The organism is Kitasatospora sp. NPDC005751, assembly GCF_040630835.1.
Taxonomy (GTDB): domain Bacteria; phylum Actinomycetota; class Actinomycetes; order Streptomycetales; family Streptomycetaceae; genus Kitasatospora.
This window is the reverse complement of sequence record NZ_JBEXYC010000053.1, coordinates 1-48,601: the sequence shown is the minus strand read 5'-3', so window position 1 is coordinate 48,601 and position 48,601 is coordinate 1. Positions and strand designations below refer to the sequence as shown.

The window sequence follows — 48,601 nt, the reverse complement described above, 5'->3', positions numbered from 1 at the left end:
GACTCGAACATCTCCTGCGCGCTGGTGCGGGTGAGCATGTTCAGCGCGGCCTTGGCCATGTTGGTGTGCGGGTGGCCGGCGCCCTTGTAGCCGCGCGGCCGCGGCCGGGCGCTTCGCCGTTCGGGCCGCCCCACCCACTACCCGCCGTAGTAGCCGCTGCCTTTGCCGCCCCCGCCGGGCTCTGCGAAGAATGGCCAGTCGCCAGGCAGCGCGAACCGGTCCGTCCGCCGCGCGTCCCGCCCGCCCCGCCGTCACGGCCGGGGTGCCATGGCCGTCCCGGACGGCATCGCGGGCCCTGTCCGCCCGTGTCCTCGTGCCGGAGCCCCCGTGCTCCCCGGTACGGCCCCCGACGGAAAAGGATCGTCCGCTCCATGCAGCTCAGCCATGCCCGCCGCAACTCGCTGATCACCGGTATCACCACCCTCGTGGTGGCGGGTGCGGCCACCGCCGCCCTCGCCGTCCCGCAGAGCGGCGGCAGCGTCGCCGAGGCGGCCGCCCCGGTGGCCGGTGTCTCCGTGGACGGGCAGCCGGTGGCCGCCCAGGCCGACCCGGCCGCGGCCGACGCCGCTGCTGCGGCCGCTGCCCAGGCACAGGCGCAGGCCCAGGCACAGGCCGAGGCGGCCGCTGCCGCGCAGGCGCAGGCCGCCGCGCAGGCCCAGGCCGAGGCGAAGGCGCAGGCGGACGCCAAGGCCAAGGCCGACGCGGAGGCCGCCGCCTCCCGCTCGCAGGAGCGCGCCGCGCTCAACGCCAAGCCCACCTACTCCGGCAGCGCCCGTGAGATCGCCGCCCAGATCGTCCCGGCCGGCCAGCTGCAGTGCTTCAGCAACATCGTGTCCCACGAGAGCAGCTGGAACCACCTCGCCGTCAACGCCTCCTCCGGCGCCTACGGCCTGGTCCAGGCGCTCCCCGGCTCCAAGATGGCCTCGGCCGGCGCCGACTGGCGCACCAACCCAGCCACCCAGATCAAGTGGGGCCTGGACTACATGAACTCCCGGTACGGCAGCCCCTGCGGTGCCTGGTCCTTCTGGCAGAGCCACCACTGGTACTGAGCCGACCCGGCCGGTAGCAGCCCCGAGGACCCCGCGCGGCAGACCCGCGCGGGGTCCTCGGCCTTCCCGCACCGCGAGGTCCGGGACCGCGCCGCGACCGGCCCGTCCGCGCGGGCACCGGCGCCGTCGTCGGATCCGGCCGGCGGCACCGCTCGACGTGGACACGCCCGGCATGACGGGTGAAGATATGGCGCACGCTCGTACGATTTGACGCGGATTGATCAGAATTACCGACCGTCAGGGCTTTGCCACCTTCCGGCCGCGCTCCTACGCTCCGGCCTCATGCCCTCTCCCCTGATCAGCGTCGTGCTCCCCGCCTACGACCAGCAGAAACAGCTGGCGGAATGCCTCGACTCGCTCCTCGCGCAGTCCTTCCGCGACTTCGAGGTCATCCTGGTCGCGGACCGTTCCCCCGAGACCCCGGCCGACCTCGCCGACGCGTACGCGGCGCGGCACCCGCAGGTCTCGGCGCTGCACCTCAACGCCGCCGTCGGCGTGGGTGTCAGCCGGGACGCGGGCGCCGCCCGGGCGACCGGCGAGTACCTGCTCTTCCTCGACGCCGACCACCTGCTCCCCCGGGACGGCCTGCGCTCGCTCGCCGACCGGCTGGAGCAGACCGGCCCGGTGGACGTGCTGCTGTTCGGGCACACCCGGCGGCACGGCGGGCGCGACTGGCCGGGCGGCGCGGAGGCGGTGCTGGCCGAGGCCGGGCCCGAGGTCACCGGGCCGGCCGCCCGTCCCGAGCTGCTCGGCGCGCCCGCGCTGATCTGGGACCGGCTGCTGCGGCGCGACTTCTGGCAGGGCCGCGCGCTCGCCTTCCCGGACGGCCGCTACGAGGAGATCCCGGCCGTGCACCGGGCCATGCTGACCGCCGGGCGGATCGCCGTGCTGCCGCGCGCCTGCGTCCAGCTGCGGCGGCGGGAGACCGTCCACCCGGCCGGCTCGCCCGGCAGCAGCCAGTTCGACATCTTCGACCAGTACGAGCGCAGCTTCGCCCTGCTGGACGAGGTGGCGGCCCGGCAGCCGGAGCTGGAGGCCGTCCGCGACGCCCTGTTCACCCGGATGGTCCGGCACTACCTGTTCGTGTTCGACCTGGCCGGGTGCGTGGCGCGGGCCGAGCGGCCCCAGTTCTTCCACCGCGCCGCCGAGCACCACCGCCGCTTCCAGCCGGCCGGGCACCGGCGGCCCGGCGGGCGCGAGGGCGTGAAGTTCTCGCTGCTGGCCGGCGGCGCCTACCCGGCCTTCGAGATGGCCAAGCTCTCGCACATCGCCAGGGGCACCCTCACCGGCTCGGCCCGCCGCCGGGCCTCGGCCTGAGCCGGACGGCCCCGGGCCGGGAGACCGGACGTCCGTCCGGCGGAGCCGGAGCCGGCGTGCGGCCGACACTCCGTCGGCCGCACGCCGGGGTGGCCCGTACCGGGCGCGCCGTCCGGCTGGGATGATCGGCGGCGGTACGCCGAGCCCACCCCCGGGAGGACCCACGTGAGCCGACCGTCCGCCGCCCCCGGCGCCGACCTCGCCCGGGAGCTCGCCGCGACCCTGCGCGGCGACGTCCGCTTCGGCGCCGCCGAGCGCACCGTCTACAGCCACGACGCGTCCAACTACCGCCACCTGCCGCTCGGCGTGGTCAAGCCGGCCGACCTCGACGACGTCCGGACGGCCGTCGCGCTCTGCCGTCAGTACGGCGTACCGGTGGTGCCGCGCGGGGCCGGCACCAGCATCGGCGGGCAGGCGATCGGCCCGGGCGCGGTCGTCCTGGACTTCCGGCGCCACCTGGGCGCGGTGCACGGCGTGGACCCGGAACGCCGCACCGCCCGGGTCGAGCCGGGCGCCGTGCTGGACCACCTCCAGCGGGCCGCCCGCCCGCACGGCCTGCGCTTCGGGCCGGACCCGTCCACGCACAGCCGGTGCACCCTCGGCGGCATGATCGGCAACGACTCCTGCGGCGCCCACTCCGTCATCTGGGGGCGCACCTCCGACAACGTGGAATCCCTCGACCTGCTGCTCGCCGACGGCACCGAACTCACCGTCGGCGGCCCGCTCGGGCCCGCCGAACGCACGGCGCTGCGCGCCCTGCCCGGGCGCGCGGGCCGACTCCACCGCGACCTCCAGGACTTCACCGACCGCAACCTCGCCGTGATCCGCCAGGGCATGCCGGACCTGCCGCGCCGCACCTCGGGCTACCCGCTGGACGCCCTGCTCCCCGAACGCGGCCACCACCTCGCCCGGGCCCTCACCGGCACCGAGGGCACCTGCGCGCTGCTGCTCGGCGCCACCGTCCGGCTGGTCGAGGAGCCGCCCGCCCGTGCCCTGGTGGTGGCCGGCTACCCGGACGAGACGGCCGCCGCCGACGCCGTCCCCGCCCTGCTGCCGCTGCGCCCGCTGACCGTCGAGGGCATGGCCGCCGACCTGATCGCCGCGCTGCTCGCCGCCGGACCGCGCCCGCCCGCACTGGACCGGCTGCCCGAGGGCGCCTGCTGGCTCTTCCTGGAGACCGCCGGCGCGTCCCCCGCCGAGGCCCTCGACGCGGCCCGGCGGCTCGCCGACGCCGTCCGCCGGGAGCGCTCCGCCACCACCTCCGTCGTCACCGACCCCGGCGAGCAGCGCCAGCTCTGGGGCGTGCGCGAGGCCGGCGCGGGAATCGTCACCCGGCTGCCCGACGGCGGCGAGGCCTGGCCCGGCTGGGAGGACTCGGCCGTCCCGCCGGAGCGGCTCGGCGACTACCTGCGCGACCTGCGGGCGCTGCTGCGCCGCCACCACCTGCGCGGCGTCCCGTACGGGCACTTCGGCGAGGGCTGCGTCCACCTGCGGATCGACTTCCCGCTCACCGCGCCGCACGGGCCGGCGGTGTTCCGGGAGTTCCTGGAGCAGGCCGCCGACCTCGCGGTCTCGTACGGCGGTTCGCTCTCCGGTGAGCACGGCGACGGGCAGGCCCGCGCCGAGCTGCTCCCCCGGATGTACCCGCCCGGGATCATCGCGCTCCTCGGCGAGTTCAAGCGGATCTGGGACCCCGACAACCTGCTCAACCCGGGTGCCCTGGTGGACCCGCGCCCGCTCGACGCCGACCTGCGGCTGGCCGGGCCGCTACGCGCGCTCCCGCTCGCCCTCCCGTACGCGCAGGACGACGGCAGCCTCGCCAAGGCCGTGCACCGCTGCGTCGGGGTGGCCAAGTGCGTGGACCCCGAGACCGGGGTGATGTGCCCGAGCTACATGGCCACCGGCGAGGAGCGCCACTCCACCCGGGGCCGCGCCCGGCTGCTCGCCGAGATGCTGCGCGGCGCGGAGGGCGCGATCCCGGACGGCTGGCGCTCACCGGAGGTCAGGGAGGCGCTGGACCTCTGCCTCGGCTGCAAGGGCTGCGCCGGCGACTGCCCGGTCCACGTCGACATGGCCACCTACCGGACCGAGTTCCTGTACCAGCACTACCGGCACCGCCCCCGGCCCCTGTCGCACTACTCGATGGGGTGGCTGCCGCTCTGGCTGCGGGCCGTCGCACTCGCCCCCGGCGCGGCCAACCTGATCGCCCGGTCCGCCGCCGCCGGCCCGCTGAAGCGGCTCGGCGGAGTGGACCGGCGCCGACCGGTCCCGGTGTTCCCGCCCGAGACCTTCACCCGCTGGTACCGCCGTCACCGCGCCACACACCCGGCCCCGGCCGGCGCCCGCCCCGTCCTGCTCTGGCCGGACACCTTCTCCGACCACCTCCAGCCGAACGTGCTGCGCGCCGCCGTCGAGGTGCTCTCCCACCTGGGCTTCGACGTCCGGCTGCCGGACGGCCCCGTCTGCTGCGGGCTCACCTGGTACTCCAGCGGCCAGCTGGGCACCGCCCGGCGGGTGATGCGGCGCAGCCTGCGCGCGCTCGCCGCCACCGGGCTGCCCGCCGACACCCCGGTGGTCGGCATGGACCCGAGCTGCACCGCCACCCTGCGCGAGGACCTGCCCCGCCTGCTCGGCGCCGACGGCCGCCCGCTCGCCGAACGGACGCGCACCTTCGCCGAGTTCATCGACCAGTACGCGCCGGACGCCCCGCTCCCCCGGCTCCCGCTGGACGCCGTCACCCAGACCCACTGCCACCAGCACGCCGTCCTCGGCACCGCCGCCGACCGCCGGGTGGAGGCCCGCACCGGTCTGCGCAACCGCGTCCTCGACTCCGGCTGCTGCGGGCTGGCCGGCAGCTTCGGCTTCGAGCGGGGCCACTTCGAGGTGTCCGTGACGATCGCCGAACGCGTGCTGCTGCCCGAGCTGCGCGCGGCGGACCCGGACACCGTCGTGCTGGCCGACGGCTTCAGCTGCCGCACCCAGATCGCCCACCTGGCCGAGGGCCGCCAGGCCCTCCACCTCGCCGAACTGCTGCAACGGGGCCTCCGGGAGCAGCGCTGACCGCCCGGTGGGAGCGGCGCGCGACCCTAGACCGCCTGCGGCTCCTGCACCTCCGTCGACCGCGGCGGCTCCTCCGCGCAGACCGCCGAGACGAACTCCGCCAGCCGGGCCTGCGGCAAGCCGCGCGCGATGTCCGCCTCGCTGATCATCCCGACCACCTCGTGCTCCGGGTGGTTGATCACCGGGAGCCGGCGCACCCGGTACTGCTCCATCATCCGCAGCACCTGCTCGGCGTCCTCGTCCGCCTCCACCGTCATCGGCCGGCCCTGGGCGATCTCGCCCGCCGTCACCTGTTCGGGGTCGCGGCCCTCGGCGACGCACTTCAGCACGATGTCGCGGTCGGTCACGATGCCGAGCAGCTTCTGCCGCTCACCGCAGATGGGCAACGCCCCGACGTCGCGTTCCCGCATGATCCGGGCGGCGGAGGCGAGGGTCTCGTGCTCGCCCACGCACGCCGCGCCCGGGTGCATGATGTCGCTGGCTCTGGTCATGATCGGCCTCCTGACGTGCCTGCCACTCCCGTCCCTCCATCGTGGTCCGGGCCCGGGGGCGCCGCCACCGGGCCCGGCGCGGGGTGGTCGGGGCCGTTCAGCCGGCCCACCGGCGACTGCTCCAGCACCTCCTCCAGCGGCGGCAGGTCGAGCTGCTCCACCTCCGGCAGCCGCGGCGGTTCGGCCGGTGGCGGCTCCGCGCCCGCCTGCTCGCCGCCGTCGCCCGCCGTCCTGCGGTTCACCTCCGCCGCGCTGTCCAGGAACCGCAGCAGCTCGACCGGGAACGGCAGCACCAGCGTCGAGTTCTTCTCCGCCGCCACCTCCACCACGGTCTGCAGCAGCCGCAGTTGGAGCGCCGCCGGAGTCGCGCTCATCACCGCCGCGGCCTCCGACAGCCGCGCCGAGGCCTGGTACTCGCCGTCCGCCGTGATGATCCTCGCCCGGCGCTCCCGCTCGGCCTCCGCCTGCCGGGACATCGAGCGCTTCATCGACTCCGGCAGGGCGACGTCCTTGATCTCGACCCGGTCGATCTCGATGCCCCAGCCCAGCGCCGGGCTGTCGATCATCAGCTCCAGTCCCTGGTTGATCGGCTCCCGGTTGGCCAGCAGGTCGTCCAGCTCGCTCTTGCCGATGATCGAGCGCAGCGAGGTCTGGGCGACCTGCGAGATGGCGAAGTTGTAGTCCTGCACGTTGACGGTCGCCTTCACCGGGTCCTCCACCCGGAAGTAGACGACCGCGTCCACCCGGACGGTCACGTTGTCGCGGGTGATGCCCTCCTGGGCGGGGATCGGCATCGTCACGATCTGGACGTTCACCTTGCGCAGCCGGTCCGCCACCGGCATCAGCCGCACCAGCCCGGGGCCCTGCACCTGCTCGCGCACCCGGCCGAAGCGGAACACCACGCCCCGCTGGAACTGCTGCACGACCCGGACGCTCAGCCCGGCCCACACGGCCACCAGTACGACGGCCGCCAGCACCGCATCGAATATCAGCATCGCGGTCTCCTCGCGCGCGCCGCCGCCCCGGCGGTCGCCGCCCCGGCCCGGCCGGGGGCCGCCGGAGCAGCCGATTCCACGCTACGCCTGCGGAGGCGCCGCCGGAACGGGCCGCCCGTCGGCCGCCGCGCCTAAGATCGTCCCCATGTCCCAGCCCGCAGCCGACGGCCCGGCCACCGACCCCGAGGACCCGGGCCACCCCGTCGCGGCCGCCGCCCGCACGGCCACCGTCCCCGCGCTGGACGCCGTCGTCACCGGCTGCCGCGCCTGTCCCCGCCTGGTCGAGTGGCGCGAGGCGACGGCCCGCACCAAGCGCCGCGCCTACCTGGACTGGGACTACTGGGGCCGCCCGATCCCCGGCTTCGGCCCGCCCGACGCGCCGCTGGTCCTGGTCGGCCTCGCCCCCGCCGCGCACGGCGGCAACCGCACCGGCCGGATCTTCACCGGCGACCCGTCCGGCGACCTGCTCTACGCCACGCTCCACGCGCTCGGGCTGGCGAACCGCGCCGAGTCGGTCCGGCACGGGGACGGCCTGCGCCTGCACGGCGTCCGGATCACCGACCCGGTGCGCTGCGCGCCGCCCGACAACAAGCCGACCACCGCCGAACGGGACACCTGCCGCCCGTGGATCACCCGCGAGCTGGAGCTGCTGCGGCCGACCGTGCGGACCGTCGTGGCACTCGGCGGCTTCGCCTGGCAGGCGCTGCTCCCGGCGGTCGCCGCCGCCGGCTGGCAGGTGCCCCGGCCCCGGCCGGTCTTCGGCCACGGCGCCCGGGTCGCCCTGCCGGCCGCTGACGGCGGACCGCCACTGGAGCTGTACGGGTGCTACCACGTCAGCCCGCGCAACACGAACACCGGCCGGCTGAGCACCGTCATGCTGCGCGAGCTGCTCCGCGAGGCCGCCCGTTCGGCCGGTCTGGACCCCCTCCCGGAGCGCCCGGGCGCCGGTGGGGAGCCGTAGCCGTCCGGCGGCCCCTCAGCCCGCCAGTACCTCGGTCAGCAGCCCGCCGACCAGCCGGACGCCGTCCTCGGTGAGGATCGACTCGGCGTGGAACTGCAGCGAGGCGAAGTGCGGGCCGCGCAGCGCGTGCACCTCGCCGGTGTCCGCGTCGCGGCTCACCTCGACCAGGCCGACGCCCTCGCACTCGACCTTGGCCTCGACGCTGCGGGCCGCGAAGGTGTTGTAGAAGCCCACCCGCTCCCGGACGCCGAAGAGGTCGATCTCCCGCTGCACGCCCTGGTTCGGCGCCTCCCGGCGGACCAGCGGGAGGCCGAGCCGCAGGCCGAGCACCTGGTGGCTGAGGCAGACCGCGAAGAACGGCCGCCGCTCCCGGAGCAGCGTGTCGATCGTCGACCGCAGCCGCGCGATCTTGGGGTGGCCCGCGCCGCGCGGATCTCCCGGGCCGGGGCCCATCACGACGAGGTCGTACCCGTCCGGCGCGTACGGCTCGTCGAACCGGCGGACCGTCACCGCGAGGCCGAGCGAGCGGAGCTGGTGGTCGATCATCGCGGTGAAGGTGTCCTCCGCGTCCACCACGAGCACCCGGCGACCGGTCAGGGCGGGCCTCGGCCGGGAGCGCGCGGACACCGGTGCCAGCCAGAAGTCGGCGATGCCGGCGTTGCGCCGCTCCAGCGCGGCCCGGACGTCCGGGTGCGCGCCGTAGACGGCCGGGGTCGGGGCCGGGGCCCTGGCCGGGGTCAGGGCCGGGGCCGGCGCCGCCGGGCCGTCCGCCTGAAGGGCCGCGAGCAGGCCCGCCGCCTTCGCCCGGGTCTCGGCCACCTCCTGCTCGGGGTCGGAGTGGCGCACCAGGGTGGCACCCACCCCGATCCGGACCCGGCCCGCGTCGTCGATGTCGGCCGTGCGGATCAGGATCGACGAGTCGAGCGCGGGTCCGCCGTGCTCGTCGCGCCCGATCAGCGCGACCACCCCGCTGTAGTAGCCGCGGCCCTGCGGCTCGTACCGGCGGATGACCCGGCAGGCGCTCTCCAGCGGACTGCCGGTGACGGTCGGGGCGAACAGCGTCTCGCGCAGGATCTCCCGCGGATCGCGGTCGGTGCGCCCCTCGATGAAGTACTCGGTGTGCGCCAGCCGCGCCATCTCCTTGAGGTACGGGCCCACCACCCGGCCGCCCTCCGCGCAGATCCGGGCCATCATCTTGAGTTCCTCGTCCACCACCATGTACAGCTCGTCGGCTTCCTTGCGGTCGGCCAGGAAGTCCATCACCCCGGGCAGGGTCGGGCCGGACGGCGGGTACCGGTAGGTGCCGCTGATCGGGTTCATCACGGCCTTGCCGCCGGCGAGGCTGAGGTGCCGCTCCGGGGTGGCGCCGACGAACGTACGGGCGCCGGTGTGCACGATGAAGGTCCAGTAGGCGCCCGACTCGCCCCGCACCAGCCGCCGGAAGAACGACAGCGCGCTGTGCGTGGTATAGCCGGTGATGTCGGCGAGGAACGAGCGCTTGATGACGAAGTTCGCGCCCTCGCCCCGGCCGATCTCGTCGGCGACGACCCTGCGCACCGTCCCGGCGTAGGTCTCGTCGTCCACGTCGAAGTGGCCGCCGGCCAGCGTGATCGGCACGTCCGGGAGCCGCCGCAGCACCTCGGCCAGCGGCAGCACGCCCTGGTCGGTGACGGTCATCGCGACCAGCGGCTCGCCGTCGTCGGCGCAGGCGTAGCCGCGCTCGGCGATCTGCCGGTAGGGGACGATCGCCAGCACCTCGTGACGGGCGTCCCCGGCGGCCGCGGCCCCGGCGGGGACGGCCCCGGCCGGGACGGGGAGCTCGGCGAGCGTCCCCGGCGTCGACACCGTGCCGACCAGCACGTCCAGCGCGTCCGGCCCGGTCGACTCCGGGCGGTGGATGAGGGCGAAGGGCGGCGGCCGCAGTCCCAGGACGCGGTCCAGCAGGTCCACGGGGTACGGCGCCGCCCCGGCCCCGGTCATGCGCCGGCCTCCCCCGGGCCACCGGCCGCGACGGCGGCCGGCCGGAGCCCGGCGAGGACGTCGTCGGTGGTGACGACCACGGCGCAGCGCTGCGCCGCGTAGTCCAGGGCCAGCCGGTGGTACTCCTCGGAGAAGTCCGCGACGGCGTCCGCCACCAGGAACGGCTGGATGTCGTTGGTGAACGCCTCGACCGCGGACATCAGCACCCCGACGTGCGCGTAGACGCCGCAGAGGACGAGCTGGTCGCGGCCCTGCTCGCGCATCCGGTCCAGCAGGCCGGAGCGGAAGAAGGCGCTGTACCGCCACTTGGTGAACACCCAGTCGGCCGGGGCCGGTTCGAGCGGCTCGACGACCTGCCGGTCGACCGGGTCGACCCGCATGCCCGGCCCCCAGAAGTCCTTCAGCAGGCCGCGCTCCTCCTCGGTCATGCCGCCGGGCTGGGCGGTGTAGGCGACCGGGACCCCCAGGGCGGCGCTGCGCTCGCGCAACCGGGCGGCGTTGCCGACCAGGTGGTCGCGGACGGCCGCCGGGAACGGCCGCAGGAAGTAGCGCTGCATGTCGTGCACGAGCAGCACCGCCCGGTCCGGATCCACGGTCCACCGGGCGGTGTTGCCGGGCAGGTCGGCCACGGTCGGCATCGGGTACGGCGCGATGGGGGGTATGCCCGCCATGGCCTTCCTCTCCTGGGTTCCTGGGTCGAATCGCTGGTGGGGCTGGTGGGACCGAGCGGTGTCGAGCGGTGTCGAGCGGGACCGGACGGGCCGCCGGGCGGGTGGTGCGGGCGGCCGCGCCGGTGGGCCGGTCCGGCGCCGCGGCCGCCGGGGGCGGTGGCGTCCGCGGTGCCGGACCGGGGCACGGTGGCGCCGCGGGTACGCGGCGCCGGGGCGGCGGGTGGGCTCAGCCCTGGGCCGCGGCGGCGCCCACCGGGGTCGACCGGCCGGTCAGCCACCAGGCCGAGACCACGGAGAGGGCCTGGCCCGGGTTGAGCCGGGGGTCGCAGAAGCTCGTGTACTTGGCCCCGACCTCGTCGATCCGGGCTTCGCTCTGGACGCATTCGGTCACGTCGTCGGGAGTGGTCTCCAGGTGGAGCCCGCCCGCCGTGCCGCCGGCGTTGCGGACGGCGTGCTGGAACTCCCGCACCTCGCGGGAGATCTCCCGCACGAACCGGGTCTTGAGGCCGTCCGGCGTGCTGACGGTGTTGCCGTGCATCGGGTCGGTGAGCCAGATCACCGGGTGGCCCGCGGCCTTCACCGCCTCGACGAGGACGGGCAGCCGCCCGGCCACCGCCTCGGCCCCCATCCGGGCGATCAGGGTGAGCCGGCCCGGCTCGCGCCGGGGGTCGAGCCGCTCGCACAGGGCCAGCAGGTCATCGACCGCCATGGTGGGACCGACCTTGCAGGCCACCGGGTTCATCACCTCGGCGAGCAGGGTGACGTGGGCGCCGTCGACCTGCCTGGTCCGCTCGCCGATCCACGGCCAGTGGGTGGAGGCGAGCAGCAGCCGCCCCTCGTCGTCCCGGCGCAGCATGGGGACTTCGTAGTCGAGCAGCAGTGCCTCGTGGCTCGTCCAGACGGGCGTCCCGATGGAGAGGGGCCCGCCGCGGCTGCGCCAGCCCAGGTGTCCCATGACGTCGTAGGCGGTCTGGTAGCCCGTCAGCAGTCTCAACGGGTCGGGGCGCCGCAGCTCCGGGTCGGGCTCCGGACTGTTGACCATGTGCCCCCGGTAGACCGGCAGTTCGACGTTCCCGACCCGCTCGGTGGGGTGGGAGCGGGGCTTGGCGAACTGTCCGGCGATCCGGCCGGCGCGGATCACCGGCTTGCAGGTGTCCAGTTGGAGCGCGCCCGCGAGCAGGTCGAGCACGCCGACCTTGCGGGCCACGTAGCCGGGGGTGCACTCGGCCGGGTCCTCCGCGCAGTCGCCCGCCTGCACCACGTGGGCTTCGCCCGCGGCGACCCGGGCCAGCAGCGCGCGCAGGGTACGGACGTCCTCCGCCTCGACCAGTGCGGGGCGGGTCGCCAGTTCCTTCCGCACCTGGCGGACCAGCGCGGTGTCCTCCCACGGTGGTTGCTGCAACGCGCTTTCCAGTCGGATACCGAGCAGAGTACTTTCCACCGATTTCTCCAAATCGCGGACGGGCGATGGGCGCGGTCGCCCCACGGCCGAGCAGGCGAGCGTCGTGCGCGGGCTGTCAACGGAGCCGGAATTCGAATCCACACAGGCCCGGGGGGCGCGGTCGCCGCACCGTCGGCGGGACCGGGGAACTTCTCGTTCGTCCTGGGTGAACGTCGATGGAACACGAGGGCTGTGGGCGCGGAGGTCGAGCCGGACCGCCGCACCGCGACAGTGGGCGCCGAACCGTCGGCGGCCTCCGCCACCGCCCAAATCATGGAACAGAACGGAGTGCCGGCCAACGTTCGTCATCGCACTTCGTCAGGTGACCGGCACTTCGTCAGGTGACCGCTACTCCGTCAGGTGCCGAATAGTCCATCAGGTCGCTACGGGCACGTAGCACCGCCGGCGACCGCACCGGTTCGACGGGGCTCCGAGGCCGGCTCGGCGAACTGAATCGCCGTCAAATCATCGTGACAGTAGGAGGACAGGTCGACCTGGTGACGTCCGGACGGGGGCCTGCGAGACTTCGGGCCATGAACAGCGACCTCCTCTCCGGCAGAATCGTCCTCATCACCGGCGCGAGCAGCGGCATCGGCGCCGCGGCGGCCCACGTGTTCGCCCGGGAGGGCGCCACCGTGGTGCTCACCGCCCGCCGGGAAGAACGCCTGGCCGCACTGACCGCCGAACTACGCGAAAAGGGAGCCCGCGCCGCGTACGTGGTCGGCGACGTATCCGTCGCCCGAGATGCCGCGAGGGCGGTCGAGTTCGCCGTGGCCGAATACGGGCGGCTCGACTCGGCCTTCAACAATGCGGGGATCGGCGGCGACCGCACCCCGCTGCACCTGATGTCGGACGACGTCTACGACGCCGTCATGGACACCAATGTGCGCGGCGTCTTCAACTGCCTGCGGTACGAGATAACGGCGATGCTGGAACAATCCGGCGGGGGCACCATCGTCAACAACAGCAGTGTGGGCGGCCTGGTGTCGATCCCCGCCGCCGCCCCCTACATCGCCTCGAAGCACGCGGTCATCGGCTTCACCAGGGCCGCCGCCGACGAGTACGCCAAGCAGGGCATCCGGGTGAACGCGGTCGCCCCCGGAACCACCCGCAGCGAGATCACGGCCGACTGGTTCGGCCGCAATCCCGGCCTGGAGGATCTGGCCAACTCGCTGACGCCGCAGGGGCGCACGGCGGATCCGGAGGAGATCGCGGAGGCGGCGGCCTGGCTACTGAGCGACCGCTGCCCGTTCCTGACCGGTACCGTCCTGCCGGTGGACGGCGGCTTCGTCAACCGGTGAGCCGCCCCCGGCCGCCCGGCGGTGGCACCGTCACCGCCGCAGACCGTTGAACTCGACCCGGAAGGCCGGCTCCCCGTCCTGCGTGCCCGTGACCCGGACGGCGCACCGGGCGGGGTGGCCGGCCGGTGTCTCCTCCGCCTCGATCCAGCACGGCCGGTCGAACTCCACGTACCGCCGGAAGCTGGTGGCGACCCGCAGGGGCAGGAAGGACGACCGGCCCCGGAGGGCCTGCGCGGCCTGGGCCGCGGCCTCCAGCAGGGCCAGCCCCGGGACGTGGTCCACGGGGTGGTCGAAGAGCAGGTGGTTGTCGATGTCGTTGCGCAGCAGCCAGCGGTGCGGCCGGTCGCCCGGCGCGAGGGCGACGTCGGTGGCGCGCGGCCGGGCCACGAGGTCGGCGGCTATCGGCTCCGGTAACGGCCAGGCGCCCCAGCCGACCCCGAGGCCGTCTCCCCGCACCCGCCGGTAGGCGGCGGGCGAGATCCAGCCGAACTCGGAGTCCGCCCGGGCCGCCACGACGCCGTCGCAGCGGATCAGGATGCCCATCCGCAGCGAGCTGACGGACCGTCGGTTCCGCACGGCGCCCGCCACGGTGACCCGTACGTCCAGCCTCGCGCTCCGGCCGCGTGGCACGCGGAAGTCCGGGTCGATCGTGTAGTCCAGGGTGCTCAAAACGGTCTGATGGGTCAGCGGGACGCCGTACTCGGCGTGCGCGACGACCAGGCCGCTCTGCCGGATGGTCTGGGCGAGTATCCGCGGGTCGTACGGCAGGCCCACCTGCACGGCCGGCCACCGGACGCCGACCCCGAACTCGTCGGCCCCCAGCCGCTCCCAGCCGGTGACCAGGACGGACGTGCCCCGCCGCAGATGCGCGTAGGCGCCTACGAGAGCGGGCGAAGGAGTGGATGAACGTGGTGCGAGCGTGACGTCTTGCAAGGCCCCCCCTTGGTCTGACGGGTCGGCACAGCTCAGTGGACTGTGCTATTCAAGTACCGGCTCTCCGGTCGGTTTCGAACCATGAGCAAGTCTAGTTCAAGCAATGGTAAAGAGAATGCAGTGGAGGCATAAAGTGTCAAGGCAGGAGCGCGCGATCCATACCCGCCGGCTGATCCTGGAGGCCGCGGCCGAGATGTTCAACGAGCTCGGATACGACGCCACCACCATCGGCGGCCTCATCGAGCGCATCCAACTCACCCGCGGTGGCCTCTACTTCCACTTCACCACCAAGGAGCAGCTCGCCCGCGGCGTGCTGGCCGAGGCGGTGACCATGGAGGGGCTGGCCCCGCAGGCCTTCAAGCTGCAGGAGTGGGTGGACCTCGCCCTGCTGCTCGCCCACCGGCTGCCCCGGGAGCCGATGCTGAGCGCCGCGATCCGGCTGTCCGTGGACGTCAAGTCCCGCGGCCTGTTCGGCACCCGCTGGCCCGACTGGATCGAGGTGGGGCAGGGACTGCTGACGGAGGCGAAGGAGCGCGGCGAACTGCTCGCGCACGTCGACCCGGCCGAGACCGCCCGGCTGTTCGTGGGGGCGTGGACCGGGGTCCAGCTGATCACCGAGACCCTGCCGGAGCGGACCCTCTCCCAGGAGATCTCGAACCTGTTCGCACTCGTCCTCCCCAATGTCGCCAGCGCCGGCGTGCTGGCCAGGCTGGACTCCTCCCCCTACCGCGCGAAGCGCCTCCTGGAGGAGGCCGGCCGGGCCGGGGCGCCGTCCCCCGTCGACTGACCGACCCTCCGGACCACCGCCCGACCAGCCTCGCCCCGGCGACCGTGCCGGCCGGCCGGCACGGAATTCGCACCTGCGATTCCCGTGTCCACGCGGCACGACGGGGCAGCCACCGTCCACGCCGGCCTGTATAAATGAGAACAGGACAGCAGTCCTCTTTTGGGAGTCCGACCCGGACGACGCCGATGCGGGGCGGCGGTCCGTCCGGTCGGCTGGGGTGGCGGACCACGGGGGGATCAACCATGCGGCACCTGCACGGATCCGTCGGCGCGACGGACGGCGAACCGGCCGCCGACACGGCGCTCGACCCCGAGCTCAGCGCCCACTTGTTCGGCTCGCTGCGGCGCAGCGGCCAGCGGCTCAAGGCCGAGCAGTACGTCCGCGGCCTGCTCGCGCTGGAGGGGCGCAAGACCCTGCGCGGCATCGCGGCGCAGTTCGACGGCGCCGCGGCGCAGCAGAGCGTCCACCACTTCATCAGCGCGTCGCCCTGGGACTGGATGCCGGTGCGGCACGCCCTGGCCCGCGAGGTGCAGCGGGCCCTGGCACCGCAGGCCTGGGTGATCAGACCGATCCTGATACCCAAGGCCGGCTCCCATTCGGTCGGCATCGACCAGCAACTGCTGCCGCTCGGACGGATCGTCAACGGCCAGCACGCGGTGGGGGCCTGGCTGGCCTCCGGACACTGCGCCGTCCCCGTCGACTGGCAGCTGCGGCTCTCCGACCGCTGGCTGACCGATCCGCTGCGGCAACGGGCGAGCGTTCCCGCCGACGCCGCGGTCGCCACCATCGAGGACTGCGTCCGGGCCGCGGTGGCCGACATCCGGGAGATCGGCGGGGTGCTGCGCGGGCCGGTCGTGGTGGACGTCGGGGAGGTGGACGCCGTGGCGGTCGCCCGGCACCTGGCGGCCCTGGGCGTCGCGTTCGTGGTGCGGGTCGGCCCGCAGGCCCAGCTCTGGCTCGACCGGACCGAACTGCCCAGCTACAGCGGCCGGGAGCACACCGTGGGCGAGCTCGCCGAGTCGCTCCCTCGGCTGCGCCGGCAGGTGAATCCGGGCGACGGCCCGACGACCGCGGCGGCGATCCCGGTAGTGACCTCGCCGTCCCGCGGGGAGCGGATGCTACTGCTCGGCGAGTGGCGACCGGCCGGGCGCCCGCGCCGGCGGCTCTGGCTCACCAACGCCGACGCGCCCTCCGTCCTCACCGCGCTGCGGCTCACCCGGCTGCCGGGCGTCGTTCTGCGGGACTTCACCGCGATCTCCGAGCGGGTGGGGGTACGGGACTTCGGCGGGCGGTCGTTCCCGGGCTGGCACCGGCACATCACGCTGGCGTCGGTCGCCCACCTGATCGCCACCCTGGAGAACCGGCGGCCGCTGCTGCCCGGCGGTCGGGCCGGACGCTGACCCACCGGCTCCGGCTTCACAGGACTACTGTCCGGTAATGTGACACTCTCACTCCTCGTACCATGGCATCGCCGCCGATCGCTCCTTACTGTCTGGAGCAGCGCACGAGCACGTTCATGACCGCCACGGGAGACCGAACAGGAGTGTGCACACCTGGAGTTCACCCTTGCCGGACTTCCCTGGCGGCGCTCCGGAAGGAGCCCGGCACGGGCCGTGTCCGCAGGACAGGATGGGCGTCCGCTCAGCCGTTTTGCCTCCGCCCCTGATCGAGCGCGGACCGGTCGGCTCCCGCACTGAGGACAGGGGCGCCGCACCGCCACGAAGCCCCTCCCCCACTCGCGGCAGGGCCCGGCGACGGCCGGTCCCGCTTCCGACCCCCGCCCCGACCCGACCCGCCCCACCTCGACCCGACCCGCGCCGCACTGACCCGCGCCGACCCGACCGACGCTCCCGACCCGCGCCGCACTGACCCGCGCCGACCCGACCGACGCTCCCGATCCACCCGGCCACCGCGAGGCCGGCCCCGCCGCCGTCCGGCGCCTCCCCCCGAACACCACGACCACGGAGACGACTTGACCTCTCAGACGTTGGCACAGCGACGGCGCACCGAGGCTCCGGTCGGCGACAACGACCGGTCGAAGCCCTCCGCCCGCCCCCTGCGCCCCACCGGATTCCCCTCTTCCGTTCCGGCCCCTGTCCCGGCCCCCATCCCGCCTACGACCGCCTCCCCGGCCCGGCTCGCGCCCGGAGGGCCGTCCGCGGCGGCCGAGCCGTCCGGACCGGGCCCGGCCCGGCACCCCCGCACACCGTTCCCGCCCGGCGCCCACGACGTCCTGCTCACCGAGCTCTGCTCGATCCTGTTCACCTCGCTCTCCCGCAGCGACCAGTGCCGCAAGGGCATGCAGTACCTGCGCGGACTGCTGGAGACCGAGGGGCGCAAGTCGATCCGCAACATCGCGGCGCTGCTCGGCAAGCCGGCCTCGGAGCAGAACCTGCACCACTTCATCTGCAGTTCGACCTGGGACTGGATCCCCATCCGCCGGGCGCTGGCCCACTACCTGGCCGGCGCGGCGGCCCCACAGGCGTGGGTGGTGCAGCCGATGATCATCCCCAAGACGGGGCAGCACTCGGTGGGCGTCGAACGGCACTTCTTCCCGACCCTCGGGCAGGTGCTGAACGCCCAGCACGCCATCGGCGTCTGGGCGGCCTCGGAGGAGCTGAGCACCCCGGTCAACTGGCGCCTGCACCTGCCCGAGGCCTGGCTCAAGGACGATCTGCGGCGCAGTCAGGTGTCGATCCCGGACGAGGCCGGGGTGGAGACCCTCGGCGAGTGCGTGACCGAGGCCTGCCTGGAGACCAGCACGGGCTGGGGGCTGCCGGTCCGGCCCGTGGTGCTCGACATCGGTGAGTCACAGGCCATGACGATCTTCGGGAAGCTGCACGCCCACGGGGTGCCGCTGCTCGCCCGGGTCGGCGGCGACCTCCGGCTCTCCGTACTGGACCAGGCCCTGCCCGCCTCGGGGAGCAGGCCGCAGCCGGCCCTGCGCATCATGAGCCTGGCCAAGGACCTGCGCCGGCTCGTCCCCGGCCGGGAGCACGGCCGGGAGCACGGTCCGCAGACGGCTCCCCGGGCGGTGCCGGCCGCCACCGTCCGGGTCGGCCTGCCCGCGCCATCCGCACCGGGCACACCCACCGCACCGGGTGCTCCCGGCACTCCGGGCGCTCCGAGTGGTGAACTCCTGCTGCTGGGCATCGGTGAGGAGGGCGGGCACTGGCCCGCGGAGCTCTGGCTGACCAATCTGACCGCCGTGCCACCGGCCACCCTGGTCCGGCTCAGCCGGCTCACCGGAAAGGTCGACCGGGACTTCACGGAGATCGCGGACCGGGTGGGCATCCGCGACTTCACCGGGCGCTCCTTCAGCGGCTGGCACCGGCACGTCACGCTGGCCTCGGCCGCCCACGCGGTCGTCGCCCTCGCCGACCGGCGCGAGCGGCCCGCCTGAGCGAGCCACCACCGGCCGGGGGCGGCCGGGCCGGCGAGCGGCGGGGGCGGCGCCGGCCCCGGCCGTCAGCAGCAGGACAGCGCGTCGCAGGGCTGCGCCGCCCGCCGCCCGCCGGCCTCGCCCCACTCCGCGCCGGCCGCCCGCTCGCTGCCCTCCGGCGGCTCCGCACAGCTGCCCTCCGGGGCGATCCCGGCCCGCGCCTCCGCCGTCGCGAGCTGCGGCAGCATCAACCGCCAGAACGGCGTGACCGCCTGACGCGAGTGCCACTGGGGGTCGCGCCGCCCGAGCACCTCCAGCCCGGCGACGACGGCGGTGATCGCGGCCACGGCGTCGTCGAGCACGATGTCGGCGGCCAGGCTGCCCTGGGCCCTGGCGACGGTCAGCATCAGCTGGACCCAGTCCTGCCACTGCTGCCACAGGTCGGCGCCGCCCGGCCAGGTGGCGTCGCTGCCGAGGCAGAACCCGGCCCGCAGCACCGCGTCGGTGGAGAGCCGCCGGGCCAGCAGGTGCGAGGTGTCGACGAGCAGCTGGAGCGGTACGGGGTGCCGCAGTGGAACGTTCCCGGTGATGTGCAGCAGGGTTTCCGCGGCGGCCGATTCGACCGCCTCGCCGAGCGCCCGCTTGTTCCCGAAGTGGAAATGCAGCGCACCGTGGCTGAGACCGGCCCGGACACAGATCTGGGTGATGGAGGATTCCGCGAATCCCGATCGGGCGAAGGTCTCCGCGGCAGAACGGATCAGTTCCTGCCGGGTGCGGACGGCACGATTCTGCTTGGCCATGGGAGCGCTCCGGAAATGGGGTGAGCGACGGGTGAAACGCGCGGAGCATGCCGCGGGGCGACAAGGGAGGCGTCGATTCCGGTAGCCGTCACGCGGCCCGGCCGGATCGTGCCCGACAGCAGTCGCGCCGGGGTGGATCGCGCCCGGTCCGGATCGACCTGGATCGGCACCCGGAGATTACCGCCGGGGCCGCCGCCCCCGGCCTGATCGGCATGCGCGCATTCACACGCACCGGGTCGGATTCTATCACCCCGGCAACCCTCCATGTACAGAACGTAATGACCCGGAGCGCTATCGCGGCTCGAATTGCTCGCCCTTTCGTTCGACCGCTCCGGCGGCCACCCGGCATTCGCATGCCGCTGGAATATTCCGGCCCCCGGGCCACCCCCGACCGCCCCGGGCCGCATGCGAAACCGCCCGGAGGGCCGGCCCGACGAATGCGGGCCGGCCCTCCGGGCGACCGGGTGTACGGGTTGCGCCGCGGGCGGTGTGCGCGCTCCTGCGGTCAGCGCTCCAGCGGGCGGATCTCGAAGAGCTTGTAGGTGACGTCCACGCCCGCCAGCTGCCGGTCGGCGCTGCCCAGCATCGTCAGCGAGCTCCCCGCCTCGGCGGCGAGCTGGGCGATCCGGGCGGCGTCACCGAAGCTGTTGAAGGTGACCAGGGCCCGGCCGCCGGGCAGCACCCGGTCGTGCACCTGGGCGAGGTAGCGGCCGAGGGCGCTGTAGCCGCGGTCGAAGATCGCCCACTCGACGTCCTGCTTGAACTCGAAGTCCTTCGGCGCCTCGAAGACGCTGCAGTTCCAGAAGACGGTGTCGAAGCGCTCCTCGGGGCCGAGCGCGTCGAACACGTCGCTGCGCAGCACCCGGACCCGGTCGGCGACGGCGTGCCGTGCGGCATTGCGGGCGGCGCTGTCGACGGCGGTGTCGGTGATGTCGGTGGCGGTCACCCGCGCACAGCCGTGCAGGGCCGCCCAGACCGCGGTGACGCCGGCCCCGCAGCCGATCTCCAGGAAGCTGCCACCGGCCGGGTAGGGGATCGCGCCGGTGTACCACTCGGTGCCGGTGCCCGGCCGCGGCTCGTAGGTGCCGGGGATCAAGTCCCATTCGAGGCCGAGGAGTTCGAAGGTGGTCGGCTCGGTCTCGACCGGGCCCAGCTGCTCGACGAGACGGCGCCCGAGATCGTAGCGCTCCTCGAACTTCGCGGATGTCTGTTCCATGGTTCTCTGCTCCAGGGGTCGATGTCCGATGGGCGGTGGGTCGTTCGCGCGGCGGGCCGTCCGGCACCGCCGGGGGGGTGCGGCGACGGCCGCGGGTCTCACCAGCCGAGGCGCTCGCCGAGCAGCTTCAGGTCGGCGGCGTACTTGGCGATGAAGGCGGGCGAGAGCTGCGGGATGTCCCGCGCCGGTCCGATCCCGGCGGCCCGGACGGCGGCCCGGAACCGGTCGGAGGGGATGACCGACCCGGGCACCGCCTCCTCCGGCCGCTTGAACGCGTGGACCAGCGGCAGCGCCGAGTGCTGTCGCTGCCCCTCGGGCAGGGCCCGCATCGCGGCCTCGAACCGGACGAACCAGTCGTCGTAGTCGGCCACCCGCTCGATCCGGTGCCCGGCCTCGGCCAGCCAGTCCACGAAGCTGTCGAGCGACACCCCGTCGTCGTTCGGGTTGACCAGGCTGAAGGTCCGGTAGCCCTCGGTGCCCTGGCCGCCCAGGGCCACCACCGCGGCGGCGGTGAAGTCCACCGGCAGGCCGTCGTAGTGCGCCCGCCGGCGGTTCCCGCGGTCGTCGGTGCGGTAGAAGGAGTGCGGCGCGATGCCGGTGGCGATCACGCTGAGCAGCAGCCGGGTGAACTGGTCCGGGACGTTCAGCTGCCCGGCGTAACGGCTGTGCGCGAGGATCATGTTGGACCGGAACGTGGTGACCGGGAGTCCGCACCGGTCGTGCGCCTCGCGCAGCAGGACCTCGCCGGCCCACTTGCTGGTCGCGTAACCGCCCGCGTAGCCCTCGTCGGTCTGCTGCACCGGGAGGGCGGTCCTGACGTCCGAGTCCTCGTCCAGCGCCCCGCCGGCCCGGGAGGTGGCGACGGCCACGCTGGAGATGTAGGTGAAGGGCTTGATCCGGCCGGTGAGCCCCAGCCGGATCAGCTCGGCCGTGCCGACGACGTTGGCCTCGAACAGGTGGTGGTACGGGAGGAGGTGGTTCACCAGGGCGCCGGCGTGGACGATCACGTCGACCTCCTCGGAGAGCCGCTTCCAGGTCGTGTCGTCCAGGCCCAGCCGCGGCTCCGCGATGTCGCCCGCCAGGACTTCCAGGTGCCCGTCGGCCAGCTCCCGGTAGCGGCGCACCAGTTCGTCGTCGCCGCTGACGAAGGCCTCGTCGAGGCGCCCGCGGGCCGCGTCCGCGTCCCGCCCGCGCACCACGCAGATCACCGTCCCGCCGACCGGGGCCAGCCGTTCCAGCCACTCCAGGCAGAGGAAGTGGCCGAGGTAGCCGCTCGCGCCGGTCAGCAGCACCGTCCGGGGCTCGCCCGAGGGCTGCGGCAGGGTCCGGGCGTCGGCGATGGTCCGGTCGTCGAGGAACTTGTCCAGCGTGAGGTCCCCGGCGCGGACCCGCGTGCCGTCCTCGCCGTGCACCGAGGCGAAGGTGGCCCCCCGCAGGCCCGTCGCGCGCTTGGTCTCGATGTAGCCGGCCAGTTGACGCAGGTCGTAGGCGGGGCTGATGACGGTGTCGACGGGGACCCGTACGCCGAAGATGTCGTGGAGCAGGTTGGAGAAGGAGACGGCGGTCAGCGAGTCCCCGCCGACGTCCCGGAAGCGCGCGGCGGGGTCGACCTCGACGGTGGAGCCCGCGAGCAGCGCCCGGGTGGCCCGCTGGACCGTCTCCAGCACCGGCCGGTCGGCGCCCGTACGGCGCAGCTCCAGCAGCTCCCGGCTCTCCCGGGCGGCTATGTCGGCGTACAGCTCCTCCAGTTCGCGGCCGTAGCGTTCCTGGAGCCGGGGCCGCAGCAGCTTGCGGTGGTCCGAGAGCAGGCCGTTCGCCTGGTCGAAGGGCTCGGCCTCGATCAGGACGTCGCGCGGGATCTCGTAGGAGTTCAGTCCGGCCTCGCGGGCGATCTGCTGAAACGATTCGCTCAGCAGCTGGCGGAGGTGTTCCCGGTCGTCGCCGAACTGGTCGAGGGCGGCCGGCGTGGGCACGACCACGGCCAGCAGATAGGACCGCTCGCTGTTGCCGTACACGAAGATCTGCCGGACCAGCGGGCTCGCCGCGAACTCGGACTCCAGTCGCGCGGTCGCCACGAACTCGCCCTGGGAGAGCTTCAGCACGCTCTTGCGGCGGTCCAGGATGGTGAACCGGTCCGGCCCGAGCTCCGCGACGATGTCGCCGGTCCGGTAGTAGCCGTCCTCGTCGATGATCTCCGCCGACAGCTCGGGCTGCTTGTAGTAGCCGGGCACGACGGCCTCGGACTTCAGCAGCAACTCCCCCCGTGGGTAGGGGGAGTCGGTCCGGTAGTAGCCGAGTTCGGGCACGTCGGCCAGCCTGTAGTCGATCACCGGTGGGCGGAGCAGCTTGTCGTCGACGGAGACGGCGGCGGCCTCGGTGGAGCCGTAGATGATGGTCAGCTCGAAGCCCAGCAAGGCCTCGACGAAAACCCGTAGTTCGGCCGAGAGCGGGGCGGAGCCGCAACTGGCCCAGGCGAGCCGGCCGCCCAGGAGGTTCTCCCGCAGCTCGGCCAGGACCTCGGCCTCGACCGCCCGCCGGTCGGCGCCGGCGAGCTCGCGCCGGTCCAGCTCGCTCTGGTACTTCTGGTAGAGCATCTCGCAGACCCGTGGCACCAGCGACAGTTCGGTGGGCCGGACCAGTGCGATGTCCTCGAAGAAGGTCGACATGTCGCTGCTGGCCGTGAAGTAGCTGATCCCGCTGCGGGCGAGGGTGTTCTTCAGCGACGAGTGGCCGGCGACATGGCTCATCGGCATGTAGTTGATGTTGATCGCGAGGAGGTCGGAGAACAGCTTCGACCAGGCCCCGCCCCACATCGCGCTCAGCAGCGTGTCGGTGTACATCGCGCCCTTGGGCGTTCCGGTGCTGCCCGAGGTGTAGATCAGCATGGCCAGCGGGTCGTCGCCGTCCTCGGGGACGAACAACGGCGCGTCGGGCAGCGCGGATCCGCGGCCGACGACGTCCGCCAGGGTGTCGATCGCCACCTCGCGGCCGGCCTCTGCCAGGCGCTCGCGCGCGGCGGTGAACTTCTCGAACTGGTCGGTGACGTCCGGGTGGTAGTCGAAGACCACCAGCCGGCGGGCCGACGGGTTCGCCAGCAGGAGTTCGACCGCGACGTGCAGCCGCTCGATGCTCGCCGCGACGACGAAGGGCTCGGTCTCCTCGACGATCGAGGCGAGTTGCGCCAGCGGGGCGCTGGTCTGCAGCGGGACGCTGACCACGCCGAGGTAGTTGCAGGCGAGGTCGACCACCGCGTAGTCGCCGCTGGCGAAGCCGAGCAGGGCGATCCGCTCGCCCGGCTCCAGCGGATGCTCCGGGTGCCGGTGCCATTCCGCGGCCACCGCGCGGACCCGCCCCCAGAGTTCGCTGTAACTGGTCGTTTCGTAGTGCGCCAGGAGGCGGAGCGAAACGCGGCCGGTGTCGGCGTCCCGCACGAACTCCTTCGCGCGTTCACCGATTGCGGGCCGGTCCGTGTGGCGCTGCATGACTTTTGCTAACGTTTGCGCAAGCCGCATTCTGGGTCTCCGCATCGCATCGCCGGCAGACTGCCGTGGCTGTTATTCGAAGGACCGGTGCTGGTCGGCCTGCACGCCGACGACGGCACACTCGTCTCCCGGACGCTCCGTCCATTGCTCCGAGTTCGTGCCCCGATGCTAACCAGAGCCGAACCGGGTTCCTGAACAAACGAACGACGATCTGTCAGGTCGGCCGTTTGCCGGGCCCCGTACACCGACTTCTCCCGGGCCCGCACAAAGTCCTTCGCCTGCGGTCTTGTTGCCATCGGACCGGGTTGGCCGGCGGGAACTGCCGACGCACCGCACCGCGGAGCGGGCGCATGCGACGCGGTCGAACGAGCCGGCCGCGCGCCGTCGTCGATGACCCGCCGTCCATGGCCGCCGACCGGGCCCGGAGAGCCGTAGTTGACACGCTTGCCGTGTTCGCCTTGCGCAGGTCTGGTTACTTAGGGCAGCATCAAGCTTATGCAATATAGCGCGTAGACAATTATCGCGGACGCGGGTTGAGCGCGCTCAAGATCATTCTAGTGGGAGGGATGTGCCCATGTCAGGCAGCTCGGCTCCGAGTGAACACCGGACGGGAGGCGACGCCTTGGCAGCACCCGAGGCGCCGTCCGAGACGGCAGCACCGGAGGTCCAGCAGGACTCCCTGCGCTGGTCGGCACGGTTATGGGTGTCGCTGCTGATCTTCAGCGGCGTGATCCTGCTCGACGGGCTCGACATCTCGATGATCGTGGTGACCATCCCCGAGATCCAGAACGAGCTCGGGATGACCGCGGCCACCGCCCAGTGGCTGGTCGGCGCCTACATCCTGGCCTTCGGCAGCTTCCTGCTGCTGGGCGGGCGGGTCGCCGACCTGTTCGGCCGACGCCGGGTGCTGGTGATCGCGATGGCCGCGTTCGCGGTCGTCTCGCTGTTCGGCGCGCTCGCCGACAGCTCGGTCCTGCTGATCGTCTCGCGCTTCGTCAAGGGCATGGCGGCGGGCTTCGCCGCCCCGGCCGCGATGTCGCTGCTGACCACGACGTTCCCCGAAGGGCCCCAGCGCAACAAGGCGTTCGGCATCTTCAACGTCTTCGAGGCGTCCGGCTACTCCTCCGGCCTGCTGGTCGGCGGCCTGCTCGCGGGCCTGAGCTGGCGGTCGATCTTCATCCTGCCGATCCCGCTCTCCGTGCTGCTGCTGATCGGCGCCCTGCGCTTCCTGCCGCCGGACCCGCCGCGCACCGAACGGCCGCGACTCGACATCGGCGGCGCCGCGACCCTGCTCGCCGGCACCCTCCTGCTGGTCTTCACCGTGGTCTCCGCCGCCGAGGCCGGCTGGGGCTCGGTGCGGACGATCGGCGGATTCGCCCTGTCCGCCGCCCTGTTGGCCGCCTTCCTGGTGATCGAGCGCAGTGTGAAGGAGCCGCTGATCCGGCTCGCCATCTTCCGCAACCGCAGCCTGGTGAGCGCCAACGTCAGCATCGCCCTGCTGTACGGCGGCGCGATGGGCTTCCAGTTCCTGCTCGCCCTCTACCTCCAGGACCTCCAGGGCTGGCGGCCGTGGCAGATGGCCCTGGTCCTGCTGCCGGCCGGCCTCATGGTGGTCATCATCGGTCCCAAGCTCGGCGCGCTGATGGAGCGGTTCGGCGTGACCAAGATCCTGATGGTCGGGCTGGTCGCCTTCCTCCCCTGCTACCTGCTGATGCTCTTCATCGGCCCCGAACCCGACCTCTGGCGCGTGCTGTTGCCCGCCTCCGTGCTGTGGGGCGTGGGCTTCGCGCTCAGCATCGCGACGCTCATGGTCGCGGGCACCAACGGCGTCGCGGACGAGGAGCAGGGGCTCGCCGCCGGGCTGCTCAACAGTTCGCTGCAGGTCGGCGGCGCCTTCGGCCTCGCCGTCGTGACCGCGGTCATCATGCCCGGCACCGAGCTGTCGATGTTCTACCCCGGCCTCGCGGTCATCCTCGGCTTCGCCGTCCTCACCCTGATGGCGCAGTTGACCAGCCGTCAGAAGTGACCGACCGGCGCGGCGGGCCGGAGCTCCGGTGACCGCCGCGCCGGACGCTCCGGCCCCGACCGGACGGTCGACCGGTCGGTGAGCGGGAACCCGGTCAAGGGCGGTTGCCCGGACGGCGACGGGATCCCGGTCGAGCACCCGCTACCTAGCGGCCCGTCAGCCGAACCGCGCCGGCTCCCGGCCGGACGCCCGCGCCCACACCGCCCACCCGCTGGGCGGAGCGCCGCGCGCGCCGCCTCCGCGGCCGCCGACTCCGGCCCGTACAGCACGCCGTACCCGAACGCGTCGCCGGACCCGGCCGCCCGCTCCCGGAGCGCCGCCGCGGCCACCACCGCGTCCGGCCCGGCCGCCCGGACGGCGCCGTCCAGCCCGGCGAGCACCGCGGCCTGCACCCCGATCCGGTGGAGCACCCCCGCACCCGCGCTGGTGTCGTGTGCGGCCATGCGCGTTCACCCCCTGACGTCGGGGTCGGCGGGACGCCTTCCAGGCTGGCCCGCGGCCCCCGGCGGGCACGAGGCCCGGGCCCGCCGGGGGCGGGAACCGGCCGAACCGGACTCAGGGCCTCAGTTGGACCGCCAGCGACATCGTGTAGCCGACGAGCGCGGCGAAGAAGCAGACCGCGGTGGCGTGCCGCGCGGTGAAGGGCAGCCCGGACAGCGAGGGGAAGAGCAGGACGGCGGTGCCCGCGGCCAGGTCGGCGATGTAGAGGCCGCCGGGCGGGACCACCCCGGTGGAGCGGGCGGCCCAGCCGGTGGCCACCAGGAAGCCGGTGAGCAGGATGAACCCCGAGAGCAGCCCGGAGCCGATGCTGGCCAGGGCAGGGTGCGGCTCGGGCGGATCCTCGCCCTCGGGGAGGGCGGGGCGCAGCCGGTGGGCGACGGCGAGTGCGGTCATCGCGACCGTCACGGCCGCGACGGCGCTGAGCAGGGGGCCAGGGTTCACCTGCGGCTCCTGGAGGTCGGGGGGTGGTGGCCGAGGACCGCGGCCAGCGCGGCCGGGACCAGCACGGCGAGGATCATGACGGTGGCCCAGACGGTCGGTTCGAGGGCGGGCGGCGCGGGCCCGCCGGCCGGGGGCGGGGGCGCGGCGACGACCGCGACCGTCGCGGACGGGCTCGGGGGCGGGGCGAGGACCGGAGCGGGAGGCGGGGCGGGAGCCGGGGTGGGAACCGGGGCGGGAACCGGCCGCGGGGTCGGGGTGACGGTGGCCACGGTCGCCGGGGCGACCGCCGGGTGCTGCGCGGCGGCGGTCTCCGCGGCCGCCGGTCCGGGCACGGCGGACCGGGTCGGGGCGGGCGGCGTCGGGGCGGCCGACACCGGGGTGGCCGACATCGGGACCGGCGGCACGGGCTGGGCGGATCCCGGAGCCGACGGCGTGGGCGAAGGCGTGGGCGAAGGCGGGTGCCCCGGTCCCGGACAGTGGATCGGCGGCAGGTGGCTGAACGGCGGCACCGGCGGCACGGGAAGCACGGGCGGCACCGGCGGCTCGGGCGGCACGGGAAGCACCGGAGGCCAGAACGGTGGCGGCGAAGGGAGCGAAGGAGGCCAGGGCAGCGAAGCGGGCACGAGGGCGGAAGGGGCCGGCGCCGACGGCCGGGGCGGCCCCTGCACCGGAGGGTGCGCCTCCGCGGCGGCGGGCGGACGCGGGTGCGCCGCGCCGGTGGCGTGGTCCATCGCCCGATTGTCGGAGCGCCGCCCCCTCCGGCGGCAGCCCCTGACGCCCGCTCACCCCGGCTCCGGCGCCCAAACCCATCCCACCGGTGAACCCACCACCCCCGTACCGCGAACGAACGACCGATGACGGGCCATCTGTTCGCCGGTCACCGCTCACCCGCCGACGCACCCTCGTGCGGCGTGTAAGCGTCGTGGCATACTCCGGGGCATGACGACTTCCACCCCTGCGACCAGGGCCCTGCGGGCCGCGGTGTTCACCGCGCTCGCCGTGCCGCTGTCCGCGCTGGGCCAGGTCGTCATCACCGGTCGTCCGCTGCCGCTCGCCCTGGTCGCCGCCGCGACCGTCGTCGTCTTCCTGGTCGCGACCGCGCTGGCCGGCCAGGAGCGGCGGCTGCTGCACATCTCCGCTGTGCTGGTCCCGGTCGAGCTGCTGCTCAACACCACCTTCAACCTGGGCCAGGCCGGCTGCGGCCCGGTCCTGGGCGCCGGACACGCCCCCGCCCGCGGGATGAACCTGCTGGTCTGCGGCGGCGGTTCGGTGGACGGCTCGCTGTTCTCGGGGCCCCTGGGGCACACCGGGCCGGTCGCGCCCGCCGCCACCCAGCTGCTGGTCCTGCTGGCCCATCTGCTGGTCGCGCTGGCCGCCGCCGTCTGGCTGCGGCTGGGCGACGCCGCCCTGTCCGGTCTGGCCCGGGCGCTGCGCGCTCTGCGCCACGCGGTCGCGGCCCCGCTGCGGGCGCTGCTCCTGCTGCTGGCGCCGGTACCGCTGCGGCCGGTGCGGCGGGTGCCGCTGCCGGTCTCGGACCGCCCCCGGCCGCTCCGCGAGGCCGTGGTGCTCAGCCCGGCGCCGCGACGCGGTCCGCCGGCCTTCGCGCCTGCCTGCTGACACCCCCGTCCGGCTTCACGCCGGTCCGTAGGGCTCCCGGCCCGCGGCCCCCGCCGGCCGGGCCGGCCCCGGGCCACCGCCCGGCGCCCGCAGGCAGCGCGCCGACTCCCGAGCCCACCGACCCGGCCCCCTCGTGCCCGCGGCCTTCCGTGCCGCGCCGAGGCGGCCACCCAGGAAGAAGCGCATGTCGCGCGCCGTGTCCAGGAGTTGACCCACCATGGCCCAGCCCACCGAACAGCCCGCCCGTAAGCAGTCCCAGCGCGTCAGCGCCCGCGAGCGGATCCAGGAGGCGCAGCTGCGCGAGCGCGCCGCCGCCAAGCGCCGGCAGCGGATCGTCGTCGGCGTCTCGATCGTCGCCGTCCTCGCCCTGGCCGGCGGTACCGCGCTGGCGATCAACGCGGCCGGCGGCGACGACCCGTCCAGCGCGTCCGCCGCCGCCGACCCGACCGCGCTGGTCGTCCCGGCCAACACCACCGGCCCCGACGGCACCGTGATCGTGTACGGCAAGCCGGACGCCGCCCACACCCTCCAGGTGTTCGAGGACTTCCGCTGCCCGGTCTGCAAGAGCTTCGAGGCGACCAACGGCGACACCGTCAGGAAGCTGGCGGACGACGGCACCGTCAGGGTGGAGTACCACCTGGCGGCGTTCCTCGACAAGAACCTCGGCGGCAAGGGCTCGCGCACCGCGCTCGCCGCCGTCGGCGCGGCGCTCAACGAGGGCGTCGACAAGTTCAAGCAGTTCCACGACGTGCTGTACGCCAACCAGCCCGACGAGCGCGAGGACGGCTTCGGCGACGTCAACCACCTGCTGGACCTGGCCGGCCAGGTGCCCGGTCTGAAGACGGACGCCTTCGTCAAGGCGGTGACCGACCGCACCTACGCCCCGTGGGCGAAGAAGGTCGCGGACGCCTTCAACGACAGCGGGGTGACGGGCACGCCGACGGTCAAGCTGGACGGCAAGCCGATCACCCTGTTCAGCGGGAACCGCGCCACCACGCCGGAGCAGTTCACCGCCCAGGTGAAGCAGGCCGCGGGCTTGCAGTGAGCACCACCGGCCCGGCCGACCACCCGGCCGGGCCGGCCCTTCACACCCACCGGAGTGCTCCGCGATGACCGCCCCGACTGCCGTGAACCCGCCCCGCTCCCGCTCCGCCGCCTCCTCCCCGCCGCACGGCACGCCGATCGGCGCCGGCCGGGCGTTCGCCCTGTTCGTGTTCCTCGGCGGACTCCTCGGCCTCGCCGCCTCGGCCGTCCTGACCTTCGACAAGCTCCGCATCCTGGAGAACCCGTCCTACGTCCCCAGTTGCAACATCAACCCGGTGATCAGCTGCGGGTCGGTGATGCGCACCGAGCAGGCCGAGGTCTTCGGCTTCCCGAACCCGCTGCTCGGCCTGGCCGCCTTCGGTGCCGTCGCCGCGGTCGGCGCCGGGCTGCTGGCCGGCGCCGCCTACCGGCGCTGGTTCTGGCTGGCCCTGCAGGCCGGCACCCTGGCCGGCGTGGTCTTCGTGCACTGGCTGATCGACCAGGCGCTGTACGACATCGGCGCGCTCTGCCCGTACTGCGTGGTGGTCTGGGCCACGGTGGTGCCGCTCTGCTGGTACACCACGCTGCACAACCTGCGCTCCGGGGTGGTACCCGTCGGCCCCCGGCTGCGACCGGTGGTCCGCGAGGCCGCCCGCTACCACTGGGCCCTGCCGGTGCTGTGGGCCGCGGTGATCGCCCTGCTGGTCCTCAACCGGTTCTGGTCCTACTGGAGCACCCTGCTCTGACGCCCCCCGGAGAACGCCCCCGCCCCGAGAACGACGTCGGCCTCCAGGACCCGTGGGGGGTCCTGGAGGCCGACGTCGGGTACCGGCCCCCGGACGGGGGCCCGCGCTCAGGAGGCGCGGTGGAACCGCTGGGGAAGCGTCCCCTTGCGCCACAGCTGGTCGAGGCGCTCGAAGAAGCCGTCGGAATCGGCGGAGACCACCCGCCGCTCGTCCGCGGTCATCCGGGCGAACGGGTCGTCGAACGCGAGCTTCTTCGGCTTGACGCCGACGGAGCTGCACATCCGGCGGCACGCGTGGCACCACGTCCGCCAGAACAGCACCGGGCGGCCCGCCCTGCTGCCCTCGTAGACGTAGCTGCGCACCGCGACCTTCCGGCAGACCGGGCACTCCTTCTCCGACTGGTCGTCGACGAAGTTCGGCTGGGTCGCCAGCTGACGGATCTCACTGTCGATGTAGGACTTCATTCCGGTGCTCCCACTGCTCTCCTACTTCCTCCCCTTCGTCCGGCGGAGGTACTCGGCGTAGCGCTTGTCCGCGTAGGCCTCGGCCTGGGCCTCCATGTCGGGCAGGTGGCCGTTCTTGTGATGGTAGAGCTCGTGGAGGATCGTCCTGAGGGCCGTCTCCATGTCCCGCAGCCCCTCCGTACTGATCTCGATCAGCGGGAGCTTGTTCGGCCCGACGACGGCGACCCGCAGCGCGTTCCCGTTGCCCTTCCCGGTGAAGGGGCTGCTGCCGAGGGCGACGGAGTTGGGGTGCTCGATCTTCGGGACGTGGACGATGTCGTACCCCTTGACGCTCATCCCGGCCCGGCCGAGGGCGATGCGCACCGACTTGATGCTGACGCCGGTCCGGGCCGCCGCCTCGGACCCCCCGCCGGTCGCGGCGGCGGAGGTGCCGCCTCCGCCCGGCGTGCCGCCGGTGCCGGTGGGCGTGTCTCCGGTCGCGGCGGGCTCGCCGCCGCCGCCGTCGCCGGAGCCCTTCCCGCCCTCGGGCGCCTTGTCGGCCTTGCCCCCGCCACCGGGTTCGCCGGGCTCCTTGCCGGTGCCCGACTTCGGGTTGCTGGGGCCCTCCGTCTTCGGTGTGGTGGGCGCGGGTTCCGCCTGCGGGGCGGTCGTGGTCGGCAGGTCGCCGTCCACGAACTTCCGGACCGCGCTGATGAAGCCGTCGCCCTCCGACATCGCGAGCTTGATGGCCTTGGCGCTCTTGAAGCCCCAGATGGTGCCCTTGACGAGGCCGACGCCGTCGATGGCCAGCGAGCCGATGGTGCCGGTCCACTGACCGGCGACGTAGGCGGTGGAGCTGGAGTCGGTGTCGAACAGCTCGGCCAGCGGGTCGTCGTCGACGTAACCGGTGTGGCCCAGCTTGTACGGGGTGTCGTTCTCGTAGTCGAAGATCTCGTTGAAGACCTCGTTGTCCCCGTTGTAGCAGTCCGCGGCGGCGTTCCACCCGTCCGAGAGGGTGTTGACGCTCCACTGCCACGGGTCGCCGACGACGGAGTCGCCGACGCCGGTGAAGAAGCCCCCGACGTCGTCGAGGCTCCACCACAGACCGGTCGGGTCGCTGCCCGAGACCGGGTTGTTCGCGGCGTAGGTGTAGCCGCCCATCTGGTTGGGATCGCCGGCCTCGAAGACCGGGTCCACCGACAGGAAGCGGCCGAGCACCGGGTCGTACTGGCGGGCGCCGAGGAGGTCCAGGCCGGTCGTCGGATCGGCCGGCTTGCCCAGGAAGCCGTGGTTGTCCGCCCAGGAGGCCGGGGCGGGACCGCGCTGGTTGCCGTACGGGTCGTAGGCCCGGCGGGTGATCGCCAGCGTCTTGGCGTCGACCTGGAGCTGGGCGGTGCCCTGCGGATTGGTCGGCTGGTAGCTGATGGTGCCGTTGCTCGCCCGGACGATGGTCGTGCCGTCGGGGCAGCTGTAGTACCGCAGGGCGCTGACGGCCTTGGTGGCCTTGTCGAGGGTGAGCTGCTCCGTGCCGCCGAACAGGTAGAGCGTGGTGCTGGTGGGCCCGCGCTGGAGGAGCAGCGCGCCGTCGGCGTCGTAGAGGTAGGTGGTCTCCTTCCCGTCGGTGGTGATGCCGGAGGTCGCGCCCTCGGCGTCGTAGCTGATGACCTGGTCGAGCGGCGCCGCTCCGGTGCCGACCCGCCTGGTGGTGTTGCCCGCGTTGTCGTACGTCGGGGTGAGCGTGCTGGTGCCGGTCGTCGGGTTCGAGGTGACGATCCCGGTCGCCGCGTTCGGCCGGGTGGTCGGCGTCGCGCCGGCCACCGGGTAGCTGCTGGACTGCGTGGTGTCCTTGGCGGCGTTGCCGGTCACGTCGTGCTTGACCTGGAGCGTGCGGTCACCGAGCAGGTCGTACTGCCAGTCGGTCCAGTACGGGGCCGGGCCGCCGATGGTCGAGGGACCGGGCGTACTGGTCTTGCAGGCGGCGAGCTGCCCGGCCGTCGGGCTGGTGATCCCCTTCGTGTCGGTCCAGGCGGTGGTCAGCCGGCGCAGTGCGTCGTAGCTGAAGCACTGGGTGTCGGTGACCCGGTCGGCACCGCCCGAGGACTGGGTCTCGGAGACGGTGGTGAGGTTGCCCACCTGGTCGTAGCCGTAGGTGGTGTCGGAGATCGGGTTGACGGTGTTGTTCTGCAGGGTGACCCGGTTGGTGGCCAGCCGGCCGGTGACCTGGTCGTAGGTCTGCGCGGTGCGCAGCTGCTTGGTCGGGGTGCCGATGGTGGTCTGCAGGACCTGGCCGAGCGGGCTGTAGCTGGTGGTGTTGACGTAGGGGGTGGTCGGCGAGCCCATGGAGACCAGGCCGCCCTGGAGGTTGTAGCCGAAGCCGACGGTCTCCTCGGCCAGACCGCCGGCGGCCCCGAAGGTCGTCGAGCCGAGCAGGCCGACGGTGTCGGTGTAGCTCGCGGCCGTGGTGTACGTGCCGGCGAGCTTGCCCTCGCCCACCGGGACGGTCACCGTGCTGCCGGTCGGCTGGTACGCGGTCGTGTACCCGTCGATCCGGGTGACGTAGGCGTCGCCGGCGCGGCCGTTGACGTACCGCGTCGTGGCGTCGGGGTAGCCCTTGGCCTTGGCGTCGAAGCTCCACTCGGCGAGCAGCTTCGTCTGGTCGGTGGTGCTGGTCCCCGCGTACTTCGCGGTGGTGCGGCCCATGCCGTCGTAGACGTACGACAGCCACTGGCCCCGGCCGTCCCGCGCCCTGGCGAGCCGGCCGAGGTCGTCGTACTCCTTGACCGAGGTGCCGCTGTCGGGGTCGGTCTGCGACACCAGCTGACCGCGCAGGTCGTAGGTGTAGCTCCAGACGTTGCCGGCGGTGTCCTTGACCGACGCGACGTCGCCCCTGGCGTCGAAGGTGTAGCTGGTGGTGACGTCGGCGCTGCCGACGGCGCCGGCGGGCCCGGTGGACCAGACGACCGCGTTGGACGCGTTGGACACCGCGACCACGCCGTCGCCCCGGACCATGAGGTAGGCGCCGGTGGCACCGGTCGTGCCGCTCCTCCAGAGCCGCGCCGTCCTGGTCGCGTTCTGGACCACGAAGTCGCCGTCGGCCTGCATGACCGCCACGGCGCCCGGGTTGCCGGACGTGCCCGAGGACCAGAGCGTCCGGCCGTCGGCGAGCCCGGTCAGCACCAGGTTCCCGTCCGCCCGCATCGCCAGCCGGACGCTCTTGGACACCACCGACGTGCCCGAGGCGATCACCGTGCCGGCGGTCAGCTTCCGGTCGGGAGTGTCGTCGTGCACGACGGTCGAGGTGGTGCGGCCGAGGCCGTCGGTGTAGGTCGTCGTGCGCGCCGCACCGACCGTGGTGTCGACGCGGTCGGCACCCGGGTAGGACGTGCCGGACTGCCACAGGGTGCTGGCGAACGAGACCTGCTGGACCGAGACCGGCCTGCCCTGTCCGTCGTAGGCGGTCCTGGTCACCGACGGGCCGGTGTTGTTGGTCTCCGCCCACATGCCGGTGCCCGCCTCGTGCGCGGCGTCGGTGTAGGGGGCGATGTTGGAGACGGCCCAGCCGTGCGAGTCGTAGAAGCTCGACGACACGAGGCGCCCGGTGGAGTTGTCCGCGGTCGTGGTCTGGCTCTGCCGCGGCCTCAGCAGCCCGTCGTAGTAGGTGACGGACTTGTTGTACGAGCCGTTCTCGCGCAGGGTCTCGGTGGTGACGGCGGAGGGGTCCGGCTTGTCGCCGGCACCGTGCACGTCGTAGCCGAACTTGCGGTCGGGGCTCTGGGTCGCCTTGCTGCGGCCCGGCGTCCACACCTTGGTGCGGCGGCCGAGCGCGTCGAACTCGACGTCGGTGATCCGGCCGTTGACGTCGACGGCGTGCGTGACGGCGCCGCGCGCCACCGAGATCGTGCTGGTGGCCACCCAGCCCAACGGGTTCCTGGTCGACAGCGAGTCCGGGAGGACGCCGTCGGCCGGGAGGTAGGCGGTCGTGGTCGCGGCACCCACCGCGTCCACCGTCTTGGTGACGCGGCCGTACTTGTCGTACTCCAGCCCGCCGAGCGACTGGTAGGACGGCTGCCCGGGGGCGGTGTACGACTTGATGGACTGGGTGCCGGTCACCAGCCCGAGCGAGCTGCCGTTGCGGCCGAGCACGCCGTAGGCGGCCGGGTCCGGCACTCCGGCGGCGCCGTCGTAGAAGAAGCGCTTGCCGTAGAGCGTGGTGGTCCCGCCGGGTGTGGTGCCGCACGGCCCGGCGACGGTGAGGACCTCGCTCGGGTAGATCAGCATCATCGGATTGGCGGCGGGCGCCGGGGCGTAGCCGGTGGTGGTGCAGGTCTGCTGCCCCGAGGCCGCCAGGTCGCCCTTCTCGTCGACCTGGTGGACCCGGCCGAGGTCGTCCATGGTGGTCACGGTCTGCACGGTCCGCCACGAGCCGTCGGACAGCAGGCCCAGCGAACGGGCCGAGGTCGAACGGACCTGGTGGGCCTTCAGGTCGGGGAGCGTGGACAGCTTCGCGGGTGCGGGGTCCTCCGAGGTCCAGGCCGTCCGGGCGGCGCTGGCGGTCTCGGCGACCGTCGGCGGGTCGGCCAGCGTCTTGGCGACGACGCTGCCGCCGGCCTTGGTGAAGGTCTGCGTCTCGTAGGGGGCACCGGCCGACCAGGGGTTGTCGGTGATCTCCTCGTTGAGCGAGTTCCGCACCTTGACGGTGCGCCTGGTCCCGTCCGCCTTGTAGTCGCCGTCCATGCCCTGGAGGTAGGAGACGACGCTCTGGGTGATCGGGTCCGGCGCGGCGCCGGTGGTCGTGGTGACGGTGCGGTAGCCCCGGAACTGGTTCCAGGTGCGGTGCTGGTCGTCGGTCAGGTCGGAGTCGTCACGGTGCCAGGCGGCGCCGTCGCTGTAGGCGTAGTTGGTCACCTTGGCCGGCGAGCCGGCCTTGGTCCGGTCGCTGTCGGTGACCTGGGCGACCAGGGTCTTGTGGAACCAGTCCTCGATCGGGTCCTTCCCGCCGGGCGTCGTCCACCAGACCGGGTAGCAGGCCATGGTGTTGGCGTCGGCCGAGGCCGGCATGGTGTTCTTCTCGCGCGAGCACTCCGGCGCCCGGTAGGTGACCGCGACGGATTCGCCGGTCTCGGTCTGGATGCTGGAGACGCGCGGGTGGAACAGCGGCGGGGCGGCCGGAGAGAGGCCGTCGACCCGGTTGTCCATCTCGATGCCGGTGAAGGTGACCGGGTCGAGGGTGAGCGGGCCGCCGCCGCCGGCGGAGGTGTCCCGGCCGGTGTGGACGATCTCGGAGAGCCACATCACGGACTGCAGGGCGCCGGCGTTCGTCGAGTCCTGGGTCTTGCCGGTGACCGGGTCGTAGGTGCCGCCGGCGTCGGAGAAGACCTGCTTCAGCTCGAAGCTGTCGACGTCCTGCCAGCCGGAGCCGGTACGGACCTTGGTGTCCACCGACTTCAGCCGGAAGGTCGACCAGAAGGTCGGTCCGCCGGTGAGGCAGACCCCGTCGGTGTCGTCGTCCTCGACCTTGTTCTTGTCGGTGGCGAGGCAGGTCAGGTCGTACGGCGTGTCCGGCCAGTTGGTCGCGGTGTCCCGCGACAGGTTGTCGAGGGTGCAGACGCTGTCGGAGGTCGTGCAGCGCTGCGCCGCGTTGAACACGACCTTGGCGGCGGGCTCGCGGCCGGCCTGCGCGTCCGTCAGCTGGTAGCCGTAGGAGATCTGGGTGAGGCGGCCGCCCCGGGTGTACTGGGTGAGGGTGCCGCCCTTGTCGTCCTTGGCGACCTGGCCATAGCCCATGTTGTAGTAGTTGGACTCGGTCGACCAGTCGTAGCGCTGGACGTTGCCGTGCGGGTCCACGGCGAAGTCGAGGTTGAACCGGTAGCCGACCGGCTGGTCGCACCGCGAGTCATTGCCGTCGGCGGAGTCGTGGCACGGGTCCTCCGCCTTCGGGTGGTAGACCGGCACGCCCCAGGCGCTGTTGGTCGCCGTGTCCGACGTGGTGCCCGGCGCGTGGTTCAGGCCCAGGTAGTACGCGGTGCCGTCGGTGGTGGTGACCTTGAAGTACTCACCCTGCCAGAGGCCGTTGGTGGCCCCGGTCAGCCGCTCGATCCTCGTGCCGTCGTCGTTCTGCAGCCGGTAGCCACCCGAGGAGTCCCGGAGCAGCTCGCCGGTGTGCGAGCCCAGCGAGATCGTGGCGTTCCAGCCGCCCCAGCACTCGTCCCCGGAGTCCTCGATGCCCTGGTCCCTGCACGCCTTGTAGGAGCGCTCGATGAAGCCCGGGCTGTAGCCCCAGCCGTCACCGATCCACGAGGACTGCGAGTTGCGGGCCGAGGTCTCGCCGTCCACCGACTGCGAGTCGTAGGCGAGGGTGACCGCGGGCGCGGCGCCGCCGAGCGACGGCGGCACGGTGATCGGGTAGGCGTAGGTGAACGCGCCGGAGGCGGAGGCCGTCCAGGCGCCCGAGGCGGACAGCGAGGTTGCCCCGTAGTCGCCCTGCGAGCCGCCGGAGCCGGCGACCGCCGCGACCGCCATGGTGGCGCCGGCCGAGCGCGCGGCCGACGACGCGGCGGCGAAGCCGCTCGTACCGGTCCGCACGTCGGAGGCGACCGCGACCGTACCCGACAGCGTCCGGGCCCGCGGGTCGTTGGTGAACTCGATCGGCGTCTGCCGGCGGCACTCCGCGCGCTGCGGCGTCGTCAGTGCACAGCCCGGCAGCGCGACCAGCCGCAGCCGGGAGGCCCAACCGCCGCCGTACGCCTGCTCGATGGAGCTGTAGTCGAGCGACACCGAGACGCCGCCCACCCCCGGCCTGCCGTCACCGCGGGCCAGTCCGACCAGGAGCCCGTCGACGCCGGCGGCCTTGGCGCCGCTCCGGTCGGCCAGCCGGACCTCGACCGAGGAGAGCGGCGCGACCGGGGCGACCGGGGCGATCAGGCGCCCGGACCGCGGGCCGAGCGCCGAGGTCGGGACGGCGGACACCGAGACCGGGGTACCGCCCGCTTTCAGGCGCCCGGTGGCCGGCGAACCGCCGAGGTCGACGGTGGCGGTGGAGCCGCCGGGCCAGCGGGCCGCCTCGGGGGTGTGCGTCCGGAGCTCCCGGGCGCCCTTCGGAACGGCCGGCTTCGGGGCGGGGCGCGCCGCGCCCACCGGCCCCCCGGGCACCTTCGGTTGCTGGGGGAGCGGGTCGGCGGACCATATCTCGCCGGTGTAGCGGTAGGGGCCTACGAGGACGTCGGTGGCCACCGCCAGCGGCGTCGCCAGCGAGAACGCGGCAACCGTCGCCATCGCGACCGTCCCCCGTCTCGCCCATCCCCTCCCCCGGGCAGCACGAGACCATCGCACTTTCGCGCGCATCGTGAATCATCCCCCTACTAACAGTTTTGGACGGCCCCGGGGCTGATGCACCATCACGCGATCCCGCCCCTGGCCAGGGCGAACCGTATTGCCACACACGCATCACCGGCAATACCCTTCCCCGGCAGTCACATCGCTCACAACAATCACACCCGACCCAGGGGTTTCGACGGGTCAGGTGTCCGATGCCTGCGATGTGGCCAAATCCACTGCCCGCCAGGGGGGTTGTGAATCCCCCCGCGAAACGGTCGCGGGCACCAGACACATTCGAAGGATCTTTCGTGGGGGAAAACACCCGCGTCCCACGCGGTGGGACGCGATCGCCAGGACGTCGGCTCGCGCTGACGGCGGCGCTCGCCGGCCTGATACTCGGCACCGCCGGCCCGGCCCTGGCCGACGACCGGCCGGCGGACCGGCCCGCCGTCTCCGACTCACCGATGAGGGCGGCCTCCGAACGCGCGAAGAAGGAGCGGAAGCCGGTCGCGGTCGAGGAGTTGACCTCCGAGACGACCCAGACGGTGGCCAACGCGGACGGCACCTTCACGCTGACCGACCACGTCCAGCCGGTCCGGGTGAAGCGCGACGGCTCCTGGTCGGCCGTGGACGCGACCCTGGGGAGGAACGGCGACGGCACCTTCTCGCCGAAGGCCACCCCGGCCGGGCTGGCCCTCTCCGGCGGCGGCTCCGGCCCGCTGGCCACGCTCACCGACGCCAAGGGCCGCCGGCTCTCCGTCACCTTCCCGGTCGCCCTGCCCGCTCCGGCCGTCACGGGTGACAGCGCGACCTACGGCAACGTCCTGCCCGGCGTCGACCTGCGGGTCATCGCCAACGACCAGGGCGGCCTGCGCGAGGTCCTGGTCGTCCACGACGCCACGGCCGCCGCCGACCCGGCGCTGAAGTCCCTGAAGCTCGCGGTCGCCACCAGCGACGGGTTGACCGTGGCCGCCGACGAGAACGGCTCCGTCACCGCGCGGACCACCGACGGGACGACGGCGTTCACCGCGCCGACCCCGGTCATGTGGGACTCCTCGACCACCGCCGGCACGGTCGCGGCGCGGCCCGCCCAGGCACCCGCGCCGGCGGCGCGCAAGGGCGAGCTCAGGTCGGCCCGCGTCGACGAGGCGCCGCCCGCCGCGCCCGCCCCCACCCGCTCCACCGAACGCGAGCCCGGCACCGGCGCGCAGCTCAAGCGGATCGCCGTGACGGCCGAGCCCGGCGCACTGACCCTGGTACCCGACGCCGGGCTGCTGACCGGCCCGGACACCGTGTGGCCGCTGTACATCGACCCCTCGGTCAGCCCGGTGACCAACGGCACCAGCCACTACGCCACGGTCCGGGAGGGCTGCCCCGGCATCGTCGCCTACGACGAGCCGCAGGACAACGGCCAGGGCGCCGGCTACCAGCACTGGAACGACTGCCAGGGCCTGTACCGGTCCTTCTACCAGATCGACACCAGCAACCTGACCGGTGACATGGTGGTCTCCCGGTCGGAGTTCCACATCACCGAGACCTACGGTGCGTCCTTCGACTGCAACCACACCGCGCCGGTGTCCCTGGCCACCGTCAGCGAGCTCGCGACCGACACCAAGTGGTCCAAGCAGCCCTGGGTGACCGGCGACGGGTGGCTCGGCGGCGCGCAGTACCCGAAGAGCTCCAACATCTCGAACCACTGCGGCAACCACGAGGCCGTGTTCAACGTCACCGGCCAGATGCAGAAGCTCGTCGGCCACAACTCCAACTGGACCGTCGGCATCTTCGGCAACGAGACCAAGTCGTCGGGCAACAACGACTTCATGCGGTTCAACACCAATCCGTACGTGGTCACGGTGTTCGACATCGCGCCCAACGCCCCCGACATGATCAGCGTCAGTCCGCAGCCGCACAGCCCGGACGGCAACGGCTGCGACGGCGTGAACATCGGCTGGATCGGCAACTCCGGCACCACCGGCAGCGCCTCCAACATCACCCTGAACGCCCGGCTCTCCACCAAGATGAGCGGTGTCAACCTCCAGGCCATGGCGCACGTCTGGGACAACATGTCCAACGACGGCGGTGGCAACCCGGCCAGCAAGTCCTGGCCGTGGAGCGCGTCGGTGAGCAACTGGGGCACCGTCTACGACAACGTCGGCTTCACCGTCGAGGACGGCCACCAGTACGGCTGGAACATGATCGCCAGCGACGGCACCCTGACCGGCCCCAGCTCCCCCTACTGCTACTTCAACGTCGACCTGACCCCGCCGAGCATCCCGACGGTCGCCGACAACGCGGCCTTCCCGCCGCTCGGCAGCGACAGGACGCCCACCGGCCACGCCGGCGCCACCGGGGCCAAGGTGCGGGTCACCGCCAACGACCCGGTGCCGGGCGGCTGCACCCGCGGCAGCTGCGTCAGCAGCGGGATCGACCGGTTCGAGTACTCGCTGGACGCCAACATCCCCGGCGGCGGCCCGTCCGTCCCCGCCGTCCAGGCGGCCGGCGGCACCGCGACCGCGGACGTCCCGATCAGTGTGAGCAGCGCCCAGTGGGGCACCCACACGCTGTTCGTGCGGGCCGTCGACAAGGCCGGCAACACCCAGGGCACCGTCGCCCAGTACAGCTTCTTCGCCCCGTTCGACCCCAGCGCGAAGGTGGCCCCGGGCGACCTGAACGGCGACGGGGTCCCGGACCTCGCCGCCACCACGACCGCCGGCGACCTGGTGCGCGTCCCGGGCGGCGGCTCCACCGAGGACCTCGAAACCATCTCCACCCCGGCGACCAGCCCGGACGGCACCGGCTGGAACAACTACCTGGTCGCCCACCGCGGCACCCTCACCGCGGCCATGGCCGACGACCTGTTCGCCTATCAGAAAACGACCCACAAGCTGTACCTGTACCAGAACGACGCCAACACGGCGGGCGGCACCACGGGCCACTTCACGCTGACCCAGAACGTCGTCCCCCTCAACAACTCCGCGGGCTGCCCCGCCAAGGGCTCGGACGGCACCTGGAACAAGGTCACCCAGATCCTGGCACCCGGCAAGCTCGCCCAGATGGCCGACGTACCGGACCTGGTGACGGTCGACAACGCGGAGCTCTGGTACTTCCCGGGCACCTACCAGGCGGGCTGCAACCTCGCCGCGGGCGTGAAGATCGGCACCGGTGACTGGTCCCGCACCACCCTGCTCGCACCGGGCACGGTGAACGGCGTCCCCACCCTGTGGGCCCGCGAGAACGCCACCGGCGCCGTCAGCAGCTTCCCGCTGACCTTCGACGGCAACGGCGTCCCGACCACCCGGATCACCGCTCCGACCAGGGCCCCGCTGACCTCCGGCGTGCTCGACACCGCCGGTAAGAACATGTGCCTGGACATCAACGGCTCGAACACCGCCAACGGCACACCGGCGCAGATGTACAGCTGCAACACCACCGACGCGCAGAGCGCCGCCCTCGGCACCGACAGCAGCGTCCACCTGCTGGGCAAGTGCCTCGACGTGAGCCGCGGCGGCCTCGACAACGGCAGCCCGGTCCAGCTCTGGGACTGCAACGGCACCGGCGCCCAGAAGTGGGTCCCCGGTCCGTTCGCCGGCTCGCTGCTCAACCCGCAGTCCGGCCGGTGCCTGGCCGACCCCGCAGCGTCCAACACTCCCAAGACCCAGCTGATCCTCTGGGACTGCCTGACCGACCACGCCGAGCAGGTCTGGGCCGCGACCACCACGGGCAAGGCCCTGCCGCCGGCCCAGCCGGTCCTCCCGACCGGGCTCGGCGACCGGCTGGCCCCGACCGTGGCCTCGCCCGGTGACGTCGACGGCGACGGCAACCCCGACCTGTACGGGACGTCCGCCACCGGCACCGTCACCCGGCTCCCGGGCGCCCGGACGCCGGCCGCCCAGGCCGCCGACCGCTGGAGGCTGACCGACCCCACCGACAGCCGGCGGGCCAACGACCTGACCGTGGCCGGCGGAGCGGCCGTCGGCCCCGACGCCACCCGGGGCACGGTCCTGAACCTGCCCGGCGGCACCGGCTACGCGGTCAGTGCCACCGGCTCCGTCGACACGCGCAAGAGCTACACCGTCTCCGCCTGGGTCAAGCCCGGCGACCTGGCCAACACCTCCGTGTTCGTCAGCCAGGGCGGCACCAACAACGTCGGCCTCCAGCTGTACTACTCCGCCTGGGCGCACGCCTTCGCGTTCGGCCGCAACGTCGACGACTCGGCCGTCGACACCTTCAACGCCGTCTACGGCCCGACCACCGGCGGCCTCAGCCCCAGGCTCAACACCTGGACCCACCTGACCGGGGTCTACGACGCCGGCACCAAGCAGCTCCAGCTCTTCGTCAACGGCGTCGCGGCCGGTGCCGCGGCCTACGCCGGCACCGAGTGGAACGCCACCGGGCCGGTCCAGATCGGCCGGCGGGTCCTGGCCGGCGGGTACGCCCAGTACGCGACCGGCGCGGTCGGCGACGTCGTGATCGTCCCGTCCGCGCTGCCTGCCACCGCCGCCGTGGCGCTGGCCACCGACACCGCCCAGTTCGACGCCCCGGTGCTGCTCGGCGACGTCCACCGGCCCACCGACCGGTGGAGGCTCACGAACTCCGCCGACGAGATCCGGCCGGCCAACAGCCTCACCGTCTCGGGCTCGGCCTCGTTCGTCAACGACACCACCCGCGGCACCGTCCTCGGCCTGTCCGGCGCCGCCGACGCGCTGGCCACCACCGGCGGCCCGGTCGTCGACACCGCCAGGAGCTACTCCGTCTCGGCCTGGGCCTACCTGACCGGGACGAACGACTACGCGACCGTGGCGGCCCAGTCGGGCACCAGCGTGAGCGCCTTCTACCTGCAGTACTCGAAGGCCTTCAACGCCTGGACGTTCGTCTCGCCGTCCGGCGACTCGACCGGACCGGCCTCCTACCCGGCCGCGTTCGCGAGGACGCCGCCGGCCCTCAACACCTGGACCCACCTGGTCGCCACCTACGACGCGCCCGGCCAGACCATGAGCCTGTACGTCAACGGCAAGCTCGCGGCCACCGCCGTCAACTCCACTCCGTGGGCCTCCACCGGCCCCCTGACCATCGGCTCGGCCAAGAACGGGAACAGCTTCCCCGGCCGGATCAGCGACGTCCAGACCTGGACCAGCGCGCTCTCCCCGGCTGCCGTCGCCTCGCTCGACTCGGAGCAGCCCGTGCTGACCCAGCTCGTCTGACCCAGCTCGTCCGACCCGCTGGGCCGGTCCATGACGTCGGCCTCCGGGACCCGCCAACGGTCCCGGAGGCCGACGTTGTGCTGTGTGGCGCCCCTGCGGACGGCTAGCCGAAGACCGCCCGGCGGAAGGCGTTGCGCAGGTCGGTGAGGGGCTGGGTCTCGCGGCTGTAGTGCACCTTGTTGGTGAGCAGCAGCGCCCAGCGGCCGAGCCGGCGGGAGACCCAGATCCCGGTGCCGGTGAAGCCGTAGTGGACGAAGGTGCCGTCGGCGGGGTCGGTGCCGGGGGCGCAGAGCCAGGACAGGCCGCGCGCGGGGGCGAGTCCGCCGGTCTGTTCGCGCAGCGACTCGGCGGTCCAGGGCCCGGCCCAGGGCAGCGCGGCCGGCGGGTCGAGCAGGGCGGTGAGGAAGCGTTCGAGGTCGCGGGCGGTGGAGAAGGCGCCCGCGTTGCCGCAGACGCCGCCGAGCAGCCGGGCCGAGGGGTCGTGCACCACCCCGCGCAGCGGGGCGCCGACGGCCCGGTCGTACTCGGTGGGTGCGGTGCGGGCGGCCGACGCCGGGCCGAGCGGGCCGAAGCGGGTGTCGGTCATGCCGAGCGGGCGCCAGACCTGCCGTTCGGCGAGCGTGTCGAGCGGGGCGCCGGCCAGGTCCTCGACCAGGTGGCCCAGCAGCACGGCGGCACGGTCGGTGTACTCGACGGCGGTCCCCGGCGGGCGGTGCAGCGGGGCGGCGACGACGCCGGCCCGGATCGCCGCCCGGTCCCGGCCGTAGCGCTGCTCGAACTCCGTGCGCAGCGGCAGTCCCGCCGTGTGGGCAAGGAGTTGACGGGCCGTCACCCGACCCGTCGGCTGCCCGGCGGCCGGCGGCCAGTAGTCGCCGAGCGGGCGGTCGAGCGGGAGCCGGCCGGCCTGCCGGAGCGCGCCCGCGCACGGCCAGAGGGCGACGATCTTCGTCAGGCTGGCGAGGTCGAAGAGCGTGTCGGGCCCCATCTCCAGCCCCTCGTACGGGCCTTGGCCGAGCACCCCGACGGAGCCCCGGCCCCGCCCGCCGGCGGCGTCACCGACGGCCCAGACGCCGCCCGTGCCGACCCGGCGCAGCCCCGCCTCCACCAATCGCTCCAACTCCCCACCGGGGGCGCCGAGCACGGCCGACGGGTCGGGGGCCGCGGCCCGTACCGGCTGCTCGTCCACGCCTGCCCCCGCCCGCTCGGCCACCGGTCCGCCCGGAGCCTACCCAGCGGGCGGGCGGTCAGACGGCGGGCACGCCGCCGAACTCCTTGCCGAGGCAGATGCTCTGCGGGTGGTCGCGGTAGATGCCGAACTTCTGGATCGGGTCGTAGCCCTCGGATCCGTAGAGCGCGACCGCCTCGGGCTGCTCGGTGCCGGTCTCCAGCACGAACCTGGTCCGGCCGGCCTCGGCGGCGGTCTGCTCCAGGCGGCGCAGCACCGTCCGCGCGAGGCCCCGCCCGCGGGCCCGGGGGACGACGAACATCCGCTTCAGCTCGGCGTCGCCGTCGCGCAGGCCGTGCGGGCCGGCCTGCTTGGCGCGCCAGCCGCCGCAGGCCACCGGCTGGCCGTCGAGGTAGGCGATCAGGAACAGACCAACCGGCGCCTCGAAGTCGTCGGGGTGCAGCTCGGTGAGGTCGCCCTCGCCGTAGCGGCGGACGTACTCCTCCTGCACCTCCGCCGAGAGGCGCTGGGCGTCCGGGTGGCCGTAGCCGGTGACGCGGATCTCGATGATGTCGCCCTTGCCGTCCCGCAGCTCGGCGGTCCCCGCGATGCTCTCCATGGTTGAAAAGACTACGACCTCGGGTCAGCGGCCCTCGAACCGGGCGACCAGCTCCTCCTTGCCGAACATCCGGGCGGTGTCGACGGCGGACGGCGTACCGGCCGTCGGGTCGGCGCCGCCCGCCAGCAGGGCGGTCAGCACGTCCTCGGCGCCCTTGAAGACGGCGCCGGCCAGCGGGGTCTGGCCGCGGTCGTTGGCCCGGTTCGGGTCGGCGCCGCGCTCCACCAGGGCGGTGACGGTGGCGGCGTGCCCGTGGTACGCGGCGAGCATCAGCAGGGTGTCGCCGCGGTCGTTGGTCAGGTTGGCGGGCGCGCCGGCGTCGACGTAGGCGGCGAGGGTGTCGGTGTCACCGGCCCGGGCCGCGTCGAAGAGCTTCCCGGCCAGCTCGATCACCTCGGAGTCCGGGGCGTCGGCGGGCTGCTGGCTGGCGGCGTCGGTCATGGCGGGCCTCTCCTGGGCGTTCTCGGGCACCCCGGGCCTCGCCCGGGAGCTTCTCGGTCTGTCGGTCGCGCGTACCGCACCGTAGCGGCCCGGTGCGCGGACGATCCAGCGCGCGTCCGGACTTCGGACGCCGGCCGGACCGCGGCATTCCCCCGCACGACACACGGGCGGGAAGGTTTCGCCGCCGTTCGAGCGAACTTCCCGGTCCCCCCGGTGCCTTCCCGGCCACCCGCCGGGAATGCCTCGCCGCGCCGGTACACGGGGCCGCCGGGCCCCGTTCCGGGCGGTTCGCATACCTCCCCCCGGCGCCCATCCGGGTATTGGCCGAGAAGACCACCCATTTGCACCGTTCCATCATCTATTACTTTTTGTCACGATTAAGGCACATTCCGTGACACTGTCCCTGTCCCCCTCCCCGAGGAGCAGAGCGTGATCCTCTCGATTTCCGGCATCGTCCTGTTCGGCACCATCGCCTTTCTCTTCTTCCGCAGGGACGGACTAAAGGTCTCCCACGCGATCGTCTGCGCCCTGCTCGGCTTCTACATCGCCGGTTCCTCGATCGCTCCGAGCATCACCGCGGGCGGCGCCAGCCTGGCCAGCCTGCTCGGCGGCCTCAAGTTCTAGCGCGGCCACTCCCCCGTACGGGCCCGGGCGCGGATCCCACCGCCCCCGGGCCCCGTCGTACACCCGACGCCGACCCCCTGAACCCGACCGTCCCACTCGCCCGGGGAGCCAAGGAATGCCGCTCAACCGCCACTTCAGCAAGGGCCGCGACCTCGCCCGCACGGCCGGCGACCACGCCTCCGACATGTTCGCGCCGCTGACCGTCATCGGGCGCGGGATGCGCCACCACGTCGCCTGGGCCAAGAGCCGCTGGCAGGCGACCCCGAAGGACCGGCGCGGACCGACGGTCTTCCTGGTCGCCGCCATGCTGCTCGGCATCTACCTGCTGCCGCACGGGCTGCTGTTCGCCCTGGTGGCCCTGATGGCCAGCGCCGCCTGGAACGGCCGCTCCCCCAAGGCCCCGGCGGGCCCGCCCGAGCCGGACGTCGTCGACGTCAAGCTCACCGCCCTGTACGCCGCGCTGACCCCGTACCTGGCCTCACCGGACGACCTCAGCCCGCTCTACCACCACGAGGGCGGCTACAAGGACGTCTTCGGCTCCTGGGAGTTCGACGCCGAGGGGCGGCTCTCCCGGCTGGAGCTGGTCTACCCGGCCTACTTCACCGACACCGAGCCCGCCGCCCGGGCCCGGATCGAGCAGGTCGTGCAGGGCAAGGCCGGCCGCGCCCGGGAGTACCGCTTCGACTGGGACGAGGAGTCCAACCGGCTGCGGATCGCCGCCCTGGCCCCGCTGCCCACGGACATCGCGGCCCAGCGCTTCGTGACCACCCCCGGCGAGATCGTGCTGGGCTTCACCGACGAGGCCGGCAGCGCCCGGACCATCCCGGTGGGCCAGGGCGGCGCCGTCACCCAGCAGCCGCCGGTGGTCTGGCGCACCGGCCCCCGCTCGGGCGAGCCGCACCTGCTGGCGCTCGGCGTGACCCGCTACGGCACCTCCAGCCTGATCCGGTCGATCGCGCTCCAGGCGCTGCCCCACGGCGACCTGGTGGTGATCGACGGCGCCGGCACCGGCGAGCACGCCTGCCTGGTCAGCCGGCCCGGCGTGCACACCGTGGAGACCAGCCTGCACGGCGCGCTGGCCGCGCTGGAGTGGGTCGCCCAGGAGACCGAGCGCCGACTGACCGCACTGAACGCCGCCCGGCACGCGGGGGCGGCCGCGCCCGAGGACGTCACCCGGCCGCTCTGGCTGCTGCTCGACCACCCGACCGAGCTGAGCGAGCTGGCCCACGCCGAGGGCCGGCCGGACCCGCAGGACCTGCTGGAGCTCCCGCTGCGGCACGGCCGGGCCGCCCGGGTCACCGTCGTGTTCGCCGACGACATCGAGGCCCGGGACCGGATCACCCCGACCGTGCGGGCCACCACCCGGGCCCGCGTCCTGCTCGGCCCGACCGGCCCCGAGGAGTCCTACGGCACGCTCGGCGCGCCGCTGGACATCGTGCCCGCCGCGCACGCCCCGGCCGGCCGCGGCTACGCCCGGATCGGCACCGGCACACCGGTCCGCCTCCAGGTGCCGGCCACCGTCGACCCGCTGGACGAGGAGGCCCCGGCCCAGCTGCGCGAGGCGGTGATCGCCCTGCTCCCGCACCGCGACACCCGGACCGAGGCGGCCGCTCCGGTCGACGTCCCGCCGCGCCCGGCCGGCCCGCCGCCGGTACCGGTGGCCGAGCCGGTCCAGCAGCCGCAGGCGGTCGACCTGGGCAAGGAGCACGCGCCCCTGCGGTTCCGTCCACTGGCCTGAAAGGGGCCCGCCGGGGCGGGGCGGCGTAGGGCGGCGGATCCCGTCCCGGTACGCTCGTGGTGGAAAGGCCGACCGATCACCAGATGTGAAATAGGTGACACCTGGGGTGATATCCACGGCCAGATGTGACAAATCGGGCGCCGGTGGGTACAAACAGGGGCGGCACGACAGACGACGCATGTCCCGGGACGGGAATCTTCGTCGGAAGCCGAGCGTTGACCGAACGACGAAGAACAGCGACCACTAGTCCTGTGGGCCATAAGCCCGGGAGGCACGATTCATGAGCGAGCGAGCTCTCCGCGGCACGCGACTCGGGGCCACTAGCTACGAGACCGACCGTGGTATCGATCTGGCTCCCCGCCAGACCGTCGAGTACGCATGTCAGAACGGACACCGATTCGAGGTTCCTTTCTCGGTCGAGGCGGAGATCCCCTCGGCCTGGGAATGCCGCTTCTGCGGCCAGGAGGCAGTACTCCTCGACGGTGACGAGCCTGAGGAGAAGAAGACCAAGCCCACGCGTACCCATTGGGACATGCTGATGGAGCGCCGCACGCGCGAGGAGCTGGAGGAGGTGCTGGCCGAGCGGCTGGCCGTACTCCGCTCCGGAGGGATGAACCTCGCGGTACACCCGCGGGACACCCGCAAGAGCGCCTGACCCGTTTCCCGCCCCGGCGGGAGCACGCGAAAAGGGACCCTGGCCCCCAGGGTCCCTTTCGCATGTCCGGGTCCTTCGACGGCGGCCCGCCCCGGGCGCCCCGAGCCGTCCCCCGGCGGCCCCCGGCGGGCCCCGGTACGCCGTCGACGCGCCTCAGCGCGCCTCGGCCGCCACCTTCAGC

Annotated in this window: 31 protein-coding genes and 1 pseudogene; 16 read left to right on the top strand and 16 right to left on the bottom strand. The window is 73.4% G+C overall.

Features of this window, described 5'->3' with window-relative positions:
- Window positions 1-371: 371 nt before the first annotated feature.
- From ABZ497_RS30095 to ABZ497_RS30085, 3 genes are all read left to right on the top strand, one after another.
- Window positions 372-1,049 carry a lytic transglycosylase domain-containing protein gene (locus ABZ497_RS30095; RefSeq protein ID WP_359809716.1) on the top strand — a complete coding sequence of 226 codons (678 nt, stop codon included), beginning with the start codon at window positions 372-374 and terminating at the stop codon, window positions 1,047-1,049.
- Window positions 1,050-1,331: 282 nt separating this feature from the next.
- Window positions 1,332-2,366 carry a glycosyltransferase gene (locus tag ABZ497_RS30090; RefSeq protein ID WP_359809714.1) on the top strand — a complete coding sequence of 345 codons (1,035 nt, stop codon included), beginning with the start codon at window positions 1,332-1,334 and terminating at the stop codon, window positions 2,364-2,366.
- Window positions 2,367-2,531: 165 nt separating this feature from the next.
- Window positions 2,532-5,426 (top strand): FAD-binding and (Fe-S)-binding domain-containing protein, encoded by a 2,895-nt coding sequence (locus ABZ497_RS30085; RefSeq protein ID WP_359809712.1) that lies wholly within the window; start codon window positions 2,532-2,534, stop codon window positions 5,424-5,426.
- 26 nt (window positions 5,427-5,452) lie between these two features.
- On the opposite strand, the gene ABZ497_RS30080 is transcribed toward ABZ497_RS30085, so the two are convergent.
- Together ABZ497_RS30080 and ABZ497_RS30075 are read right to left on the bottom strand one after the other, a co-directional pair.
- Entirely contained in the window at window positions 5,453-5,917 is a 465-nt protein-coding gene (locus tag ABZ497_RS30080; protein ID WP_329486479.1) for a CBS domain-containing protein, read from the bottom strand.
- Window positions 5,914-6,912 carry a slipin family protein gene (locus ABZ497_RS30075; RefSeq protein WP_359809710.1) on the bottom strand — a complete coding sequence of 333 codons (999 nt, stop codon included), beginning with the start codon at window positions 6,910-6,912 and terminating at the stop codon, window positions 5,914-5,916. Before ABZ497_RS30075 ends, ABZ497_RS30080 begins: the two co-directional genes overlap by 4 nt.
- 145 nt (window positions 6,913-7,057) lie before the next feature.
- On the opposite strand from ABZ497_RS30075, the gene ABZ497_RS30070 reads away from it, so the two are divergent.
- Complete coding sequence (locus ABZ497_RS30070; protein ID WP_359809708.1) at window positions 7,058-7,873, top strand: uracil-DNA glycosylase; 816 nt, start codon at window positions 7,058-7,060, stop codon at window positions 7,871-7,873.
- Window positions 7,874-7,888: 15 nt separating this feature from the next.
- On the opposite strand, the gene ABZ497_RS30065 is transcribed toward ABZ497_RS30070, so the two are convergent.
- The 3 genes from ABZ497_RS30065 to ABZ497_RS30055 form a co-directional block, all read right to left on the bottom strand.
- Complete coding sequence (locus ABZ497_RS30065) at window positions 7,889-9,853, bottom strand: anthranilate synthase family protein (RefSeq protein ID WP_359809707.1); 1,965 nt, start codon at window positions 9,851-9,853, stop codon at window positions 7,889-7,891.
- Complete coding sequence (locus ABZ497_RS30060; protein ID WP_359809705.1) at window positions 9,850-10,524, bottom strand: isochorismatase family protein; 675 nt, start codon at window positions 10,522-10,524, stop codon at window positions 9,850-9,852. The genes ABZ497_RS30065 and ABZ497_RS30060 overlap by 4 nt, the downstream gene beginning before the upstream one ends.
- A gap of 226 nt (window positions 10,525-10,750) precedes the next feature.
- Window positions 10,751-11,965, bottom strand: coding sequence for a 3-deoxy-7-phosphoheptulonate synthase (locus ABZ497_RS30055; protein ID WP_359809704.1), 1,215 nt, complete (start codon window positions 11,963-11,965; stop codon window positions 10,751-10,753).
- A gap of 533 nt (window positions 11,966-12,498) precedes the next feature.
- On the opposite strand from ABZ497_RS30055, the gene ABZ497_RS30050 reads away from it, so the two are divergent.
- The gene (locus ABZ497_RS30050) at window positions 12,499-13,266 is read left to right on the top strand and encodes a glucose 1-dehydrogenase (protein WP_359809703.1); all 768 of its coding nucleotides are present in this window, start codon (window positions 12,499-12,501) and stop codon (window positions 13,264-13,266) included.
- A gap of 30 nt (window positions 13,267-13,296) precedes the next feature.
- Here the strand turns inward: ABZ497_RS30050 and ABZ497_RS30045 are convergent, their stop codons facing one another.
- Entirely contained in the window at window positions 13,297-14,199 is a 903-nt protein-coding gene (locus tag ABZ497_RS30045; protein ID WP_359809702.1) for a ScbA/BarX family gamma-butyrolactone biosynthesis protein, read from the bottom strand.
- A 133-nt stretch (window positions 14,200-14,332) separates the two neighbouring features.
- On the opposite strand from ABZ497_RS30045, the gene ABZ497_RS30040 reads away from it, so the two are divergent.
- From ABZ497_RS30040 to ABZ497_RS30030, 3 genes are all read left to right on the top strand, one after another.
- Entirely contained in the window at window positions 14,333-14,986 is a 654-nt protein-coding gene (locus ABZ497_RS30040) for a ScbR family autoregulator-binding transcription factor (protein WP_352288776.1), read from the top strand.
- 242 nt (window positions 14,987-15,228) lie between these two features.
- Window positions 15,229-16,386, top strand: coding sequence for a transposase (locus ABZ497_RS30035; protein ID WP_359809700.1), 1,158 nt, complete (start codon window positions 15,229-15,231; stop codon window positions 16,384-16,386).
- Between the two features lie 572 nt (window positions 16,387-16,958).
- Complete coding sequence (locus ABZ497_RS30030; RefSeq protein WP_359809698.1) at window positions 16,959-18,389, top strand: transposase; 1,431 nt, start codon at window positions 16,959-16,961, stop codon at window positions 18,387-18,389.
- A gap of 65 nt (window positions 18,390-18,454) precedes the next feature.
- Here the strand turns inward: ABZ497_RS30030 and ABZ497_RS30025 are convergent, their stop codons facing one another.
- From ABZ497_RS30025 to car, 3 genes and pseudogenes are all read right to left on the bottom strand, one after another.
- Window positions 18,455-19,168 (bottom strand): ScbR family autoregulator-binding transcription factor, encoded by a 714-nt coding sequence (locus ABZ497_RS30025; RefSeq protein ID WP_359809697.1) that lies wholly within the window; start codon window positions 19,166-19,168, stop codon window positions 18,455-18,457.
- A gap of 505 nt (window positions 19,169-19,673) precedes the next feature.
- Window positions 19,674-20,384, bottom strand: coding sequence for a methyltransferase domain-containing protein (locus ABZ497_RS30020; RefSeq protein WP_352288765.1), 711 nt, complete (start codon window positions 20,382-20,384; stop codon window positions 19,674-19,676).
- 98 nt (window positions 20,385-20,482) lie between these two features.
- A pseudogene (car, locus tag ABZ497_RS30015) lies at window positions 20,483-23,923 on the bottom strand (carboxylic acid reductase); the annotation flags it as partial.
- 565 nt (window positions 23,924-24,488) lie between these two features.
- Here car and ABZ497_RS30010 point away from each other — a divergent pair.
- The gene (locus ABZ497_RS30010; protein WP_359809695.1) at window positions 24,489-25,892 is read left to right on the top strand and encodes an MFS transporter; all 1,404 of its coding nucleotides are present in this window, start codon (window positions 24,489-24,491) and stop codon (window positions 25,890-25,892) included.
- A gap of 555 nt (window positions 25,893-26,447) precedes the next feature.
- Here the strand turns inward: ABZ497_RS30010 and ABZ497_RS30005 are convergent.
- Together ABZ497_RS30005 and ABZ497_RS30000 are read right to left on the bottom strand one after the other, a co-directional pair.
- Window positions 26,448-26,834, bottom strand: coding sequence for a hypothetical protein (locus ABZ497_RS30005; RefSeq protein ID WP_329486498.1), 387 nt, complete (start codon window positions 26,832-26,834; stop codon window positions 26,448-26,450).
- Entirely contained in the window at window positions 26,831-27,223 is a 393-nt protein-coding gene (locus tag ABZ497_RS30000) for a hypothetical protein (protein ID WP_359809693.1), read from the bottom strand. Before ABZ497_RS30000 ends, ABZ497_RS30005 begins: the two co-directional genes overlap by 4 nt.
- A 550-nt stretch (window positions 27,224-27,773) precedes the next feature.
- On the opposite strand from ABZ497_RS30000, the gene ABZ497_RS29995 reads away from it, so the two are divergent.
- From ABZ497_RS29995 to ABZ497_RS29985, 3 genes are all read left to right on the top strand, one after another.
- Window positions 27,774-28,451 (top strand): hypothetical protein, encoded by a 678-nt coding sequence (locus ABZ497_RS29995; RefSeq protein ID WP_359809691.1) that lies wholly within the window; start codon window positions 27,774-27,776, stop codon window positions 28,449-28,451.
- 217 nt (window positions 28,452-28,668) lie between these two features.
- The gene (locus ABZ497_RS29990; protein WP_329486501.1) at window positions 28,669-29,496 is read left to right on the top strand and encodes a thioredoxin domain-containing protein; all 828 of its coding nucleotides are present in this window, start codon (window positions 28,669-28,671) and stop codon (window positions 29,494-29,496) included.
- Between the two features lie 64 nt (window positions 29,497-29,560).
- Window positions 29,561-30,220: a vitamin K epoxide reductase family protein gene (locus tag ABZ497_RS29985; RefSeq protein ID WP_359809689.1), complete on the top strand. Its 660-nt coding sequence runs from the start codon at window positions 29,561-29,563 to the stop codon at window positions 30,218-30,220.
- 107 nt (window positions 30,221-30,327) lie between these two features.
- Here the strand turns inward: ABZ497_RS29985 and ABZ497_RS29980 are convergent, their stop codons facing one another.
- Together ABZ497_RS29980 and ABZ497_RS29975 are read right to left on the bottom strand one after the other, a co-directional pair.
- Window positions 30,328-30,684, bottom strand: coding sequence for a hypothetical protein (locus ABZ497_RS29980; RefSeq protein WP_329486504.1), 357 nt, complete (start codon window positions 30,682-30,684; stop codon window positions 30,328-30,330).
- Between the two features lie 21 nt (window positions 30,685-30,705).
- Window positions 30,706-37,935 (bottom strand): RHS repeat-associated core domain-containing protein, encoded by a 7,230-nt coding sequence (locus tag ABZ497_RS29975; protein ID WP_359809687.1) that lies wholly within the window; start codon window positions 37,933-37,935, stop codon window positions 30,706-30,708.
- A gap of 506 nt (window positions 37,936-38,441) precedes the next feature.
- Here ABZ497_RS29975 and ABZ497_RS29970 point away from each other — a divergent pair.
- A complete protein-coding gene (locus ABZ497_RS29970; protein ID WP_359809685.1) occupies window positions 38,442-43,178 on the top strand; it encodes a LamG-like jellyroll fold domain-containing protein in 4,737 nt (1,578 codons plus the stop codon).
- A gap of 103 nt (window positions 43,179-43,281) precedes the next feature.
- Here ABZ497_RS29970 and ABZ497_RS29965 read toward each other — a convergent pair whose 3' ends face one another.
- From ABZ497_RS29965 to ABZ497_RS29955, 3 genes are read right to left on the bottom strand one after another with little or no spacing between them, the layout of a single operon-like run.
- The gene (locus ABZ497_RS29965) at window positions 43,282-44,364 is read right to left on the bottom strand and encodes a serine hydrolase domain-containing protein (protein WP_359809683.1); all 1,083 of its coding nucleotides are present in this window, start codon (window positions 44,362-44,364) and stop codon (window positions 43,282-43,284) included.
- 58 nt (window positions 44,365-44,422) lie between these two features.
- Complete coding sequence (locus tag ABZ497_RS29960) at window positions 44,423-44,962, bottom strand: GNAT family N-acetyltransferase (RefSeq protein WP_359809681.1); 540 nt, start codon at window positions 44,960-44,962, stop codon at window positions 44,423-44,425.
- Between the two features lie 24 nt (window positions 44,963-44,986).
- A complete protein-coding gene (locus tag ABZ497_RS29955) occupies window positions 44,987-45,403 on the bottom strand; it encodes an ankyrin repeat domain-containing protein (protein ID WP_359809680.1) in 417 nt (138 codons plus the stop codon).
- 429 nt (window positions 45,404-45,832) lie between these two features.
- Here ABZ497_RS29955 and ABZ497_RS29950 point away from each other — a divergent pair, with 429 nt between their 5' ends.
- The 3 genes from ABZ497_RS29950 to ABZ497_RS29940 all read left to right on the top strand — a co-directional run bounded on the left by ABZ497_RS29950 (window position 45,833) and on the right by ABZ497_RS29940 (window position 48,420).
- The gene (locus ABZ497_RS29950; protein WP_327674940.1) at window positions 45,833-46,027 is read left to right on the top strand and encodes a hypothetical protein; all 195 of its coding nucleotides are present in this window, start codon (window positions 45,833-45,835) and stop codon (window positions 46,025-46,027) included.
- 115 nt (window positions 46,028-46,142) lie between these two features.
- A complete protein-coding gene (locus ABZ497_RS29945) occupies window positions 46,143-47,765 on the top strand; it encodes a hypothetical protein (RefSeq protein ID WP_359809678.1) in 1,623 nt (540 codons plus the stop codon).
- A 280-nt stretch (window positions 47,766-48,045) separates the two neighbouring features.
- Entirely contained in the window at window positions 48,046-48,420 is a 375-nt protein-coding gene (locus tag ABZ497_RS29940; protein WP_030396357.1) for an RNA polymerase-binding protein RbpA, read from the top strand.
- Window positions 48,421-48,601 lie beyond the last annotated feature (181 nt).

Coding starts and splice junctions, on each gene's coding strand:
- ABZ497_RS30095 (WP_359809716.1), top strand. CDS start 372: ATGCAGCTCAGCCATGCCCGCCGCAACTCGCTGATCACCGGTATCACC.
- ABZ497_RS30090 (WP_359809714.1), top strand. CDS start 1,332: ATGCCCTCTCCCCTGATCAGCGTCGTGCTCCCCGCCTACGACCAGCAG.
- ABZ497_RS30080 (WP_329486479.1), bottom strand. CDS start 5,917: ATGACCAGAGCCAGCGACATCATGCACCCGGGCGCGGCGTGCGTGGGC.
- ABZ497_RS30075 (WP_359809710.1), bottom strand. CDS start 6,912: ATGCTGATATTCGATGCGGTGCTGGCGGCCGTCGTACTGGTGGCCGTG.
- ABZ497_RS30070 (WP_359809708.1), top strand. CDS start 7,058: ATGTCCCAGCCCGCAGCCGACGGCCCGGCCACCGACCCCGAGGACCCG.
- ABZ497_RS30065 (WP_359809707.1), bottom strand. CDS start 9,853: ATGACCGGGGCCGGGGCGGCGCCGTACCCCGTGGACCTGCTGGACCGC.
- ABZ497_RS30060 (WP_359809705.1), bottom strand. CDS start 10,524: ATGGCGGGCATACCCCCCATCGCGCCGTACCCGATGCCGACCGTGGCC.
- ABZ497_RS30050 (WP_359809703.1), top strand. CDS start 12,499: ATGAACAGCGACCTCCTCTCCGGCAGAATCGTCCTCATCACCGGCGCG.
- ABZ497_RS30035 (WP_359809700.1), top strand. CDS start 15,229: ATGCGGCACCTGCACGGATCCGTCGGCGCGACGGACGGCGAACCGGCC.
- ABZ497_RS30025 (WP_359809697.1), bottom strand. CDS start 19,168: ATGGCCAAGCAGAATCGTGCCGTCCGCACCCGGCAGGAACTGATCCGT.
- ABZ497_RS30020 (WP_352288765.1), bottom strand. CDS start 20,384: ATGGAACAGACATCCGCGAAGTTCGAGGAGCGCTACGATCTCGGGCGC.
- ABZ497_RS30000 (WP_359809693.1), bottom strand. CDS start 27,223: ATGTCGGCCACCCCGGTGTCGGCCGCCCCGACGCCGCCCGCCCCGACC.
- ABZ497_RS29995 (WP_359809691.1), top strand. CDS start 27,774: ATGACGACTTCCACCCCTGCGACCAGGGCCCTGCGGGCCGCGGTGTTC.
- ABZ497_RS29990 (WP_329486501.1), top strand. CDS start 28,669: ATGGCCCAGCCCACCGAACAGCCCGCCCGTAAGCAGTCCCAGCGCGTC.
- ABZ497_RS29985 (WP_359809689.1), top strand. CDS start 29,561: ATGACCGCCCCGACTGCCGTGAACCCGCCCCGCTCCCGCTCCGCCGCC.
- ABZ497_RS29980 (WP_329486504.1), bottom strand. CDS start 30,684: ATGAAGTCCTACATCGACAGTGAGATCCGTCAGCTGGCGACCCAGCCG.
- ABZ497_RS29975 (WP_359809687.1), bottom strand. CDS start 37,935: ATGGCGACGGTTGCCGCGTTCTCGCTGGCGACGCCGCTGGCGGTGGCC.
- ABZ497_RS29970 (WP_359809685.1), top strand. CDS start 38,442: ATGAGGGCGGCCTCCGAACGCGCGAAGAAGGAGCGGAAGCCGGTCGCG.
- ABZ497_RS29960 (WP_359809681.1), bottom strand. CDS start 44,962: ATGGAGAGCATCGCGGGGACCGCCGAGCTGCGGGACGGCAAGGGCGAC.
- ABZ497_RS29955 (WP_359809680.1), bottom strand. CDS start 45,403: ATGACCGACGCCGCCAGCCAGCAGCCCGCCGACGCCCCGGACTCCGAG.
- ABZ497_RS29945 (WP_359809678.1), top strand. CDS start 46,143: ATGCCGCTCAACCGCCACTTCAGCAAGGGCCGCGACCTCGCCCGCACG.
- ABZ497_RS29940 (WP_030396357.1), top strand. CDS start 48,046: ATGAGCGAGCGAGCTCTCCGCGGCACGCGACTCGGGGCCACTAGCTAC.